A 57,671-nucleotide genomic window follows, 5' to 3' on the forward strand; every position below is an offset into this window, starting at 1 on the left:
AAACGCTCGCCGTGTTCGCCATCGGCACCCCGCTCACAGCACGTCTGGGCTGGCAGCTCAGCGAGCCGTTGAGAGCCGATTTCAGCACCGGTACCGGAGAGATCAAACAGCACCGTTTGGCAGACGGCACCGATCTGTGGCTCAACACCGATTCGGCCGTCAAGCTAAGGTTTACGCCGGAGAGTCGCCGCATCGAGCTGCTGAGCGGTGAGATTGCGATCCAAACAGGCAAGGACAGCCGCCCGCTGACCGTTAAGACGGCACACGGCGTGCTCCAGCCATTGGGCACCCGCTTCAATGTGCATCAACAACGCGACGGTGTGGAGCTTCAGGTCTATCAGGGGCGTGTGGCGATAAAGCCTGCTGAGAGTGAAGAGGTCAGGATTATCACCGCAGGCAACAAGGCACGGTTTAACCGGCACGAAGTGTCACACTCCTCTGCTGCCGATCAAACCCGCGCCAAGTGGACGCAGGGTCTTCTGGTGACAGATGGCTTAACTCTGAAACAGGTGGTCGATCAGCTGGCACGATACCGCCATGGGTATCTTGGCATCGACGATGAGGTAGCGGATCTGCGTTTGGTGGGGGCTTTCCCGCTGCAAGAGAGCGATAGCGTCCTGGCGGCCCTTGAGCAGAGTTTGCCAATCAAAGTCGTCCGGCTAACCCCCTGGTGGGTAAAAATTCAGCCTCTGCAAAAATAAATTTTCTCCGGCAGTTCCCCTTTCCCGGTCTCAGTGGGCTTCAACTGTAACGCAATCACTTGGGTCGACACGAGTTATTCGGCGCAGATACCCACCGCTGCCGCCGCTTCGATCCGATTGCCGAACCAGTGACTCAATAACGGGAATCCCATGTCAGCCAAAACAATAAAACACCGCACCTGTTGTCCTTTTCAGTTAGCACTGCTACCCGGCGTACTGACGTTAGCGGCTCTCTGCGCACCCTACGCCGTGGCACAAAGCCAGGTAGAATCAACACCGGGGAGCACAGACCTCTCACCCGAAACGGAGATCCGGCAATATCGTGTTGCAGCCGGTCCTTTGGGCAGGGTTCTCAGCCAGTTTGCGGAACAGTCCGCGATTATTCTGACAGCCAATGCTGAGTTTACCGACGGTCTGATGAGCGAGGGCCTGAACGGCAGATACTCTGTCAGATCCGCGTTGCAACAGCTGTTAGCGGGAACCGACCTGAAAGCGCGTTTTTCCGGCGCGAAAACAGTTGCCATCTATAAACCCGTTAGCGCCGGCAATGATCAGGCGGCGCTGCCGCTGATGACCGTTACGTCCGACTCTTTGGGAAGCTCCACCGAAGGCACCGGCTCTTACACCACAGGCACGCTGACCACTGCCACCAAGCTCGGACTCTCTGCGCGTGAAACGCCACAGTCGGTGAGTGTGATCACCCGGCAGAAGATGGATGATTTCCAGCTAAACGATCTTCAGGACGTGCTTGCCAATACAACCGGCTTATCTGCCAACTATCAGGATAGCGACCGAACCGTTTTCAAATCCCGCGGCTTCGAGATATCGAACTACCAGATCAACGGCGTGACGATCGATAACGACCCGTTCACCGATCGATTCGACGCCATTATTTATGATCGGGTGGAGGTGGTCAGAGGATCAACCGGACTTCTCAGCGGCGCAGGCGAAGCCTCAGCCACCATCAACCTGATACCCAAACGGGCCGACAGCGATCAGTTCGAAGGCTCAGTGGAACTGGATGCCGGTTCCTGGGACAACTACCGAAACGTGATCGATCTCCAGTCGCCATTAGGTTGGGATGGCCGGGTTCGTGGTCGGGTGGTCATGTCGTATCAGGATGCCGATTCCTATCAGGACATCTACCACGAAGAGAAAACCGTGCTTTACGGCACAACCAGTATCGATCTCACCGATCAAACGCTATTAACGGCCAGCCTCGATTATCAGAAGTTCGAACCCCGGGGATCGAGCTGGGGAGGCGTATGGATGTGGTACGACGACGGTTCACGCACCGACTTCCCGCGCTCATTTGTGGTCGGGACCGACTGGAGTGCGCGGGTCGTGGAGGGCACGACCCTCGATCTCGCACTGGATCATCAGTTCAATGAGGATTGGAGCCTGAAGGCGAGCTACATCCGCCGGGAGAGTGAGGGAAATGCGAGGCTGATCTGGACCGCAGGACTCCCCAACCGGCAGACCGGTTCCGGTGTCATTATCCAGCCCGCGCGTAACTCAAGCACAGCGGTACAGAACACCTATGATCTCAGCCTGGTCGGCAAGTTTTCTCTGTTGGATCGAGATCACGATATCAACCTGGGTTACTCATCCATGGATCTGAAAAGAGAGCGCTTTGACTGGAACGATGGCGCCGACTACCCGGTGTCCAATATCTTTGACTATACGGGCGATGTGCCAGAGCCAAGCTGGACGGGAAAACGTCATACCTCTACGGTCAACACCGAACAGTCCGGTGTGTACGGGATGGTGCGCCTGTCACTGAGTGACCGCCTGAAGCTGATCGCAGGGGGGCGGCAGAGCCGATACCACTACGACTATGTGGGCCGCGAGCGATACAGCCAGGATATATTCACACCCTACGGCGGGCTGGTCTATGACCTGACCGATTCACTTTCCGCCTACGGCAGCTACACCGAGATCTTCTCGCCACAGAACTATCTGGACAGCAGCGGCCGTCAACTGGACCCGATCGTTGGCGACACCTCAGAGATTGGGTTAAAGGGCGAGTGGTTTGATTCGCGCCTGACGGCATCCTTTGCGCTATTCGATACCCATCAGAACAACGTGGCTGAACTGGACGCTAGCTACACACCTACCCCTTTGCAGGATCAGGCCTATGTGGCGGTCGATGGAGTCAGATCCAAGGGGTACGAGCTGGAGGTCTCTGGAGAGATCCTGCCCAACTGGGAGATATCCGCCAGCTACTCCCACCACAACACCTCCGGTGATGATGACGGAGACCCCAGCAGCAACAGCCAACCCAGCGATGTTGCACGCTTATCCACCACCGGAAATATCACGGAGCGCCTGAAAATCGGTGCTAACGTCAACTGGCAAAGCGAAGACTGGTGCCTCTGTGATAGCCCTAACGGACCGGAAAAACTGACCCAGAAATCCTATGCGATAGTCGGCGCCATGGCGCGCTACGAGCTCTCGGACCAGGTATCGGCTCAGTTGAACGTGAACAACCTGTTCGACAAGAAATACTACAGCCAGATCGGATTCTGGAGTCGCGGCGTCTACGGGGAACCCCGTAATGTGCTGCTGACGCTGAAAGCCCGTTTCTAGCGCAATAAAAAAAGCCCCGCGTATACGCAGGGCTGGAAAGGGAAGGGGAGTTGGTTAGTCGATATGGGCGCCGTCGGCGATCCACATGCCTACCAGGTCCCGTTCTTCAGGGGTCATCTGGGTAACGTTGCCGAGCGGCATGGTCTGGGTGGCGATGGCCTGGGCGTGGATCTTTTCGGCCATCAGTTTGATCTCTTCGGCGTTGTCGAGCTTGATGCCGGCCGGGGCGGTGGCGAAGCCGGCGAAGCTTGGGCTGGATGAGTGGCAGACGGTGCAGCGTTCGTGGATCACTTCGGATACCTGGTTGAAGCTGACCTGCTGGGGCTGCGCCGCGTTTGAGCTTTTCTGCGGTGCGACCACAAAAGCGAGGGTGATCATGCCGAGCGCAGCGGCGGGCAGGGTCCAGACATATTTCTGGGACTGGTGACGGGTGTTGAAGTAGTGGCGCACCAGTACGCTCAGTGCCGCGATGCCGGCCAGTACGGCCCAGTTGAACTCGTTGCCATAGGTGCTGGGGAAGTGGTTGCTGATCATGATGAACAGCACCGGCAGCGTGAAGTAGTTGTTGTGGCGTGAGCGCAGCAGGCCTTTGGCGGGCAGCAGCGGGTCGGGTTCGCGGCCCTCTTCGATCGCTTTTACCAGCGCGCGCTGGGCGGGCATGATCACGCGGAAGACGTTACCGACCATGATGGTGCCGATGATGGCGCCGACGTGGATAAACGCCCCACGACCGCTGAATACCTGTGACAGGCCCCAGGCGGCGAACACCAGCAGGGCGAACAGCACGGCGCCGAGCAGGGCGGGGGTTTTACCCAGCGGGGAATCGCACAGGCTGGTGTAGACCAGCCAGCCCACCACCAGGCTGCCCACGCCGATGGCGATAGCGGCGGCGGAGCTCAGGTCGGAACCCGGTGCTACCAGGTAAAGCTGGGCGTTGAGGTAATACACCACGCTCAGCAGCGCGAAACCGGAGAGGAAGGTGGCGTAGGCCTCCCATTTAAACCAGTGCAGCTGCTCTGGCATCTCTGGCGGGGCCAGTTTGTATTTTTCCAGGTGGTAGATACCACCGCCGTGAATGGCCCAGAGGTCGCCGGACAAGCCCTCTTTGGGGTTGCGGCGGTCCAGGTGGTTCTCCAGCCAGACAAAATAGAAGGATGCACCGATCCAAGCGATACCGGTGATCATATGTACCCAGCGCACGGCCAGGTTGAGCCATTCAGTGATATGGGGATCCATAGTCAACTCCTCATAGTCGGTTGGCTTTGACACATCTGCCTTAAGCCAACACTTTCTTTTTATGGAAGTCCTACGACGTGCCTTAGATTTGCTGGCATCAGGGAAGCTAAGTATTAGCTTCCCTGGCCTTAGCCTTACGGGGTCTGCAGCAGGATCTGTGTATCGTCTGCGAAGAAGTGTTCGTCGCAGTTGTTGCCTTCGCCTTCCCGGTCGACCACCAGGAAGTCATCCTCTTCCACACAGCTGAGCACCGGGTGGTGCCAGACGCCGGTGTGGTAGTTCACGCCCTGGGTACCATCGGTGATGAAGGCACGGATGGCGGCGGGATCGGGTGTCTCGCCGGCCGGTGCGACCAGCACCAGGAACGGGTTCTGTTTCAGCGGTACAAACGCCTGGCTGCCCTGCGGGTGGCGTTCCAGCATTTTCACCTCCAGGGGCATGGGGATCTGTTGCGCCCTGAAGATGCTGATGATGCCGCTATCGCCCGCCTGGCCGAGCATGACTCTAGCGAGGCGGTGAAAGCGCTGGGTCGAGCCGTTATTGATCATGAAAAAATCACGATCGGCGGTTTCGATCACATCGCCGAAGGGTTTGAACGCTTCGGCGGTGAGGGGCTCCGGTCGGATGATCAACATGCCGGGCTCCGCTCAGTCGGTGATCTTGCCGAACAGGCGCAGTCGGCTGATGCCACCATCCGGGAAGATGTTGATGCGGATATGGGTGATCGCGCCGATATCGTTGATCTCGGTGCTGAACTCATGCTCCTGGTGCATCTCCAGCTTCTGCTGCGGCAGCAGTTCTTTCCAGAACAGGCTTTGGGTTTTGATCTGCTCGTCGGTGCCGCCCTTCACGTAAGACGCCTGGATAGAGCAGCTGTCCGGGTAGTTGCCCTTGAAGTGCAGGGTGTCGACGACGATACGGCTGATTTCACCCGGGTGACCCAGGGCGACGATCACCCAGTCGTTACCCGGCGTACGGCGGCGTGCGGTTTCCCAGCCATCGCCCATGTTGACGCCACGGCCCGGGTTGAGGATGTTGCCCATCTTGCCGAAGTGCTCATCGCTGCAGGCGAGGGCGCGACCGCCGTTAAGGGTGGCGGCCAGGTCGATCTCTTCGCCGGCAACGGTTTTCCAGTCCAGGTACGGGGTGCCGTAAACGCGCAGACGCGCCACGCCGCCGTCCGGGTAGATGTTGAAGCGGATGTGGGTCCAGGGGCGGTCATCGTTGATGGCGTGCAGGTGGTGGCTGTCGCCCTGCAGGCTGACGGCGGCAAGCAGTTCGGTCCATTCCGCATCGTCCGCCGGATCGCCGTCCGGTGAGAAGCAGGCTTCCAGCGATGCCGACGGCGGGAAGTTACCGGTGAAGAAAGAGGTGTCGATATCCACACCGCTGATCACGCCCGGCACGCCCAGGCGGATGATGGTGTAGTCGTAGCCTTCAAAGCGCTTGCGGCGGGATTCCCAGCCGTCCATCCACTTGCCGTTGTCGTCGAAGACGCCCTCTTTCCAGACCGGTGCTTCCGGCTGCAGCATGCGGTCGACGGCGGCAAACCAGTCGTCGGTTACAAAGATGGACTTGGTGCCGAGACGGGCGTCGGCCAGGTTGATCTGCTGTTCGAAATTCGTGTTGTTCATTATTTTTCTACCTAAAGCTTAATAAGGGGCATTGCGAATCCGGGTCTTGTGCCCGACGCTTATATGTTTTTAACGCTTACATAATTTCCAAACGCTTACATAATTTCTAAGCGAAATAGGGCGATCTTGTTGATCTCCTGCAGAGCGCGTTCGAACTCTTCGTCCGGCGTGTTATGAATGCGCTCTTCAAAGGCGGCCAGGATTTGGTGCCGGTTGCTGCCTTTCACCGCCATGATGAAGGGGAAGCCGAACTTCTCCTTGTAGGCGTTGTTGAGCGCGGTGAAGCGCTCGAACTCTTCCGGCGTGCATTCACTGATACCGGCGCCGGCCTGCTCAGAGGTGGAGGAGGCGGTCAGCTCACCGGCCACGGCAGCCTTGCCGGCCAGGTCCGGGTGAGCGTTGATCAGATCTAGCTGAGCCTGTTTGTCAGCATTCAGCAGAATCTCGGCCATGCGCTGCTGCAGGCTGTCGATGCTGTCGATTGAGCTGTCGCTGCCCTGATCGAACGCCTGCTCGGCGACCCAGGCGGAGTGTTCGTAGATATCGCCGAAATGGGTCACGAACGCATCGCGGCTCATCTCGCTGGGCTTGCAGGTTTTAAAGGTCATATCGCTCACTTGGCCGCCTCCGGGTTGTACGGATGGTGTTCATGCCAGTGCTTGGCGATATCGATGCGGCGGCAGAACCAGACCTGGTCGTGGCTGCGCACGTAGTCGATGAAGCGCGCCAGGGCGGCGATACGTCCCGGGCGACCGGCCAGACGGCAGTGCAGGCCGATGGAGAGCATCTTCGGTGACTCGGCGCCTTCCTCATACAGGGTGTCGAAGCTGTCCTTCAGGTATTCGTAGAACTGCTCGCCGCTGTTAAAGCCCTGCGCGGTGGCAAAGCGCATGTCGTTGACGTCCAGGGTGTAGGGGATCACCAGGTGGCCCTTGCCATTGTTGTCGACCCAGTAGGGCAGGTCTTCATCGTATGCGTCGGAGTCATACATAAAGCCGCCTTCCTCCATCACCAGCTTGCGGGTGTTGGGGCCGGTGCGGCCGGTGTACCAGCCCTGCGGACGCTCGCCGGTCACCTGCTTGATGATGTCTATGGCGCGGACCAGGTGATCGCGCTCTTCCGACTCGTCGGTGTACTGGTAGTCGATCCAGCGGTAACCGTGGCTGCAGATCTCGTGTCCCGCCTGGGCCATCGCCTGGGCAACATCCGGGTGACGCTCTACCGCCATGGCTACGGCAAAGATGGTGAGCGGGATATCGTGCTTCTTGAACAGGCGCAGCAGACGCCAGACACCGGCGCGGCTGCCGTATTCGTAGCAGGATTCCATGCTCATATGACGCACGCCTTCCAGCGGCTGGGCGCCCGGCATCTCTGACAGGAAGGCTTCGGATTCTTTATCGCCGTGCAGGACGCAACGCTCGCCGCCCTCTTCGTAGTTCAGTACAAACGAGACAGCGATACGGGCCTGGTTAGGCCACTGGGCGTGAGGCGGGTTCTCGCCGTAGCCAATCAGGTCGCGCGGATAGTCTTTGTTCACGGCTCAACTCCTTATACCGGGTAGAGATAGCGATAGAGCTGGTTGCAATGGAGCTCTTTTTTAGTGTGCATTGATTGTATACAAAGAAATTTAAATTTCACAAGGTCGCATTTGTCTTTTTGGTCAGAAAATGGACGTTTTTGACCTGTGACTCGCGGTTTTATCCTTGTTTTCTCCCTTATATACAGGAGCTTAGCCGGGTGGTTGAGACGTTTTCACGAAGTGAACTCTCAAAATGTATACAATTAATTGGTGGTTATGTGTTTTTGTCTGTTGATGGCTTATAGTGGAGATCACTGGCTGGAGGGCGCTTGGGCAGTTCTGGCTAAACAGAGAACAATAAGTAGAGGAGTAACGAACGATGGGCTATCTGACGACGCATGTGCTGGATTCCGCTCACGGTTGTCCCGGTGAAAATATCCCGGTATCCCTGTACCGCATCGGCAGCGACCAGAGCCGCGAGCTGATCAACCAGACCGCCACCAACGACGACGGCCGCTGCGACCAGCCGGTACTGGCCACCGAGGATTTCAAGAAAGGCGTCTACGAACTGGTATTCAGCGTCGGCGACTACTACCGCGGACGCGGCGTTGAGCTGCCGGAACCGGCCTTCCTCGATGAAGTGGTCCTGCGCTTCGGCATCGCCGACGAAGCCGAACACTACCATGTGCCGCTGCTGATCTCCCCGTACAGCTACTCCACTTATCGCGGCAGCTGAGCCGCCGTTAATGCAGATCGCACACTAAAAAGCCGCCCGGGAAACCGAGCGGCTTTTTTAGTGTTGCTCTTCAAGCATCGCGTAGCGATGAAAAACGGCTGTGGCAGAAACGCTGAACAGGGCGCGTTTAAGTAGTGTTAGCTGAACGCACCCTCGATACCCTTCGGCGAAGCCGAGCATCGCAGACGGAAAGAGAACAAAGGGAAAGGCTGTTTGAATGCCGAAGGCATGAGTTTCCTTTCCCGCTCTTTCAGTCGAGAAGCGCAGGGAAATCGGCGCAGCCGATCAAGTCGTCGGGGCGGCTTAGGATTATCAAGGATCTTGGCCGTCCAAGATCCTTGATTCGCCAGCAGGCGAAACCCGCGTCCAGCCAAGCCGCCAGGCTAGTCATATATGATTCCGCTGGCTAAGCCCGACTGCTCAAGAAAGTAACCAAGGCGCTACTTGATAAGCACCACACTCCCAATCCCCACAAACAACCCCGCGCTGGCACGATTGAAGTGCTCCAGGTTACGCCCGTTCTTCAATACCGGCGTCAACAGACGTGCACCACCGCCGTAGGCCAGCTTGCAGATCAGGTCGAGCACGCACCAGCTCAGGCACATCACCAGCAGCTGCGGCAGCAGTGCCGTATCCGCTGAGATGAACTGGGGCAGGAAAGCCACGAAGAACAGAATATCCTTCGGGTTGCTGATCCCCAGGGTAAAGGCACGCACAAACATCCGTGACGCCAGCGGCTTGGCCGGTTCCGAGTCGCTGGTCAGCGTACCCTGCGACGCTTCGCGCCACGCTTTGTAACCGAGCCAGATCAGGTAGCAGGCACCGGCGTAACGGATCACCGAGAACAGCGTCTCGGAGGCCGCCAGCAGGGCGCCAAGACCGGTGGCCGAGGCGGTGAGCAGAATCAGCGAGGCGAGGGTGCCACCGACAAAAGCGGGCAGGCTGCGTCGAATGCCGTGGTTAAGGCTGTTGGCGACCATCAGCAGGGACAGCGGGCCGGGGATCAGGATCACCAGCAGCGATGCCAGGCAGAACAGGGACCAGCTTTCAAAACTCATCAGTGCGTTACTCTTGGGTTGCGTTAAATAAGTTGCGTTAATAAAAGGAGCCCCCGTGAGGGGGCCCAAACCAGGGTTTCAGGGTGTTATCTATACAACTGCCATCAAGGCAGGAAAATAAATTTGGCGATAAATATCGCGGTCAGCGCCCAGACGCCGGTGCTGATCGATGCCGCTTTGCCGGTGCACAGTTTCAACGCCGTGTAGGAGACAAAGCCGATCGCGATGCCGTTAGCGATAGAGAAGGTCAGCGGCATCATGATGGTGGTCAGAATGGCCGGCGTAAACTCGGTCATATCATCCCAGTCGATCTTCGCCAGTGATCCCATCATCAGCATGGCGACATAGATCAGTGCGCCATCGACAGCAAAAGCGGGCAGCATCTGTGCCAGCGGCAGCAGGAACAGGCCGAACAGGAACAGTACGCCGATCACCACCGCGGTAAGGCCGGTGCGGCCACCCGCGGATACGCCGGCGGCGGATTCCACGTAGGAGGTGACCGGCGGGCAGCCAAAGGCGGTGCCGATGACGGAGGAGATGGAGTCCGCCTTCAGTGACTTGTCCAGGCCTTCGATCTTGCCGTTTTCGTCCTGTAGGCCAGCACGCTGGGCCACGCCCATCAGGGTGCCGGCGGTGTCGAAGATGTTCACAAACAGGAAGGTGATGATCACCGGAATCAGTGCGACTTCAAAGGCACCGGCTATATCCAGCTGCATGAACACCGGCGCCAGGTCGGCGAAGTTGGGCATGGCGACCAGGCCACCATCGGGCCAGGAGACAAAGCCGGACGCGGGCGCCCAGTCGACGCTGACGCTGAAGAACTCATAGGGCAGCACGGCGGCCATCAGGAAGGCGATGGCGGTGGTGATGCCGATACCGAGAATGACCGAGCCGAATACGCCGCGATAGCTGAGGATGCAGATCAGCAGGAAGCTCAGCAGGCCCAGCGCCGGCGCTTCCGGGCCGAACTCGCCGAAGCCGAAGTGGGTCAGGTCCGCCAGGGCAACCACGTTGTCCGGGTTGGGGACGACGATGCCGGTAAATCTCAGGCCGATAAAGCCGAGGAACAGGCCGACACCGGCGGTCATCGCCAGGCGCAGGCTGAGCGGAATGCTGTTGAGCATCCATTCACGCAGCCGCGTCACACTCATCAGCACAAACAGCACGCCGGAGAGGAACACCGCCCCCAGGGCGATCTGCCAGCTGTAGTCCATCTCCATTACCACGGTAAAGGTAAAGAAGGCGTTCAGCCCCATGCCGGGTGCCAGGCCGATGGGCCAGTTGGCGTACACGCCCATAAAGATGGTGGCGATCGCGGCACCGATACAGGTGGCCAGGAACAGCCCGTCGAACGGCATGCCGGTTTTGGACATGATGATCGGGTTCAGGAACATGATGTAAGACATGGTGATAAAGGTGGTCAGCCCTGCGATCACCTCGGTGCGTACATCGGTTTTATGTTCGTGAAGTTTGAAAAAACGGTCTAGAAACCGACGGTTCTCGGGCGGCGCCGAGTCCATTGCTACTTCTTGCTGCTGCGTGCGTTCCACAACGTCATCTCCTCAAAGGGAATTTCAGTGCCCTATTTTATTTTTATGGCTGACGGCCTGCTTGGAAAACTTAGAATCAATTCCAGGGGATCATCGGCCGCCGGGGTGTTGTGTTTCACTCCATGGAAACTCGGGAGGGCGTAAGCAGGCTTTTGGCCCTGTGGCGCTGCTGCTGGGGTGCTGCAGTCTGGCGTACGTCACTGCGAAGAGGATCTGCTTCGCTCGTGCCTCCCCAGGCACTGTCCTATTTAAATTGTGCTTTAACCGATCATAAAATTGTATACATAAAATTCAACCTCGGAGTCAGGTTTTTTCGTACGGTGAAATCGAAACTGGATGAATCAGATCGATATTCGTCCCGATTTGCGCTCGATTTTCTGTCTAGCCGGATAAAAACCGGTGCAATATCGGCAGGTAAGAGTGAGGGATTGTCCATGCCTGCAATTGTTGTAGATGTAAATGTGTACAAAAAATGAGCCAAAGTGTACGATTTACGGGCGTGCCGAGGCCTGAATTGCTGGTTGATCGTGGATAGCGAACAGTCAAAGGGCGGCGCCGCTACGATGCCATTCACAGCCGTTTCGAGCGGCAGTGAGTGAAGCTTTATGGGGTGGTTTATGGATATAAGGAAAAGTGATCCCATGAAGGGAGAGAAGAAAACCCAGGATGATGTGGTCTACGAGCATATTTTCGATGCGATCCTGGAACAGCGGCTGGCGCCTGGCACCAAGCTAAACGAAGAGTCGCTGGGCGATATTTTCGGTGTCAGCCGTACGATTATCCGTCGCGCGCTGGCGCGGCTCGGCTATGAACAGGTAGTGGTGCTGCGACCGAACCGCGGTGCGGTGGTGGCCAGCCCCAGCCTCGATGAGGCCCGGCAGATCGTGTTCGCCCGCCGCGTCGTGGAGAAAGCGGTCACCGAGCTGGTGTGCGAAAACGCCGATGCAAACCAGATTGAGCAGTTGAAGCAGATGGTGCGTGACGAACAGGCCTGCTTCGACCGTGGCGACCTGGGCGCGGGTATCCGCCTTTCCGGCGAGTTTCACCTGCTGCTGGCGGAGATCGCCAGAAACCCGCCGCTACTGAGCTTTCAGCGCAGCCTGGTGTCACTCAGCTCGCTGATCATCGCGCAGTTTGAAAAAGGCACTGCCAAATCCCATTGCTCCTACGATGAGCACTTCGAGCTGATCGATGCTTTTGCAAAGCGCGATAAAGAGAAGGCCGTGGCGCTGATGATGCATCACCTCGATCATATTGAGGAAAAGCTCAACCTTGGCGATGAAGCGGAAGAGAATGACCTGAAGGCGATCTTTTCCAATGTGATGAGCCGCAAGCAGAGCGCGCCACAAGCCTGAAGCTCTCATGCTCGAAAGATAAAACGCCCGACAGGGCGTTTTTTAATGGCTAATTCATTGTCGCTCCAAAACAACCTCAACTTGCTAAGCGCAGCCTATGTCCCCTTCAGCGCAGCCGAGCATCGCAGACTGAAAGAGAAAAAAGGGACCGACTGTCTGAGCCGCGCAGCGGCGAGTTTGGAGGTCCCTCTCTTTCAGGCAAGAAGCACAGGGAAATCGGCGCAGCCGATCAAGGTGCAGGGGTGGCTGGCGAAAACGGGAGTCAAAAAATCACTCGCATATGGCCGAGTACCTCCCGGTCTTGTTGTCAGTGGCATATTCGAATCACGCGGATATCAGTCGCGACTGTATATCTTCCGACCCATGGCAAAGGTCTCCTTCACCGCCCGATCATCCCCCAGGGTCATCAGCACAAACAGCCGCTCATCCAGACTTTTCGCCTGCTGCATCCGGTAGCTCATCAGCGGTGTGGCGTTGTAATCCAGTACCAGGAAGTCGGCCTCGCTGCCGGGTTCCAGGGTGCCGACCTGCTGGTCCAGCTCCAGGGCGCGGGCACCGCCGAGGGTGGCGAGGTAGAAGGATTTGAACGGGTGCAGTTTGCTGCCCTGCAGCTGCATCACCTTGTAGGCCTCGTTCAGTGTTTGCAGCATCGAGAAGCTGGTACCGGCACCCACATCGGTGCCCAGACCTACCTTGATCTTGTGCTGCTCCGCCTGGGGCAGATTGAACAGGCCGCTGCCGAGGAAAAGGTTGGAGGTGGGGCAGAAGGCGATGGCGGAATCGGTCTCGGCCAGGCGTTGGCACTCCTCGTCACAGAGGTGCACGCCGTGGGCGAACACCGAGCGTTTGCCGAGCAGGTTGTGGTGATCATACACATCCAGGTAGCCGCTCTGTTCCGGGAACAGCGCCTTGACCCACTCGATCTCGTTGCGGTTTTCCGACAGGTGAGTGTGCATGTACAAACCTTCATGCTCCCGCAGCAACTGACCGGCGGTGGCGAGCTGCTCCGGGCTACTCGTAGGCGCGAAGCGCGGGGTCACCGCGTAATGCAGGCGGCCCTTGCCGTGCCAGCGCTCGATCAGCGCCTTGCTGTCGCGATAGCCGCTCTCCGGCGTATCGGTCAGCGCTTCCGGTGCGTTGCGATCCATCATCACCTTGCCGGCGATCATGCGCAGGTTGTGTTTCTCCGCCGTGCTAAAGAAGGCATCCACCGACTGCGGATGCACGGTGCCAAATACCAGCGCGGTGGTGGTGCCGTTGCGTAGCAGCTCGTTGATAAAGATCTCGGGGACTTCAGCGGCATGGGCCGGGTCGGCGAACTTCTGCTCGGCGGGGAAGGTGTAGTTTTCCAGCCAGTCCAGTAGTTGTTCGCCGTAGGAGGCGATCATGCCGGTCTGTGGATAATGGATATGCGTGTCGATAAAGCCCGGCGTGATCAGGGCGTCTTCGTAGTGGCGGATGGTGGTGCCAGAGGACAGGTCCGGCATGATCTCTGCGGCCTCTCCAAGGGCTAGGATGCGGCCATCCTGCACCACCATCATGCCGTCTTCAAAGTAACGGTAGCTGTTTTCAAGGCCCAGCTCGGCCGGATCGCCCAGGCTGTCCAGGATAGAAGCCCGGTACGCGATGGTGCCGGAGCCTGATGTTGAATCTGTCATGTGTTGGTTCCAGTTGTGCTGAGAGCAGCGTTAGCGAGTGCTGACTAAGGGGATAAACAGGGCGGTCAGACGGCCAGTCTTTCCAGCGCCTTGGTTTGCACGAGGGGCTGGGTTTCAACGCCGAACGAGGCGTTGTACTGGGCGATCACCTCACCGGCCACGGAGACGGCGATCTCCGCCGGCAGTTTGCCCTTCACCTCCGGGATGCCCATGGGGCAGGTCATCCGTTCCAGCAGGGAGTCGTCAAAGCCCTTGGCTTTGAGGCGGTGCTCGAACTTTTTGCGTTTGGTCTGGGAGCCGATCAAACCGAAGTAGCTGAAGTCGTTGCGCTTCAGGATCGCTTCGGTGAGCTCCTGGTCCAGCTGGTGGTTATGGGTCATCACAATGAAGTAGCTGTCGACCGGTTGCCGGGCGATCTCATCCACAGGGAACTCGTTGACCACTTTTTCCACACCCTCCGGCAACATTGCCGGGAACTCATCCTCCCGGGCATCGACCCAGCGGATACGGCAGGGCAGGGTGGCAAGGATCGGCACCAGAGCCCGGCCCACGTGGCCGGCGCCGAACAGCACGATCTGCACGATGCCGGTGTTAAGCGGTTCGAACAGCAGAGTGGTGGCGCCACCGCAGCACTGGCCGAGGCTGGCGCCGAGGGAGAAGCGCTCCAGCCGTGGCTGGGTCTGTTTCTCCTCAAGCATGGCGCGTGCGATTTTGATCGACTTGTGCTCCAGATGGCCGCCGCCGATGGTGTCGAAACGCTCGCTGGCGCTGACCAGCATCTTGGCGCCGGCGTTGCGCGGCGTGGAGCCACGCTCCTCTACCACGGTGATCATCACCGCCGGTGTGGCCTCCGCTTCCAGCCGGCTCAGCGCCTTGATCCACTCGCTGTTCATGATTCAGCTCCCGATTTTTATAGTGTTTTTGTGGTTACGGAGAATTCAGGCCGGTTCGGTGACGGTGTCAGGGTCGGTCTGTTGAGCGAACGCTTCCATCCGCTGGATCGCCCAGAGCACACGCTCAGGCGTGGCCGGCGCGTCGATGGCCGGGCTGACCCGGTAGTCGGCGACGCTGGCGATGGCATCCTTGATGGCGCAGAACACGGAGATACCGAGCATGAACGGCGGCTCGCCCACCGCCTTGGAGTGGAACACGGTGTCTTCGCGGTTCTTGCGGTTCTCCACCAGGCGTACACGGAAGTCGATCGGCATATCGGTGATCGCCGGGATCTTGTAGCTGGCGGGGCCCGAGGTCATCAGGCGGCCCTGATCGTTCCAGACCAGCTCTTCCGAGGTGAGCCAGCCGGCACCCTGGACGAACGCGCCCTCGACCTGGCCGATATCGATGGCCGGGTTCAGCGAGGCGCCCACATCGTGGAGGATATCGGCGCGCAGGATCTTGTATTCCCCGGTCAGGGTGTCGACCACCACCTCGCTGCAGGCGACGCCGTAAGCGAAGTAGTAGAAGGGGCGGCCTCGGGCGTTGTCGCGGTCGTAGTAGATCTTCGGCGTGCGGTAGAAGCCGGTGCTAGATAACGAGATCTGGTTGAAGTACGCCAGCTGAATAAACTCGGCGAACGGCAGTACTTCGTCCCGGATCACCACGTAGTTGTTGCTGAAGCTCACATCCTCTTCGGTCACATTGAAGTGGCGGGCGGCAAACTCGATCAGGCGCTGCTTGATGGTACGCGCGGCGTTCTGCGCCGCCTTGCCGTTAAGATCCGCACCGGAGGAGGCGGCGGTGGGCGAGGTGTTCGGCACCTTATCGGTGTTGGTGGCGGTGATCTTGATGGTATCGAAGTCCACCTGGAACTCTTCGGCCACGATCTGGGCGACCTTGGTGTTGAGCCCCTGGCCCATCTCGGTGCCACCGTGGTTCAGATGGATGCTGCCATCGGTGTAGATATGGATCAGCGCGCCGGCCTGGTTAAGGAAGGTGGCGGTAAAGGAGATACCGAACTTCACCGGCGTCAGTGCCAGACCCTTTTTCAGGATCGGGCTGCTGGCGTTGTACTGGCGGATCTTGCGGCGCCGCTTCTGGTATTCGCAGCTCTCCTCCAGGTCGGCAATCATCTCCGGCAGGTCGTTGTCCTCTACTTTCTGGAAGTAGTGGGTGGTGTCGCGACCTTCGCTGCCATAGAGGTTGTGCTTGCGTACCTCGAGTGGGTCCTTGCCCAGGCGGCGGGCGATATCGTCCAGAATGATCTCCGGCATGATCAGCCCCTGGGGACCGCCGAAGCCGCGATAAGCAGTGTTGGACGCCAGGTTGGTCTTGCAGCGGTAGCCGGTGATGGTGGCATCACCCAGGTAGTAGCCGTTATCGCTGTGGAACATGGCGCGGTCGACGATGGAGTTGGAGAGATCCGGCGAGTAACCGCAGTTACCGGCCAGCTTCATCTCGCAACCGGTGATAAGGCCGCTGTCGTCAAAACCCACCTCATACTGGTTGAAGAAGGGGTGACGCTTGCCGGTCATCATCATGTCTTCCATACGCGGCAGGCGCATCTTCGCCGGTCGGCGGGTGAGGTGTGCGACAACCGCGGCCAGGCAGGCCGGCATTGCTGCCTGGGTCTCCTTGCCGCCGAAACCGCCACCCATGCGGCGCATATCGATCTGCACGTTATTGAAGGAGACGCCCAGCACCTCGGCCACCAATTTCTGGATTTCGGTGGGGTTCTGGCTGGAAGTAAACACGATCATGCCGCCATCTTCGGTGGGCACCACCGAGGAGATCTGCGTCTCCAGATAGAAATGTTCCTGGCCACCGATATGGGCGCTGCCGCTGATGCGGTGTTTGGCTGACGCCAGTGCCGCTGCGGAATCACCGCGCTTGTGAGTATGCGGCTCGGTGACGAAGTGCTCCTGCTCAAGCGCCTGTTCCACGGACAGTACCGGTTCCAGCTCCTCGTACTCGACGATGGCGGCCATGGCCGCCTTGCGGGCGGTTTCCAGGTCGTTGGCGGCCACCGCTAGTACCGGCTGGCCGTAGTACTCGACCACACCGTCTGCCAGCAGAGGATCGCCGGGCGCCACGGCGCCGATATCCAGCTGGCCCGGCACATCCTGGGCGGTGATCGCGATGGCGACACCGGGGAAGTTGTAGCAGGGGGTCACGTCCAGTTTGGTGATGCGGGCATGCGCCTTCTCGGACATGCGCGCATAAACATGCAGCTGGTTCGGAAACTCCAGGCGGTCATCGACGTAGATTGCTTCGCCGCTGACCTGCTTCGCCGCGCTCTCATGTTTGACGCTGCGGCCGACGCCGGTCACCAGGTCCTGTTTGGTAAGTTCCAGCATCTCGGCGTAACTTTTTTTATTGTTCTGGTGGTTAGACATAGGCGGTCACCCGTGTTTCTGCTTCTGGGGATTCAAGCTCGACAAAGTAGCGGGTCAGCAGGTTGACGGCGGTTACCTGGCGGTACTCGCGGGAGGCGCGGAAATCGGAGATCGGCGCAAAGTCCTGCGCCAGTGCCTGCTTTGCCTTGTTGATGGTGTCGCGGTTCCAGGCGGCGCCGGTCAGCGCCTGTTCGCACAGGCTGGCGCGTTTGGGAATGGCCGCCATACCGCCGTAGGCGATCCTGGCGGATTGGACTACACCATCGCGGACCACCAGGTTGAAACAACCGAGCACCGCGGAGATATCGTCATCGATCCGCTTGGACAGCTTGTAGCTACGGAACTCGCCATTAGCCGCGGCCCTGGGAACAAGCACCTTCTCGATAAACTCACCCGGCTGCTGGGCGGTTACCTTGTAGTCAATAAAATAATCCTGCAGATCAATGGTCCGGGTCTGCTCGCCCTTGCGGAGGACAAGCTGTGCACCCAGCGCAATCAGGGCGGGCGGTGAGTCACCAATCGGAGAGGCATTTCCGATATTGCCGCCCAGGGTTCCCTGGTTGCGGATCTGCAGGGAGGCGAACCTGTGAAGCAGGGCGCCGAAATCGGGATAGTCCTGGCTCAGAGCCTGGTAGCAGTCGGTCAGCGGCGCGGCGGCGCCGAGCTCGATCTGCTCATCAGTGACGCGGACCTGTTTCATCTCGGCGATATCGCCGACATAAATAAGCCTGGGGATCTCGCGGTGGAACTGGGTCACTTCCAGCGCCAGGTCAGTGCCGCCAGCGACCAGGCGGGCATCAGGGTGCTGTTCCAGCAGGCTGGCCAGCTCCGACAGGGAGCTCGGGTTAAAGGCGGTTTTGGCTCCGTCGCTAAGCTCTACCTGGGTCTGTGGCTGGATCTCGCGCAGGCGGGCAAGCGTGGCGGACTGCTCGGTATCGAAGCTGTCGGGCGTGACATCGTCGTACATCTTTTCGGCCGCTTCGACGATGGGGCGGTAGCCGGTGCAGCGGCAAAGGTTGCCGGCCAGGGCCTCGTGGATCTCCTCTTTGCCCGGTGTGCCGACGTTCTTGGCACTATTTTTACCCAAGGCAAACATCGACATCACGATGCCGGGTGTGCAGAAGCCACACTGGCTGCCGTGGCAATCCACCATCGCCTGCTGGGCGGGGTGAAGCCGGTTTCCCTGCTTCAGATCTTCCACCGTAATCAGCTGCTTGCCGTTCAGGGCGGAGACGAAGGTGAGGCAGGAGTTAACGCTTTTATATCGGATACGGTCGCCGTCCGGTTCGCCCAGCACAACGGTACAGGCGCCGCAGTCGCCCGAGGCGCAGCCCTCCTTGGTGCCGGTTTTACGAGCCTTGGTGCGCAGGTAGTTGAGCACCGTCATGTTGGGGTCCAGCTGTTCTTCGACCCGCAGCTCTCTGTTGAGTAGGAACCTGATCAAGGAGGGCCTCCTTTCTTATGTTTATTACTGAGGTGTTTATCTTTGAGGTGTTTGTCACTGAGGAGCTGAGTGCTCAGTTATTCGGAGCTTTGCAGTGCCGAGCTCCCTGGGTTTTGACTGATTAAAGTGAAAGCTGACTTTTGAGTCAACTTTAAATCTGACTCTTAAGTCAGTAAATGGCGTGTCTTTGTAGATAGAAAATCTGTCAATTGAGAGTTTGGCAGATGAATAAATTAAGAATCAGTAATTTATTGATTAATAGTTTCGTTTATTCGTGATTCTCGGTGTTTCGTGTACTTTTTTTCATGGTGTTTTGTGTACAAAGTGAATTCTTTGTTTTTGCCGAATACGGGTGGCTCCAGGTCGATGGAACATTCTTATTATCGCGTTATTTGATTGGCTCTGGGTCGACAACAGTCGGAGGTAGGTTGGCTTTACTGTTTGAATGTAAAGGTCTTTTTTAGATTTGAGAAAGCGCGGAGACAGCCTTTCATATAGTGAATACAAATCCGGGCCTGAATTGTGGACAAAAGCTGACCGGTCGATTAGGTTTTTAGACCTGCGGGTTCAAAGCCTGCCTGCAACGCTTGTGATTCTCTCGGTCGTGAACGCGCTCTGCCATGGAAGCGCTTCAGCCGGAATGCGGCGAGAGAAAGACCAACAACAATAATAGGGAAGCTGTGAAGCCGTCGATGTCATCTCAGGCTTACAGGCCGGCGCACTCTCAAGGCGGACTTTTGCTGGCGTAGTGGTGCTACGTCAAGAAAGTCCAACACAGAGAGAGTGTCGGCCTGTAAGCCCCGAAGGGCGCGGCTTGAAGTGTCCATCTACAGCGTTGAGCTTTTTGCCAAGGGCTACGGCCATTGCCTGCAAAGCTCGCCTTGTACCTGAACACTTCAGGCCACGCTGAGACGCCATAGACCGGTTTACAGCTTCCCCGAGGTATTTTCACAATGGCAAAGCAAGACTCTACGATCGATCTGGTCTTCGGACTGGATGACAAACCGCGCTTTTCGGTATCGGTGTTCGCTGCGCTCCAGCATGTGCTGGCGAGCTTTATCGGTATCATTACGCCCACCCTGATCGTGGGCGGTGTACTGGGTTTAGGCAGTGAAGTGCCCTACCTGGTGAGTATGGCCCTGATCGTGTCCGGTATCGGCACGTTTATTCAGGCCCGCCGGATCGGGCCGATCGGCTCCGGCCTGTTATGTGTGCAGGGCACCAGCTTTGCATTTCTCAGCTCCATTCTCGCTGCCGGCTTTATCGTCAAAGGCAATGGCGGCGGGCCGGATGAGATTCTCTCCACCATTTTCGGTGTCTGCTTCCTCGCGGCCTTCGTTGAGATATTCATCAGCCGCTTTATCGATAAACTGCGCCGGATCATCACGCCGGTGGTGACCGGTACCATCATTACGCTGATCGGTTTGTCGCTGATCAAGGTGTCGATGACCGATATCGCCGGTGGCGTGAATGCCCCGGATCTGGGGGCTCCGGTTAACCTGGCGCTGGCGGGTGTGGTGCTGATCACCATCGTGATCTTCAACCGTTTTCAGTTCCATATGCTGCGCCTGAGTGCGGTGATCATCGGCCTTACCCTGGGCTTTGTAGTGGCCTGGTCCATCGGCAAGGTGGATTTCAGCGGCCTGGATGAACTCTCCCTGATCGCTATTCCCGTACCCTTTAAATATGGCTTCAGCTTCGACTTTGCCGCCTTTATGCCGATTGCGATCATCTACATGATCACCGCATTGGAAACCACCGGTGACCTGACCGCCAACAGCATGGTCTCCCGTCAGCCGGTGGATGGCCCTGTCTACATCCGTCGCATCAAGGCCGGAGTACTGGCTGACGGCGTCAACTCTGCTATCGCTTCCACCCTGAACAGCCTGCCGATGACCACCTTCAGCCAGAACAACGGTGTGATTCAGCTCACCGGTGTAGCCAGCCGCCACGTGGCGATCTTTATCGCAGCGATCCTGGCGCTGCTGGGCCTGTTCCCGATTATTGGCGGCATATTGCAGCAGATGCCCAAGCCGGTGCTGGGCGGTGCGACGCTGATTATGTTCGGTACTGTCGCCATGGCCGGGGTGAAGATCATTGCGGAAGCGGGGCTGAACCGCCGCAACATGCTGATCACCGCGATCTCTATCGGTATGGGGCTGGGGGTGGCCGGTGTGCCTGAAGTGCTGTCCGCCATGCCGCAGGGGCTGAAGAACATCATCGGCTCTCCGCTGACCATCGGTGCCCTGTCTGCGATCATTCTTAACTTCCTGCTGCCGCAGAATATGGATGTGGCACCGGAAACCGCTGCCGAGCCGGCTGTCACGGCTGAAAATTCCGAGAGCAGTGAGGCGGAAAAACGCTCCATGTCCCGTGCCGCGGTGTCCCGCCCGGCCAACAGTTAATCAACTCACCATCAAGCCATTATCAAACGATCATTAAACGATCATTAACCTACAACGATAAACTGGAACAACTTAGTGAACGCTTCCCGACGTATCTGGATTAAGTCACCGCTGGCAACCCTGGACAAGGCAAGTGCCGGTGGTGTGGTTATCGAAGGATCGCGCATTGTCGAAGTGCTGGCCGCAGGAGAGGCGCCGGCCGCACCCGTCGATGAGCAGTTTGATGCTCATGAACATGTGATGTTACCCGGGCTGATCAACGGCCATCATCACTTTTACCAGACGCTGACCCGGGCTTTCCCGGGGGCGTTGAACAAATCCTTGTTCAGCTGGCTGAAAAGCCTTTACCCGGTCTGGGCCAGGCTAGGGGAGGAGATGGTCGAGGTCTCGACCCAGGTGGCGCTGGCGGAGCTGCTGCTCTCCGGCTGTACTACGGCGAGCGATCATCACTACCTCTTCCCCGAGGGGCTGGAGGACGCCATCGATATCCAGATGGCGCAGGCGGAAAAGCTGGGCATGCGTGTGCACCTGACGCGTGGCTCCATGAGCCTTGGCGAAGAGGATGGCGGTCTGCCGCCGCAGAGCACAGTGCAGGATGAAGACAGCATCCTGGCTGACAGCGAACGGCTGATCCAGCGCTATCATCGGGCTGAACCCGGCGCCATGAGCCGGGTGGCGCTGGCACCCTGTTCTCCCTTCTCGGTCAGCGAAAGCCTGATGAAAGCCAGTGCCCAGCTGGCGGAAAAACACGGCGTGCGTCTGCATACCCATCTGGCCGAGACCCACGATGAGACCGCGTTCTGCGAAAAGATGTTTGGTCTGAGACCGCTGGATTACCTGGAAAAGGTGGGCTGGCTCAGTGACCGGGTATGGCTGGCTCACGGTATCCACTTCAATGACGAAGAGATCCGCCGTCTCGGAGCGGCGGGAACCGGTATCGCCCACTGCCCGTCATCGAACATGCTGCTGGCCTCGGGCCTTTGTCCGACCCTGGATCTGGAACGTGCCGGCTCTCCGGTGGGGCTGGGTGTGGACGGTTCTGCCTCCAACGATGGTTCCAACATGATCCAGGAGGTACGCCAGGCGTTCCTGCTCGGCAGACTGCGTTACGAGGCCTCCGAGATTACCCATCAGAAGGTGCTCCGCTGGGCCACCGAAGGCTCGGCGCGCTGCCTGGGCCGCGAAGACCTCGGAGCTCTGAAAGTCGGTATGCAGGCGGATATCGCCCTGTTCCGGCTCGATGAACTGCGCTTTGCCGGTGCCGGCGATCCGCTGGCTGCGCTGGTGCTCTGCGGTGCCCATCAGGCTGATCAGGTCATGGTGGCGGGGCAGTGGCGAGTACGCGATGGCGCGATCCTTGGCCTTGATCTTAAAGAGTTGATCAAGCGGCAGAAACGCCTGGCCCTCAAGCTCGCCGCCTGATGCTTTCCGGCTAGTGAACAGCCGAGAGCAACACTCAACGCCAGGTTAAGCGCAAGGCTCAGAGAAACGGGAGCGCCCCGCGCGCTCCCACTCAACCTGTTTCTATGAATCCCTTTGAACATGCTGTCCCGCCCAGGGCCGGCAGGGCCGCATTCACCTCAACGAAACCCTAAAAATAACAATGAAGGATGGTGCTCAAATGAAAATAAAAACAACAGCAGGCTGCCTTTTGACCGGCGCTCTTATCTGCTCACCGGCGTCCGCCGAGCAGCTCTGGAGTACGTTCAGCCTGACCTATCTGAACGGCAGTGAGTATGAGGTGGGAGACGATGACCGCCAGGTAATCACTGTCGAACACGCCAGCGCTCATAGCTGGGGCGATAACTTCTTCTTCCTCGACCGTTTGAAGTCAGACAACGGTTACACCGAAAACTACATGGAGCTGTCGCCGCGGCTGAGCCTGGTCAACCTGACCGGGCGCGATCTCTCCTTTGGCCCGGTGAAGGATCTTCTGCTCTCCGCTACCTGGGAAAGCGGGGAGGGCTTTGATGACTATCTTGCCGGTATCGGCATCAGCCTGGATGTTCCTGGCTTTCGCTACTTCAATGCCAACCTCTATCACGTTAACAACGAGAACAAGGACGACGACCAGCAGCTGACGCTGACCTGGGGGTTGCCGTTCGAGCTTGGCAGCGCCGAGTTTCTCTATGACGGCTTCCTCGACTGGTCCACCAGCGAGTCCGACCATGCGGCGGAAATGAACTTCACCTCTCAGCTTAAATGGAACGTCGGCAAGCTGTTCGATGCCAGGGCACCGGTCTATGTCGGCGTTGAGTATGCCCACTGGAACAACAAGTTCGGGATCGACGGAATCGATGAGCGTAATCCCTCGTTCCTGCTGAAGTGGCATTTCTGACCTGCCTATTAATGCTCGTTTCTAGATCACACCCCGTGGGTTTTCCCTTTCATCCTGCAGCGGTGTGAGTTTTTCCCGGCGCCTTTCGGAGTAGTCACCGGCTGGCGCTCTTTTTATTTCTCTCATGTTTCTGAAGGCAAACAGGTGACTGCAGAGTATCGATTCTGCCGCGCGCTTCTGCTCGGCTTCAGCCAGATCATGCTGCATTCGAACGCACTGACCGGGCTGCTTTTTCTAGCTGCCATTGCGCTCAACTCGCTATGGATGTGCCTGGCTGCCGTTGGCGCAAGCCTGGTCGCTAATGCCGCAGCGCTGTTGTTGGGCGCCTGCAGAGAGCATATCGAGCAGGGGCTCTACGGTTACAACGGTGCCTTGGTGGGCCTGGCCTGTGCGGTGTATTGGCCACCCGATATCGATCTGGTGGTGATTGTCGCCCTGGCGGCGCTGCTCAGTACGCTGTTGGTGCGGCTGCTGATTGAGCCGCTTGGCGCTCAGGTTTTCACCACACCCTTTATTCTCTCTATCTGGCTGATAACGGCGTTTGTCGGTGTGGAGCCTGTAGCGGTTGAGCCGGTTAGCCGAACGGGGCTGGACAACCTGCTGCTGGGGTTTGGCCAGGTGCTATTTCTGCATAATCCGCTGTCATGCCTGCTGGTGTTGCTGGGTGTTGCCGTTGCCTCCCGCAGGGCTTTCTGCTGGGCAGCTGTCGCCGTGGTGATCAGCAGTGGTTTTGCCTTTCTGTTGGGTGAGGCGGAGAAGGTCGTTTTCAGCGGCTTTTACGCCTACAACGCGGTGCTGGTGGCGATGGCGCTGTCGAACCGCAGAGAATCCGATGCGCTGACGCTGATCGCTGCGGTGCTTTTGAGTGTTGTCCTGACGGGGTGGTTGGAACGTACCGGCGTACCGGTGCTGACCGCCCCGTTCGTTATGGTGTGTTGGCTTGCGTTCTCGTTAAGCGGGCGCCTGGGACGCTGGGGGCAGGAGCGGGCGCAGGGTTAGTCTGTCAGACCCGGCCCGCAAGCTAAGAACAAAAAGCGGCTGTTTATTTCTTTTTGAGCTGTCCCAGTATGGTGTGAACCAGCTTCGTGCTGTCGAAGGGTTTATCCAGGCAGTCCTGCATACCGGCATCCAGACAGCGGCTGCGGATCTCTTCGCTGCTTTTTATCCCAAGGGCGACGATGGGGATCTGGTCCCACTGTCGGTCGTGGCGGATATTCTCGGTGGCGGAAAAACCATCCATCACCGGCATCTCCAGGTCCATCAGGACAATATCCACCGGCTCGGCTTCATCGGTAAAGAAGCGGTACGCCTCCTCGCCGTTGCGCTTCCAGATCACCTGGGCGCCTTCGGTTTCCAGCAGCAGCGTGGCCACGGTGGCGTTGACGCGGTTGTCCTCGACCAGCAGCAGGCGCACGCCGGCCAGTGGGGAGTCGGCCTGGAGCGGATCGTTGAGTACTGGAATCGCGTCGGGGCCTACCTGGCGTGCCTGGGCGATCTGATTAAACCGTTCCGCAAGAATGGAGGGCACGATCGGCTTGGTCAGTTCTGCATCGGGCAGTTCGGCTTGGCCTGACTGCGGGTTGTAACGGCGCGAAAAGCCGATGCATACCGGGCGCTGCTCAATCGGTAGGCTATCCAGGTGTTCCCAGAGGCTGCGGTCCTGGCGGGTCAGTGTCGGGGTGTCGATCAGAATGGCGTCGATCTGGCTTTCCTGCTCACAGACGCTCAGGGCCGAGGCGCCGGATGTGGCCAAGTAGGTGTTCCAGCCCAGCGTATGGCTGAGATTGGAGATGATGCGGCGGCCCACTTCCGACTTGCTGACGATCAGTATCTTGGGTGAAGGGGGCTCGGCATCGGAAGCCTCCTCGGTGGCGCTGTCTTCCTGGGGAAGGGCGAGATTGAGTGTGAAGTAGAAGCGGGCGCCGAGGCCGTATTCGCTTTTGAACTCCAGTTCGCCGCCCATCATGTCGACCAGCTCGCGGCTGATCGCGAGGCCCAGACCGGTGCCACCAAAGCGTTTGCTGATCATGCCATCCGCTTGACGGAACGCCTCGAATACCCGGTGCTGCTGCTCCGGGGAGATGCCGATACCAGTATCGATCACCTCGAAATGCAGCTTGATGCGGTCTTTTTCCCTGCCCAGGTTGGAGAGTTTGATGACCACCCGGCCGTGTTCGGTGAACTTGACCGCGTTCTCGCCCAGATGCAGTAGCACCTGTGACAGGCGCAGCTCATCGGCGATCAACAGTTCCGGCACATCGGGGTCGATATCGAACCAGAGGTCCAGGGGTTTATCGCCCACCTGGGAGGAGAGCAGGGCGGCCAGCTTGCGCAGCAGGTTATCCAGCTCCATGGGCCGGCAGTCGAGCTGCAGGTCGTTACTCTCGATGCGTGAATAATCGAAGATGTCGTCGACGATCTGGGTCAGGTGACGGGATGCCTGAAGCGCATCGCGGATATGCTGACGGGCGTTACCGCTCTGGGATTCCGACTCCAGCTGCTGCAGTGCGCTGGTCAGGCCACTGATCGGCGCGCTGAAGCCGTGACTCATGTTGGCAAGGAAGCGCGCCTTGCGCACATGTTCCTGTTCCACCTGGCCGTTGGCACGCTTCAGCTCCTCACTGGTTCTCAGTAGTTCCAGGTTGGCCATCACCTGAGTGGCCAGGGTCTGCAGTGCGTGCCGCTGTGATGAGGTCAGCTTGTGAGGTTCGAAGGCCATGACACAGAGAGTCCCGAGGGCATAGCCATCGGGGGTGATCAGCGGAACGCCGGCGTAAAAGCGGATATGCGGCCGGTGTTTGACCAGCGGGTTTTCGCGGAAGCGCGGGTCTTTGTCCGCATCTTCCACCTCCAGCATCTCGGTCTGGCGGATGGTGCGGTCACAAAAGGATGCCTGCCTCGGTGTCTGCAGAATATCGAGACCGACCCGGCAACGGAACCAGAGCCGGTCCGCGTCGATCAGGCTGATAAGCGCTACCGGCAGGTCACAGATATAGGCGGCCAGCCGGCTCAGCTCAAGCAGTCCGGTATCGGCGTCGATGATTCTGTAGTTGCTCAGCGCCTGCAAGCGTGCTTTTTCATGCGCGGACATCGGCGCCGAACCCATTGGATTCTCCATAACTACTCATTATCAGTGATCAGGCAGCCTGTAAACGGAAATGGGGCTGGCCTGCGGGAATATTGATTCTGCATGGAATCGATCTCGCCTGCGCTGGTCCCGGTCAATGAATGACTGCCGCTGAATACCTTCTTTTTATCTATTTGCTGTTGGGGGGCTTTTAAGCGGGTCGCCTCTTCCCGACAGCTTAGTCTCTGTGGCACCCCCCGTCAGCCAGCGAATGATACCGGGTGTTTGGCTGAATCGCCCGTGGTTATTGGCATAGAGACGGACAGATAGCGCGCTGGCGCGGTTATTGCGTTAGAGCCGGGCAGCATACCGGAAAAGGCTCCGGTGTTTAGGATAAGAAAAGTGGAGGTTCCGATGAACAAGTTGGTTCGCCCGACAGGGTTGGTGATGGCGCTTATGGCCGCAGGCATCAGTTCCGTATGGGCCAGTGACGGGATTTCCGGTGCCCTGACCGTTAAGGTCGAAGAGGTGGTGGCGTCCGGTACCAAGGTGGTGATGCCCCCATTGGAGGTCGCCTCAAATAACGAAGCGAGCTTTGTACTGGCTTCTCCCGAAGCGCTGGCGCTCTACGATTTGAGCCCGAAACAGTTGATCGGCGGCCATGTGGTCGGAGTTGGCGACCAGACGCTCGGTGAGCTGAGCAGAATCGTCAGCGACCGGATCAGCGGGCGCATCTATGCGGTGATCAGCACCGGTGGTTTCCTCGGCTTTGGCGAGCAACGCTACGCGGTTCCGCTGGATGAGCTGAGGCTGAGGAAGGGGGATGTGCATGTGGCGATGACCGAGTCGGAGCTGCAGATGAGCAAGAAATACAGCGATGATCGTTATACCCGGGTGAGCCCGGAAGATCGCCCGATCAGTCAGTTTTCCGCGTTTGAAACCAGCTCCAGATAGTTCGACTCGCCTCTCCCGCGGGCCCGACTCAACCGGGCCCGCAGAGCGCTCTCTGGGCATCAGCCCTCGCTCTCGCCACCTTCCTTGTCGCCGCCTTCCTTGAACATCCCCGGCGTCAGGTGGTTGCGCTGCAGCAGACGGTAGAACTCGGTGCGGTTGCGTCCCGCCAGCCTGGCGGCCTGTGTAACCTGGCCGTTGGTGATCTTCAGTAGCTGTACCAGGTAATCCCGCTCGAACGCCTCCTTGGCCTCCGAATAGGTGCGGATGCTGGGGCTTTTCTGTTGCAGTGCGCGCTCTACCAGCGTGACCGGCACCAGCGCTGTGGTGCAGAGTACGCAGCACTGCTCCACCACGTTTAGCAGCTGACGGATGTTGCCCGGCCAGTCATAGGCGACCAGACGTTCCAGCGCGTCCGGCGTAAAGTCCTTGGCGCGGTGCGGATGTTTGGCCTGCAGTTGGGTCAGAAAATGGCGTGCCAGCAGGGGGATATCCTCGCGCCGCTGGCGCAGTGATGGCAGCGTCAGCGTGACCACGTTGAGGCGGTAGTAGAGATCTTCACGAAACTCGCCGCTGGCGATGGCGTTTTCCAGGTTGCGGTGTGTTGCCGAGACAATGCGGACATCCACCGGAAGCGTCTGGCTGGCGCCGACGGGGCGGATCTCCCGGTCCTGCAGCACGCGCAGCAGTTTCGCCTGCAGTGCCAGCGGCATATCGCCGATTTCATCAAGAAATACGGTGCCGCCAGACCCGGTCTGGAACAGGCCCTTGTGGGCACTGGTAGCGCCGGTGAAGGCGCCCTTGGCGTGACCGAAAAGCTCCGACTCCAGCAGCTGCTCGGGGATGGCGGCACAGTTGATCGCCACCATCGGTTTATCGCGCCTCGGGCTGGCGCGATGCAGCGCCTGGGCCAGTACCTCTTTGCCGGCGCCGGAGGGGCCCTGGATCAGGACGCTGGCTTCACTGGCGGCCACCAGCTCGGCGTCCGCCAGCAGCGCTTCCATGGCGGGGCTGGCGGTCTGGATATCGGCCCGCCAGGCCTGATCGCCACTGGCTGCTGCGCCATCCGAACTATCGGTACAGCCGGGCGCCGCGAGGGCTTGCTGCAGCAGTTCCAGCAGGGCGTTATCGTCGAAGGGTTTGGTCAGGTAGCCGAACAGACCGCGCTGGGTCGCGCGGACTGCGTCCGGAATGGTGCCGTGGGCGGTCAGCAGGATCACCGGCAGCGCCGGGTCTTCGCTCTGGATGCGCTCGAACAGCTCCATGCCGCTCATCCCATCCATGCGTAGATCGGTCACCACCGCGCCGGGGCGAGACACCGCGATACGGGCCAGAGCCTGCTCCGCGCTGGCGGCGGTTTCCACGGAGAAACCGGCCGATCTCAGCCGGATCGATAACAGTTGCAGCAGGCCGGCATCATCGTCCACCAGCAGTACGGTGCGGTGAACGTTGCTCATGGGCGCACCTCTGACAGGTCAGTGGTCATCGGTACCTCGATTTCCAGCTCCTCCTCAAGGCCTTTCAGCTGTTCGATCTTGTCTCTGTATTCGCGGGTTTCCTGCACCTGCTGACGCAGCGCCAGCATCAGCTCCAGCTTGCGCTGATAGATCGCTAGCAGTGCCTGACGCTCGTCGGTGGCAAACTCCGGGTTGCGGGTCAGAGTACCGAGAATCTGCTGGGCCTGGCGCAGCTCGTCATTCGTCGCCTGGGTGTGTCCCAGCAGGCAGGCGTGATGGAACTGCTCCGCCGCCGGCTGTGACCTTGAGCCGTCAAAGCGCGATGTCAGCAGCTGTTGGCGTTGATTCAGGCTCAGCTGTTCCTGTGAGGCGAGGCAGTCGAGCATCTCGCCGAGCATCGGGTTCGCCGGTATCGCGTGCTGACGGGCCGGTTCCGGGTTGCTCTGATCCTTGGACGCACAGCCTGCCAGTAAGGTGATGGCGAGCACGGCGAGCGCAGTTATCCTCCTATCCACGAGGGGGAGTCTCCTTGTTGTTCGGTAGTGATATTTCAAAATGGGCGCCAGGCTCAGCGGAAGGCTTGAGACTGAGTGTACCGCCGAGCTGTTCTATATGGGTTTTGGCGATGGCAAGCCCCAGCCCGCTGCCTTTCAGAGTGCCCTGGGGTTGCCGGGTTCCCTTGTAAAACGGCTGGAACAGCAGTTCGGTCTGGCTTTCGGCGATGCCGGGGCCCTGATCCCTGACGCTGATGCGCAGGGTCTCGCCGTCGCAGCTGGCGTCGATGCCAAGCACTCCGCCCTTGGGGCTGAAGCGAATCGCGTTACTGATCAGGTTCTCCAGCGCCACGCTGAGACGGTTGCGATCCGCCTTGAGCTGAACCGGCTCAAGCTGGCTTTCCCAGCGGAGCTGCTGGCTGCGCAGTGTCAGATCGAAGCGGCTTTTGATCTCATCGATCAGCGGCTGCAGTTCGAACCAGTCAGGCTCCAGCGAGGCTTGCGCGATCGCTTCGTTGTAACGCAGCAGATCTTCTATGCGCTGGCGCAGGTTAAAGGCACTGCCACGCATGATCTCCACCACTTCGCTCTGCTGCGTTGTAAGTGGGCCGGTGACCTCGTCACGCAGCAGGGAGACGGCTTCAAGCATGTTGGTCAGTGGGGTTTTCAGTTCATGGGAGACTTCACGGAAGAAGTTAAGCTTTTTCTCCTCCAGCTCCAGCAGGCGGCAGCGCAGCCACTCAAGCTGCTGACCCAGAAGCTCAAGGTCGCGCGGACCGTGAATATTGATCGGGCTCTCCAGGTCATTCTGTCCCAGGCGGCGGATATTGGCGGACAGCTTACGTACCGGTCGGCTGAGCAGCCAGGCAAAGATGGCGGCGAGCAGCAGCGACAGCAGGATCATGCCGGCGGCCAGGTAGATCATGGCGCTTTGGATCTCGCTGGCGGTGTCGTTCATACCGGTGACCAGGTGGTCGCGAATATAGTCGGTGGTCGCTTCGCTGAGTAGCTCCGTGGCCAGATCCAGCCTGTCGAACTCCAGTTTATAGGTGTCATAGCTACCGCTGGCAGGGGCATTCGCCAGCTGTTGGTACAGCCTTTGCTCCTGTCGTGACAGGTCCACTACCTGCTGCGCCAGCTCCAGGCTCCAGGGTAGGGACTCCAGGTGATCGAGTACCTCGGTAAAGCGCAAGTGTGCCCGGTCCAGACGTTCTTTCAGCGATGGGTCCTCAAGCACGAAGTATTGACCCGCGGCGCGCTTCAGTGCTGTTTCGGCTTCGCTGAGCTGGCGGCTGGCCCCGGTAATCTGAGCGCTGATGGTGACCGAGCGGCGGCCTTCCAGGGCCATCTGCTCCAGCGCATAGGTCATGCCGATGATGCCACCCAGTAGTGGCAGCACGACCAGAATAAAGCCGGTAATCAGCAAACCGGGGAAAGAGGGGAGATGACGTGGCATTAGCGGCACAGGATCGGTATTCCTTCTGATCGGCGCGACGGTCGTTAGATATCTTCTCTGGCAGAACATTCTACCATGCTTGTTGCGCGGGGAGTCTGGCGTCAAAACCGCTTGTCGCTGAGCGGCGACGCCATAACTTATTGTATTTTAAGGGCTATTGGCGGTACGGTCTGTGGAAGTCGCCTGGAGGCGACAGCGGGGTAAGCGAAAAAAAGTCGAGATAAAGCCAAAGTTATTTAAGTTGTTGATAATTAGGAATTAATTTGTTTTGGCACACTCCGTGCTTTGTACATACGGCTTAGCAAGGGCATCCTGAGCTTCCCCAGCCACAGGATAATGGCCAGCGAAGCCGGTTGAGGGCGAAAGCGCCAGGTCGGCCGTGTTTTATGCATCCAGGTTTTATGCATACAGGTTAGCGGGATTCGCCAGTGGCGGGTTCCCAAAGGTTCCGGGTCAGGTGGTCGGTTATTGTTTTTACGGCAGGGAGTTCTCAGGAAGGAGGCTTCTCGCCTGGGTACGAATCGAAGGGGGATAAGTATCCGAAGCAACAATCGCCTGCCCGCCCCGGCATATGCTTTTCATAGCGGCGTCGCTCCCTGCACTGGCGGCGCCGCTTTTTTCTTTATCCCATCTATATAACCTACCTCTGAATCTCATTTCCTGCAGAGCGGTTAAGCCTTTTTCCTCGCAGGGTTACCGGCTGGACTGATTGTCTATCGGTCTGACAGCTGGCTATTTCTGAGCCATCCTTAAATTCGGTCTTGCCGGAAAAATGTGTTACTGATGTAGTAAAGTCAGAACGCATCAAAGGCATAGATCCGGGCTCGGATAAACCATTACGATAAAAAACGACCATAAAAGTCAGGGCCTGAAAAGATTGATCAGCGCTCAGGCGCCCCTCATGTTTTTGCGATTCCATTATCTCCAGTGAAAAGGCCAACAGACCGTTATGAATACTACCGTTGCTGCCGTCACTCAGCGGATTATCGAGCGTAGTCGTGATAGCCGCGCCGATTATCTGAGCCGCATGGCCCAGGCCCGCGATAACAAACCCCATCGTTCCGTGCTTTCGTGCGGTAACCTCGCCCACGGTTTTGCCGCCTGTGGGGGCGAAGACAAGGAGCGCCTGACGCTGATGGATCAGGCCAACGTGGCGATTATCTCCGCTTACAACGATATGCTTTCAGCGCACCAGCCGCTGGAGCAGTTTCCGGCACAAATAAAAGAAGCCGTGGCGGCGATGGGCTGTGTCGCCCAGTTTGCCGGCGGCGTGCCGGCCATGTGTGATGGTGTGACCCAGGGACAGCCGGGGATGGAGTTGAGCCTGTTCAGCCGCGATACCATCGCCATGGCTACGGCGGTGGGCCTGTCTCACAATATGTTCGATGCGGTGCTCTGCCTTGGTGTTTGCGACAAGATCGTGCCGGGCCTGATGATCGGCTCTTTGGCCTTTGGCCATCTACCGGTGATTTTCGTGCCCGCAGGCCCCATGACCAGTGGTTTGCCGAACAGCGAGAAGTCCCGCATCCGTCAGCTTTATGCCGAAGGCAAGGTGGGCCGTGACGAGTTGCTCAAGTGTGAGTCCGATTCCTACCATGGCCCCGGCACCTGTACCTTTTACGGCACCGCCAACTCCAATCAGCTGTTGATGGAAGCGATGGGTGTACATCTGCCCGGCGCTTCGTTTATCAATCCCAACACGCCGCTGCGTGAGGCGCTAACCCGGGCGGCGGCGGAGCAGGCCTGCCGGATCACCGAGCTGGGCCGCGATTACCGTCCGCTGAGTGAAGTGATCGATGAGAAAGCGATCGTCAACGGCATAGTGGCGCTGCTGGCGACCGGCGGCTCCACCAACCACACCATGCATATCATCGCCATCGCCCGGGCGGCGGGCATTATCGTTAACTGGGATGATTTCGCCGATCTGTCCGAGGTGGTGCCGCTGTTGACCCGGATCTATCCCAACGGCAGCGCGGATATTAACCATTTTCATGCGGCGGGAGGGATGTCTCTGCTGTTCCGCGAGTTACTGAGTGCGGGCCTGCTGAACGAGGATGTGACCACGGTAATGGGCAAGGGCTTTACCGAGTACACCCGGGAGCCCTATCTGGACGAAGGGCAGCTGAAGTGGCGTGAAGGGCCGGCGGAGTCCTTGGATAAGGCTGTGGTCGCTTCGATAGCCGAGCCGTTTTCCGCCAATGGCGGGCTGCGTCTGATGGGCGGTAATCTTGGCCGCAGTGTGATGAAAGTCTCCGCAGTTAAACCCGAGCACCGCGTGGTAGAGGCTCCGGCTGTGGTACTGCACGACCAGGATGAGTTGAAGCCGATGTTCGAACGCGGCGAGCTGGATCGTGACTGCGTGCTGGTGGTTCGTTTCCAGGGGCCCAACGCCATCGGCATGCCGGAACTGCACAAATTGACGCCCTTCCTCGGCACGTTGCAGGATCGCGGCTTCAAGGTGGCATTGGTCACCGATGGTCGCATGTCTGGTGCATCCGGTAAGGTGCCGGCAGCGATACACCTGACACCGGAAGCGACCCAGGGCGGTTTGATCGCCAAGGTGCGTAACGGCGATCTGGTCCGTGTGGATGGCGAAGCCGGCGAACTGACACTGCTGGTGGACGATGCGGAGCTGGCCTCCCGTGAGCAGGCAACCGCGGATTTGGGCGGCAGCCACTTTGGGATGGGACGGGAGCTGTTCAGCGGTATGCGCAGGCTGGTATCCGGCGCGGAAGAGGGCGCCAGTTTCCTGTTTGTGGATGAATCATCAACTTCGCGCTAGAGGATAAATGGATGACAACTCAGGTCGATGCAGTTCTGAATACCTCGCCGGTAATGCCGGTGCTGGTGATTGAGAGGGTAGAAGACGCAGTGCCCCTGGCCAATGCGCTTAAGGCCGGTGGGCTGCGCGTGCTGGAGGTGACCCTGCGCACCGAAGCGGCGCTGGATGCGATGCGGGCTATTGCCGCAGAAGTGGATGATGTGATCGTCGGCGCCGGTACCGTGACCCGGGTCGAAGAGCTGGAAAAGGTGCGCCAGGCCGGTGGCACCTTCGCCATTAGTCCCGGCGCGACGCCGGCTCTGCTTAAGGCCGGTGTCGAATGGGACCTGCCTTACCTGCCGGCAATCAGCACCGTATCCGAGCTGATGTGCGGTCTGGAAGCGGGTTATACCGGATTCAAGTTTTTCCCGGCCGAAGCGAATGGGGGAGTGGCGGCGCTCAAGTCGATCGCGGGGCCTTTCCCCGATGTACGCTTCTGCCCCACCGGCGGTATCGGCGAGAACAACTACCGGGATTACCTGAAGCTGCCCAATGTCTGCTGTGTAGGCGGCTCCTGGATCGTTCCCGGCGATCTGATTCGCTCCGGGGACTGGGCTGGTATCACCGAACTGGCGCGTAGCGCGGTGGAAGGTGCCAGCCAGCTGAGTTAACCCCAGTAAGCCAAGCGAATCCCTGGACGGCAAACGGTATGAGTGAACTGAATCTTCACCCCGAATTGAATCCCTGCGTCACCCTGGAAGCGTTCGCAGCGCGTGCCGGGCTTGAGCAGCAACTTTGCGAACGTATCAGCACCTTGCTGAGCCGTGGTATAGCGGAAAGAGGTTCGGCCGCTCTGGTGGTGTCCGGCGGGCGCACACCGGCGGCGCTGTTTCAGTGCCTGTCACGGCAGCCGCTGGACTGGTCTAAAGTGACGATCACCCTGGCCGACGAGCGCTGGGTCGATAACCAGCACGAGGATTCCAACGAGCGCAGTGTGTGCGAGAACCTGCTGCAGAACGACGCTGCCGCGGCGAAGTTTCTGTCGCTGTATAACGGTGAACAGACTCCGGCCGCAGGGCAGGCGGCGCTGGAGTCCAGGTTGGCAGCTTTGCCCCGGCGTATCGATGCGGTCATCCTGGGTATGGGGGAGGACGGTCATACCGCCTCTTTCTTCCCGGGGGCGCAGGAGCTTGGTGAAGCGTTAGCGCCCGAGCCTTATAGCGCCTGTACTGCAGTGACACCGCCAGAGGCGCCCTGGCCCAGAATGACGCTGACACTGCCGCGACTGCTGGCCAGTGCGCAGATCTTTGTGCATCTGTGCGGCGACGCGAAGCTGCCCGTACTGGAACAGGCACTGGCGCCGGGTGAGGTCGAAGCGATGCCGATCCGCTCGGTATTGCGTCAATCGGAGACGCCGGTGGCGGTTTACTGGGCGCCCTGAATGACTTCAGTAGTTCAATTAAAAAAGGCCCAGAGCTTTAAACTCTGGGCCTTTGCTGTTTGACGCTCAGTGTCTGAGTGTCGAGGGGGGACTGTAGTTAGCCTATGCAGTCAGCCGATGCAGTTAGCCGATCGCGTCTTCGACCGCCTTGCCCAGCTCAATGGTGGTGGCGGAACCACCCATGTCACCGGTCAGAGCCTTGGCGTCGCGCAGCACGGTTTCCATCGCTTCCATCAGGCTGTCGTGGATGTTGTCGTAGCCCAGGTGCTGCATCATCATCGCACCGGCCCAGATGGTGCCCAGCGGGTTGGCGATGCCTTTGCCGGCGATATCCGGGGCGGAACCGTGTACCGGTTCGAACATGGATGGGAAGTTCTTTTCCGGGTTGATGTTGGCGGACGGTGCGATCGCGATGGTGCCGGTGCAGCCCGGGCCCAGGTCGGAGAGAATATCGCCGAACAGGTTGGAACCGACGACCACGTCGAAGTGTTCCGGCATGCGCACGAAGTTCGCGGTTAGGATATCGATGTGGTACTGATCCACATTGATTTCCGGGTATTGCTTGGCCATCTCTTCAACACGGCTATCCCACCAGGGCATAGAATGGTAGATTCCGTTAGATTTTGTCGCAGATGAGAGATGCTTTTTCGGGCGGCTCTGGGCCAGATCGAAGGCGTAACGCAGGATACGGTCGGTACCGCGGCGGGTGAAGATCGCCTGCTGAGAGACGACTTCGTGCTCGGTGCCTTCGTACTGAATACCGCCAACGGAGGAGTATTCGCCCTCGACGTTTTCACGCACAACGTAAAAATCGATGTCGCCCGGCTTTTTGCCGGCCAGTGGGCAGGGGACACCTTCGAACAGGCGTACAGGGCGCAGGTTCACGTACTGTTCGAACTCACGGCGGATCGGCAGCAGCAGACCCCAGAGGGAGATGTGGTCAGGCACACCCGGATAACCGACGGCGCCCAGGTAGATCGCATCGAACTGCTTGAGCTGTTCGATACCGTCTTCCGGCATCATGCGGCCTGTCTTGTGGTAGGTCTCGCAGGACCAGTCGAATTCGGTCCATTCGTATTCGACACCGAACTTGCGACCGGCGGCTTCCAGCGCACGGATACCTTCGGGGATAACTTCTTTGCCGATGCCATCACCGGGAATGACTGCAATCTTCACCTTCGCCATGGGGAGACCTCTGTTCTGAACTGTTCTGTTATTAGCGTGATCGATGGCTGTGCCATCCTGATGCCACAGAGTATAAGCTACACTAATCGTGTTTGAAGTGTGCTTTAGTAAAGCTAAGGATTACGAACTGTGAAACAACTTCCCGCGTTGACCGACCTCCGTGTCTTTGTGGTTGCCGCCCAACTGGAAGGGTTCAGCCTGGCTGCAGACCAACTGCGCGTATCGCCGGCCTACGTCAGCAAGCGGATCGCTCTGCTCGAGCAGGTGCTTGGCGTAACGCTTTTCGTGCGCAGTGCACGGCAGGTCCGGTTGAGTCTGGAGGGAAAGATCGCCCTGAGATGGGCGCAGCGTCTGCTGGAAAATATGGAGCAGATGCAGCTGGAGATCAGCCGGGAGCATCAGGTCCCCAAGGGGCGAATACGGATAGTCACCAGTACCGGTTTTGGCAGTTTCTGCGTGGCGCCTCTGCTGTCACAACTGGCCGACCGTTATCCTGAGCTTGAGATCGATCTGGAGCTGCTGGATCGCCCGGTGGATCTTGTCTCCGAGGGGTTTGATCTGGAGCTGCGTGTGGGCGGGCTGCTGCCGCAGAGCATGATCGCCCGCAAGCTCGCTACCAATCGCCGTATTCTATGCGCCTCGCCCGACTATATTGCGCGTCAGGGTTGCCCGGACAGTCTTGAGGATCTGCACAAGCATCGCTGCATCGCGATCAGGGAAAGGGACCAGATCCCCGGTCAGTGGCTGCTGCAGGGCCCCGCCGGCAGTCGAACTCTCGAGTTGCGAGCTCCGATGAGCACCAACAACGGCGCGGTAGCCAAACTCTGGTGTCTGGATGGCCAGGGGATCATGCTGCGTTCCGCCTGGAACATTAAGCAGGAGCTGGCCAGCGGGACTCTGGTCCAGGTGCTCCCCGGGTTCGCCCAGGAAGCGGATATTCATGCCATCTATTCCACCCGCCTGGAAACCTCAGCCAAGCTGCGCGCTTGTGTCACCCTTTTGGAACAGGCATTGGCTGATCAGTCTGAGTAAAAATAGGGAAGCGGCGCTTAAGGGCGCCGATTGGTTAATATCGGGTTTAGGTCCAACCGGCCACCACTGACAGGGATGAAGCATGCTAAGCAACGCACAAACCACGCAGTACCTTATTTGCAGAGATGCGGGCAGCAACAGCTATAGCACCTATGCGGTCGACTTCGAGGGGGCGGAGCTATTTTCACCGCTGCCACAAGGGAGTGATGGACGGCTGGACGCCGGCACCCGGGTTGCGCAGGTCGGAGGATACCTGCTGAGCTGGAGTGCGCGCTGCAGCCAGAGTGGCAAGGATGGCTACCTGTATCGACTGCTGGATTTTGACCCCGAGACTGAGGATCCGCTCAACGCCAAGGCCCTGCAGAGCGGCTTTTGGCCACAGGAAAAATTCTGGGGCTACCGTGACTATTACAGCGAGAACCCCAATGAAGGTGCGCAGCTTGACCTTATCCCCATGGGAAGCTTCGTGCTGCAGATGATTCCATCTAAGGGGCGAGGCACCTTCGAGCTCTGGAACTTCGATCCGGCACCCCAGTCGCCGGGTTCATCCGACCCGCTGCCGGCTCCCTATACCGGCCAGAACGGTTTCCAGCTGATCCGCAAGGACCACCTGCTGCTGCCGATCGGCAACTATGTACTGGAGCGGTTGCCTGAGCGCAGCCGTTATCGTCTCTGGAGTTTCGATCCCCAGCAGACGTCGCCACTGTCGTTGCCCGCCGTTCAGGAGGGGATCTGGCCCGATATCGGCGAGGAGCGCGAGCTGGTTGTGCTCGGCGACAAGGTGCTGGACCGCTGTCTGAACACCGGTACTTACCGTCTCTGGGACTTCGATCCCGCGGCGCAAAATGTGCTGGTGGGGCCGCTCAGGGAAGGTGTGCTGCCTGAGGGGATCAGCGCGGATTCTGAGTTGACCGGGTTCCAGACCAGGCAGCCGGTGGACGCTAACCAGGCGCGCCAACCCGGCAGCATCGATTTTATGCGCTCCAAGATACGCCATGTGGTGTATTACATGCTGGAGAGCCGCTCTTTCGACAACGTCTGTGGCTGGCTTTATGAAAACGGTGAAGAGGGTTGCAACTATATCGGCCCAGGCGGTGCCTTCGATGGCTCCAGCTATGACTACTTCAACTGGAACGGTAATGAGAAGGCCTATGTCAGCCAGTTCAAGGAGGGGCAGCTAAGCGATCAGTGGGACCTGGTCGCTCTGGATCAGGATCCTTTTCACGATACCACCGACAATCTGCAGCAGATGTTTGCCGGTGCTCCAGGGTACTGGGGCCGGCAGGAACCGGATATGGGCGGCTTTGTACTTAACAATGCCAACCCCCAGGTGATGGAAACCTTCAGCCCGACGCAGCTGCCGGTGCTGAACGGGCTCGCCAGGGAGTTTGCTATTTCCGACCGCTGGTTCAGCTCCATACCCGGCGGCACCGATGTGAATCGCGCCTTTTCGGTAACCGGTTCCGCCTTCAATAAGCTGGGAACCTGGGAGGGCGGCGATGCCTATAAATACTGGCCCTATTCGCCGCACCGCCAGTCGCTGTGGAAGTTGCTCTGGAGCCAGGGGATCACCGACTGGAAAATCTACTACCAGGTGCCCTGGGAAGATGAGATCTTCACCAACCAGCTCTACCTGAAAGGCCAGATCCCCAGTGTTGATAGCAACGACAAGGCGTTTATCGCCGACCTGGATCGGTTCAAGCAGGATGCGGCGAACGGCACGCTGCCCGCGTTCAGCTACCTGGAGCCAGCCTGGATAGCGCCCAAGGGCGCAACCTCCTATCACCCGGGCGGCGATCTGGTACCCGGTGAGCGTACGCTGAACGAGATCTACGAGGCGATCAAACAGGGGCCTGGATGGGAAGAGACCCTGCTGGTCGTTACCTTCGATAAAAACGGCGGTCTTTACGATCACGTGGCACCGCCCTATGCCGCTAAACCCTGGCCCAACGATCTGAATAACGGTTTTGCATACGACCTGATGGGGCCGCGGGTGCCTGCGATCCTGGTATCGCCCTGGATACCGGAGAAGAGCATTATCCGCGCTTACGGCAGTACGCCGTTTGATTCGACCTCGTTTGCGGCGACCCTGTTGAAATGGTTTGGTGTACCCCGGCCGCTTTGGTCCATGGGAGACCGGATGGCGAAGGCTCCGACCTTTGAAAAGGTGTTCCAGCGCGACACTGTGCGCAAGGATGCACCTTCCTTTACACCTCCTTATGATAAGACTTACCCAGAACAGACTGATTGAGTTTCCATGTTTCGTTACTTCGGCTTCGGCTCAAACATGAATATCACTTCGCTGCGCGCCAAGGGGGTCGAACCTCTGGCGTCGCGGCGGGCGGTACTGCATGGCTGGCGACTACGCTTCAATGTGCAGCATTTTTTCCGGCACGAGGGGGGCGTTGGTAATATCGAACCCAGCGATGATCCCAACGACCGGGTCTGGGGCGTATTGCATGATTGCCCGGATGAGGCGCTGGCGCCGCTGGATGCCACCGAAGCCTATGGCCATGGTTATGACCGGGTGGAGGTTGAAGTGGAGGCTGAAACTGAGGCGGGTAGCGATCATCGGGAAACAGTCTCAGCTATCGTTTATGTCGGTCTGCCGGGTTTTATCAATAATGATTGCCGGCCCAGCCAGCGCTATCTGAATATTCTGGCTAAAGGTGCCGAGGACGAGGGGCTGGAAGCGGACTATGTGTGCTATATCCGAGAGCATCCGGTGCATGAACCGGAGGATTATCCGCCCTTTGAACCGCCAGCGGGGGAGTTCCCCGAGTTCGATGCAGCCTCGTTGGTAAAGCATCCGCTGTATACGGCACTCTATGGTGCGGTTTTTGATATGTCGCAGGCACGCGAACAGCATCACTATCTGAAAGGTTTTTTTGGCGGTCGTGATATGACGCTGTTTCACCTGAAACGGCTCGATCAAAGCGATGGCTGGGAAACCCTGGAAGATATCCGCCTGGGGCGGTTGAACGAGTCTCAGATGCACTACCTCAACGCCTATCTCAACGAGTATGATCGGGAATACCGTTATGTAGGTCGTTTTATCTACCGTCAGGAAGAGGATCAGGTTTAATGGATAACTTTAGCCCGGCATTACCGCATGGCGTTTTTGAAGAGGTGTTTCCGGATCTCTTTTTTATCAGCGGCGCCATGGAAACCGAGCTTCAGGGCATGGATTGGCAGTTCAGCCGCAACATGACCGTGGTACGCGATGGTGAACGCCTGATACTGGTGAACAGTGTGCGCCTGGATGATGAAGGCCTGGCCGCACTGGACAAGTTGGGCCGCGTTACCGATGTGGTTCGCCTTGGCTGCCTGCACGGCCGCGACGACGCTTTCTATGTAGACCGATACAACGCGCAGCACTGGGCGCTGCCGGGCATCGAACATGAGTGCCCGGCCGAGTCGGCCAGAACCCTCTCTGCGGAGGGGGAACTACCGATCTCCGGTGCTTCCCTGTTCGTTTTTAATAGCACCAATATCCCTGAGGCGATTCTCCGTCTCGATCGCGAGGGCGGCATTCTGATCGCCTGCGATGCGTTGCAGAACTGGCACGAACCGGATGAATACTTCTCCGATCAATCGCGTCAGATGATGACCGAAATGGGCTTCTTTACACCGGCGAATCTGGGACCGGTCTGGGTGCAGGCCGCTTCTCCTGCAGGTGATGATTTCACCCGCCTCAAGGATCTCTCTTTCCGTCATGTTCTTTGTGGCCATGGCCAGCCGCTACGCGATACCGCGTATGAGCAGTTCAGTGATCGCTTCAAGCAGGTGTTCGATATCTGATGCGATCCATAGGGGAAACCGGCCTCGGCAGGGCGGCGCTATCATTACCCGATTACGAGTTGATCTCTGTGCTGGAGCGCAGAGGTGATCGTGTGGTGTTTCGTGCGCGTCGCCGTCACGATGGTATGGCGGTCGCGCTAGAAACCATCGATGCCGAGTTCCCCAGCCGCCATCAGGTGGCGCGAATTCGCCGCGAAGGGGTGATCGCCCAGCGTCTGAATGACGTGGAGGGCGTACGCCGTATCCATGAGGTGGTGCCCCACGGCAGCGGCAACCTGGCGCTGGTCGCCGATCTTTACGGCAGTAATCTGGCTCATCGATTGAACAGCGCACCGGAACAGCGCCTGCCGCTACCGGAAGTGTTGAAGCTGGCGATTCGGCTGGTGCGCATCCTCGGCGGTATTCACGCCCGCGATATCGTGCACAAGGCACTCACCCCCGCGCATGTGCTGCTCGATCCCGCCAGTGACAGTCTGGCGTTGTCAGGGTTCGGTATCGCCTCGGAGCTGGATCAGGAGCGCCAGGCGGTGCAGATGTCACGCAGCCTGGAAGGGCCTTTGCCCTACATGTCGCCGGAGCAGACGGGACGCATGAACCGGGATCTGGATTACCGCTCTGACTACTACTCACTGGGTGTTCTGCTCTATGAGCTGCTCACCGGCCAGCTGCCGTTCCAGGGACAAAGCCTGCTGGAATGGGTGCACAGCCATATCAGTCGCCTGCCCAGGCCGCCCCATGAGATTCAGCCCGATGTACCCGTTGCGGTGTCGGCGATCGTGCTCAAGCTGCTGAGTAAAAGCCCTGAGTCGCGTTATCAGAGTGCGGCGGGTCTGCTGCATGATCTTGAACACTGTGCCCAGCTGGTGGCTGCTGGGCGTGCGATAGAGCCGTTCGAACTGAGTGAGAAAGATGGCATACAGAAGTTCCTGATTCCTCAGACCCTTTATGGGCGTGACCGGGAGCTGAGTTCGCTGCTCGATCTGTTCGAGTCTGCCGTGGCGGGGGGCAACGAGTTCTGCCTGGTGCACGGTTACTCCGGAGTCGGCAAATCGGCACTGGTTAACGAGATAGACCGGCCGCTGGTGCGTGAGCGTGGTTTTCTGGTGCAGGGCAAGTTTGATCAGTTTCAGAGCGGTGAGGCTTACAGGGCGCTGGGCAGTGCTTTCCGCAGTCTGGTCCAGCAGGTGCTTGCAGAGCCTGAAGAGCACCTGGCGCAGTGGCGGCAGCGTTTACAGAGTGCCCTGGCGCCTAATGCGCGGCTGGTCATTGAGCTGGTACCCGAGCTGGAACTGATCATCGGCCCGCAGCCTGCAGTGGCGAGTCTGCCGCCGGCAGAGGCGCGTAACCGGCTGCAGATCGTTTTGACCGCGTTCCTGCAGGTGTTTGCCGGCGAAGGTCATCCGGTGGTGCTGTTCCTGGATGACCTGCAGTGGAGCGACGTGCCCACCCTGGAGCTGCTGCGTCGTTTTGTAACCTCCCATGACCTCAGCCATCTGCTGTTGATCGGTGCTTTTCGCAGCAACGAAGTCAGCGCCGGGCATCCGTTGCGGCTGATGCTGGATGAGCTGGAACCGAAACGCAGCATCCATCAGCTGCCACTGGGGCCGTTGAATCGTGATGCGGTGGCGCAGCTTGTGGCCGGCGCCCTATGCCGGGATGTAGAGCAGGCGTTGCCGCTCAGCGAGATGCTTTATAACAAGGCGCAGGGGAATCCTTTCTTCACCAACGAGCTGCTGCGTCAGCTGCACAAGGAAGGGGTGATTTTTCCAGATCCGGGCAGCGAATGCTGGCACTGGGATATGGACGCAGCGCGCTGGGCCGGTGTCAGCGACGATGTGGTCGAGTTCATGGTGGATAACCTGCGCCAGCTGGAGCCGGAAACACAGAAAGTGCTGCAGCTCGCCGCCTGCATCGGCAACAGTTTCGACCTGCGTACCCTGGCCACCATCTATGAACATTCGGCCGATATGACGGCCGCAGCGCTGCTGCCGGCGCTCAAACAGCACACCCTGTTACCGCTGCACAGTGATTACCGCCTCTTTGGTGGGCGAGCCGATGTGGCCGATACCAGCAACTGGGCGTTTAGTCCCCACTACCGGTTTCAGCACGACCGGGTGCAGCAGGCTGCTTATGCTCTGATCGATGTGGATCACCTCGATGAGGTGCATCTTTCCATCGGCCGGCTGATGCTGAGGGACGCCGGTGATCAACTGGCCGAGTCGCGCCTGGTTGATATCGTCGGTCACCTTAACGAGGGGCGGACGCTGATCGAGGATGCGGGCGAGCGTCTGCAACTGGCTGAGTTGAACCTCAAGGCCGGGATACGTGCACGTCACTCTTCCGCCTACGAGGCGGCGCTTGATTACCTGCGTGTGGCGCGGGAAATGCTGCCCGATGACCCCTGGTGCGCGGCGCCGCAAGTGATGCAGGAGCTGGCAGCCGAGACCCAGCTCTGTGCCTACCTGAATGGCCTCACGCAAGAGGCGGACCACTGGATTGAGGTGATGCTCGAGCGGGCCGATACCGATCTGGAACGGGCCGATATCCTTGCCACACGAACGCGCCAGTGTGTGACGCTGGGACGTATGGATGAGTCTATTCTCGCGGCGATCCAGGGGCTTGCGGTGCTCGGTGTGGAGTTTACCAAACAGCCGACCGAAGCCGATATCCGGCGTGAGCAGCAGCGTGTGCTCGACTATCTGGGGGAGCGCGATATCGCCGACCTTGTCGATGCGCCCGAGGTGGATGATGAGGCGGTGCTGATCGCCATGCGGCTGCTGAACGAGATTTTCGCCGCGGCTTTTCTCTCCGGCAGCGGCAATATCTTCCCCTATCTGGTGCTGAAAGCGGTCAACCTTTCCCTGCGTTACGGTAACTGCCCGGAGTCAGCCTTTGCCTATGCGGCCTACGGCATGCTGCTTTGCGGGGAGTTGGATCAGCCGGCACTGGGCTACCAGTACGGCAAGGTCGGGCTTGAGCTTAATGAACGCCTGGATGACCTGCCGCTGAGGGCCCGCGTTATCTATGTCTATGCCATGTTCGTGCATCACTGGAGCAACCACTGGTCCAGCCTGACGCCCCTGTTCCGCCGTGGTATCGAAGCCGGTTATCAGTCCGGTGACCTGCTTTACCTGGCGTATAGCGCCCAGGACTGTGTGATCTGGGATCCTACGCTCGACCTGGAGAGTGCGGAACGCCAGCACGCAGAGAATCTGGAGATCGTGCGTGAGTGTGCCTATCAGGACTCGCTCGATTCCGGCACCCTGTTCCTGCAGATGCAGCGTAACCTGTTGGGGCGCACCCACTCCCCGTTCTCCCTCAGTGATGAATCCTTTGACGAACAGCACTGCCTGGACGGCATGCGCCAGCGTCAATTTATGACCGGCATCGCCAACTACCATATCTACAGCGCGGAAATCAGCCTGATCCACGGTGACTACGAGCGCGCGTTTGAGCATGTGTGTGAGCAGGACAAGCTGATCAAGTCTGCCATGTCGTTGCCGCAGCTGACTCGGTTTTATATTGTCGCCTGTCTGACGCTGGCGCAGCGTTTTCCGCTGCTGGATAAGGCGGAGCAGCAGGCGACAAGGCAGCGTCTGGAGAGTGATCTGGCGCGGATGACACGCTGGGCGGATAACTGCGCAGCGAATTTCCGCCATCTGCAATATCTGATGGAAGCGGAACTTACCGGGCTTGATGGCCAACCTCAAAAGGCCCTTGAGTACTACGAGAAATCGATTGATGCCGCCCGTGAAGCAGGCTTTCTGCGTGATGAGGCGATGGCTAGCGAAGCCGCTGCCCGGCATCTGCTCGCGCTGGGACGGCGTCGTTGTGCCGAGGGGTATCTGCGTGCGGCCTACTGCCTGTTCGAACGCTGGGGCGCCGCTCGCAAAGTGAAAATGATGTTGCAGGAGTTTCCTGTACTGCGAGAGTTGCTGCCTGCGCAGTCTCTGTCCCGGACTGCAACGGGAGTGGATGCCGGTGACCTGGATCTGGCTTCGGTAATGAAGGCGTCGCGAGAGATTTCCGGCGAGATGGTGCTGGAGCGATTGCTCAAGAAAAGCATGGATATCCTGCTGGAAAGTGCCGGTGGTCAGTGGGGCTGTCTTATCGTCAGGCAGAGTGGCGCGTTGCGCATCGAGGCTGTGAGATTGCCCGAACGCCAGGCCCAGGGGCAGCAATTGCCGGAGCACACGCGTGTTGCCCTGGCCAATGGTGAGTCGCTGCCCTTGCCGGTTACCCTGATCACCGAAGTGCTCAGCGGCGAAGGTGCGATTGTGCTGGATGACGCTGCACGTGAAGGGGCGTTCCGGCAGGATCCCTATGTATTGGGGTTCCAGCCTGCATCGGTCCTCTGTGTACCGGTGCGCCGAGAGCGCTTCGAAGGCGTTCTCTATATGGAAAATAATCTATCCAGCGGCGTCTTTACCGAGGCGCGGGTGGAATTGATACGTCTGCTGGCGGCGCAGGCGGCGGTGGCGATCGATAACGCACGTCTGTATGAGCAGGTGCAGGATTACTCTCACCGCCTGGAAGAGAAGGTTGCTGAGCGAACCGCGCGTCTCGAACAGGTGAACATGGAGCTCCAGGGGCTGGTGGACCGGGATGGCTTGACCGGTGTTGCCAACCGCCGTCGTGGCGATTCATACCTGGAAGAGGTCTGGGTGCGACTGCGCCGTGAAGGGGACCCGCTCTCTGTCCTGATGCTGGATGTTGATCATTTCAAGGCGTTCAATGACAACTACGGTCACCAGGCAGGGGACTACTGCCTGTCTGCAGTGGCCGGTGCGTTAAGGTCGGAGCTGCTGCGGCCTGGAGATCTGGTCGCCCGCTATGGCGGCGAGGAGTTTATCGTCATCCTGCCCAACACCCATAAAGAGGGTGCACGAGAGGTAGGCGAAAAGATCCGCCGCGCGGTAGAAGCCCTGGCGATTACGCACGAGCATTCATCCACCGGCCCGGTGGTCACTGTCAGTGCCGGTTTTTCCACGGCCACACCCTGTTTGGGTGGCAGTACCGTTGATCTGGTACGAGAAGCTGATGAGGGGCTGTATCAGGCCAAGCGGCAGGGAAGAAACCGGGTGCGTCCGGCACCGGCTGGCAGGACAAAGGGTTCTGCCAGTGAAGCTTGTTCAGGAGGAACCAATGACAGAGTCGACATGGAGCAGTAACCCGGCAACCGCAGATTGGGGCGCAAAGGAAAACTGGGTGCCGCAGCAGGTACCGAGCGTAAAGGCGACCTTCGGCAAATCGAGTCACACCCAGATCGACTTTGCCGCTGGTGCTGTTCAGGTGATCGAGCAGATTGAATTCTCTGCCGGTGCGGATGCTTATCAATTTAACTTTGCGTCGTCGGAAAAGCCTGCTTTGACCGTAACGGGCAGGGTCAGTAATGACTCCGACCAGGTTCAGCATTTTATCGTAGCTGCGACCACCAGTGGCTATCAGAACCCCCAGTTGAGCTTTGCAGGAACGGCATCAGCCGGCGATGAAACTCTCTGCTACTCGGCAGGGCCGGTGTCGCCAGAGGGTTATGGCGGCGGCGTGATCAGTTTTCATGATCAGGCTTGTGCGGGTTCTGCCTGTTATACCGCCTGGACCGGTGCGGGAGTGCCACCGGATCATAGCACCGTAGGTGGCGAAATAGCCTTCTGTGACCAGACGTCGGCGGGGCAGGCGAGCTTCACGATCTATGGCAGTCTGGGCAGCGATGGTGACACCTTTGGCAATGTGGTCTTTCACGATAGCGCCACGGCGGCATCTGCCATTTTTAAGAATGTCGGCGGCACGGTTTCCGGGGGCGACGGCGGTAACACCCAGTTTTACGGTCATTCCAGCGCAGCGAACGGTCAATTTAATAACCTGGGCGGTACCCACGAAAAGGCCAATGGTGGGGATGTGGCGTTTGATAGCCAGGCTAGCGGCGGCAGCGGCATATTTCAAAACTACGCGGCACCCGCTGCCGGTGCCTATGGCGGTGTCACCAGCTTTAATAACAACCCGCCAGAAACCGCTGGTGTGGGCGCGTCTGCAGGCAATGGCCGGTACTTCAACTTCGGCGCCCAGGGCGAGCAACAGGGCGGGGGCGGCCATCTGGAGTTCAGTGCGAAATATGGTGCACCGACCGCGGCAAATGCGCAGATCACTAACCTGGGGAGTGTTATCTCCCACCGTTCCAGCGCCGGTCATACACTGTTTTCGATCAGCCTTCCCGCTGCTTACGCGCCGACAGCAGGGAATGCGTGTATCTGTAACCAACCGGCTCCGCTGAAAGGGGGCGCTGCGGGATACACCGAGTTTGCTGTCTTTGATGAAGGTGCCGCCTCAGGAGGCTATCCCTCTGCTGGCGAAGCGGTGATTTCCAATCTGGGAGGCGGTGCTGATGGCGTGGCTGGCGGATTTACGGAGTTTTCCGGCCGGAGCAGCGCGGGAGCCGCGACCTTGATCGCTTTGGGTGGCGTGGGTGAGAAGAGCGGTGGACGAATCATTTTTTATGATCAGTCCGAGGCTGCCAGCGCTTGTATCCAGCTCCAGGGGAATGGTGAGCTGGTGCTCGGCGACCACGATGGTCCGTTAAGCGTTAAGGATCTGTTGCTCAATGGCGGTCTGATCTCTATCCAGCTGGGCAGCGCTGTGACTTCTCTTCAGGTCAGTGGAAGCCTGCTGCTGAACGGTAGCTGCGAGTTTGATTTCTGGCAGGCCAGCGATGGCGGTTTCGAGTTCAATACGCCCTATACCGTGCTGCAGAGCGACAGCCTGACGGAGGCTCAAACCGGGTGTTTCAGTGCCAACAGCATAGAGGGCGTGACACCGGTATTTTCACTGCAGGGTAATGCGCTCCAGGTGACCTACACAAAGTAACGTAGAGTGAGCGGAGGACTCAGGTTCTTGCTTTCAAGTAACTACTGTAGTCCGGAACACGGCGGGTATAGGTCTGGTTCAGAAAACTGGAGCTGAACAGAAAGTCCGCCGAGGCCTCGTTGCATGCCACCGGGATGTTCCACACCGCAGCGATCCGCAGCAGGGCTTTCACATCGGGGTCATGGGGCTGGGCATCCAGAGGGTCCCAGAAAAAAATCAGCAGGTCGATTTCGCCCTCGGCGATGCGGGCACCGAGCTGCTGATCGCCCCCCATGGGCCCGCTGAGCAGAGAGTGCACCTCCATCTCAAGTTGCGCAGAGAGCTTATGGCCGGTGGTGCCGGTGGCATAGAGGCGATGCCGTGCCAGGGTTTCCCTATTGCGCTCAGCCCAGGCCAGTAGATCCGGTTTACGGTTGTCGTGAGCGACCAGCGCCAGGTTCTTGCTGCTGCCAACCTCTACCTCTTTGGTTTCCATCCTGATCTGTCTCCTGGCGCAGGGCGTTGATTCCCGCCTTTTAGCCTGCCACTTTCATCAGTGCCAGGGTGTTGTCGAGCATCCGGTTTGAAAAACCCCACTCGTTGTCATACCAGCTCATCACTTTGACCAAGCGGCCGTTGACACGAGTCTGGGCCATATCGAACACCGATGAGTGCGGGTTGTGGTTGAAGTCGATCGACACCAGCGGCAGTTCGTTGACCGCCAGAATACCGCGCAGCGGGCCGGCTGCGGCTTCCGCTATGATGGCGTTGACCTCTTCAACGCTGGTGTCGCGGCTCGCCTCGAAGGTCAGATCCACCAACGAGACGTTGATTGTCGGCACACGCACCGCCATCCCGTCCAGCTTGCCGTTCAGCTCCGGCAGCACCAGCCCCACTGCAGCGGCAGCGCCGGTTTTGGTGGGAATCATCGACTGGGTCGCGGCGCGGGCGCGGTAAGGGTCGGAGTGGTAAACGTCCGACAGCTTCTGGTCATTGGTGTAGGCGTGAATGGTGGTCATCAGGCCGCTTTTGATACCGATGGCATCGTTCAGTGGTTTGGCGATCGGCGCCAGGCAGTTGGTGGTGCAGGAGGCGCTGGAGATCACCTGATGATCCGCCGTTAAACAATCGTGGTTGATGCCATAAACTACCGTGGCATCTGCGCCCTTGGCTGGCGCCGAGACGATCACCTTGCGGGCGCCGGCTTCAAGGTGGGCGGCCGCCTTGTCACGGCTGGTAAAGAGGCCGGTGCACTCGTAGACCACATCCACATTAAGTGCCTGCCAGGGCAGTTTCGCCGGATCACGCTCCGCCAGAATGCGGATGCTGTCACCATTAACCACCAGGTTGTCGCCGTCGATGCTGACCTCGCCCTGAAAAGGGCCGTGAACGCTGTCGAAGCGGGTCAGGTGCGCATTGATCTCGGCATCGCCCAGATCGTTGATTGCGACGATCTGAATCTGTTCCCGCTTGCCGGATTCATAGAGTGCACGCAGTGTGTTGCGCCCGATACGACCGTATCCGTTAATCGCTACGCGGATAGTCATAAGTACCTCCGATGGAATAACGTTTCTTTCAAATTACGTATTCTGCTTGGCTGTTACAACGTTCAGGATCAGGTTTAGAGCGTTTTGTTGCTGGACGGAGGGGCGGGGATGTATGGATAAACCATCCCTGTTGTATCGCCAAAGGCACCTGTCAGGGACTTTCGCGAGAGTAATCTTCGTTACCTGCTTTCAGTGTAGATGAGATATGAGGCGTACTGTACGCAGGAGCGCTGCTTATGGCTGAGTTTGCTGCCTTAAAGCATTCGCTGCGCCCAGTAAACCAGGGTGCTCCGCGATAACGACCCGAGTGGGAATCGAAGCAAGATAGCCCTGAAAGCGTCCCTTGGATTCAAAGCGGGCACGGAAGCGGCTTGTCAAAAACAGGTCGAGGATTTTTGGCACGATGCCACCGGCGATGTAGACACCTCCCCGGGCGCCGAGGGTCAACGCTGTATTCCCCGCCAGACTGCCGAGCATGGCACAGAAAAGCTCCACGCTTTCCCTGCAAAGGGGATCGCTATTGTTCAGGGCGGCCTCGGTTATCGCGACCGCAGAACGGGCTGAATTGTGCGTGCCATGAATGGCTGCAAGGGCTTCATAGAGGTTAACCAGGCCAGATCCGCACAGCAGGCGCTCCGCCGACACATGATCATAGCGCTGCCAGAGGTAGCGCAATACTTCGGCCTCCAGTTCATCGCCGGGGGCAAAATCCACATGTCCGCCTTCGCTGAACAGTGCTATGGGACTGGTGCCGGAAAATACCAGACCGCCGACTCCAAGCCCTGTACCTGGACCAAGAACGGCTATCGGCTTTCCGTTGACAGATTTTCCGCCACCGATAGATACAAGCTCGTTGGGTGCAAGCAGCGGAGCAGCATAGGCTTGGGCGGTAAAGTCGTTGATCACTCGCAGCTGTTCGAGGCCGAGCGTCTGTTTCAGTGCCTGTTGGGAGAAGCTCCAGCCGTTGTTGGTAATATTCACCCTGTCCAGGCCTGTTGGGCCGGCAATGGCGAGACAGGCGCAGCGCGGGCGCTGTGCTTCAGGCAGGTCGGTTGTTTCCAGATAGGCGAGAATTGCAGAGGTCAGTGAGGGGAAATCGCTGACTTTGAATGTCAGGCTCGCGCTGGGGCGCTCGTCGCAGGGGCCGACCAGCGCGAAACGGGCGTGGGTTCCACCGATGTCGGCAACCAGAGATAGATGCTGCGGCTCCGTAGTGGCCATCTCTTTTCTCCCAAAAGTCTTTCTCTTGGCAGTATACGGATTTAACTCGCCGAGGGTCAGGCCCATTAATCCGGCGGCTGATTAACCGCTTTGCGGATAACTGCGCTCAGCCGTTTGCCAGACGCGGTACAGCCGCTTTGCTCTCTGGAACAGGCATAGAGTGAACGCGGCGAAGGCCCAGCAGATGGCGATGGTAGTGAGGTCGTGAGAGAGAAAATGCGCGCCGCGCAGTTGCTGGGCCAGACCAAAGGTCAGCCCGAGCAGAGCGCCCGGCAGCAGCGCCAGGTAAAAGGCTCGGCTGCGGTAGGGAAAGATAAACGCCAGGCTGAGCCAGGCATACCCGCCGGATGAGTGGCCGGCAGGGTAGCAGCGGGCAACCGGGAGCCGAGGCGAAAACAGTTGCCAGATATTAACCCAGTGCTGACGACCGCCAAACTCGGTGAGGTTTTGCGGGCAGGGAAGTGTGGTGTGATGTTTCAGATAACTGATCAGAGCGGTACTTAACAGCGTACACACCACCACATACAGCAATCCCATTCGCCAGGGCCTCAGGCGTTTCAGCATGAAGGAAGCGAGAAAAAGAATAACGACAAGGAAAAACAGACGCTTGACCAGCCAGCGTCCGCCTTCGTGAAGCAGATCATAAAGCAGGTAACTGTCGTGCCAGGGGAATGCACTGCCTGCGCCACCCTCGAAAGCATAGACCCATCGCTCCAGTATCAGGTCGAGACCGGAGAGGTGGGAGAACAGCGCCAGGGAGAGAAAAGCCAGAGAGATTCTCATACTGGTCTGAAAGGGGATCGGCGTGTCGCTCATGGCAGGGCTCTTGTTATGGCTGGGTACCTGAACGGATAAAACTAGGGGTGCCAGCTTAAAAGGGGCTTAAATCGAGGTTGAGTGGGCCTTTTCAAAGAGGAGCGGATTCAGGCTTCTCGACTTGGTCAGCGCACCGTGATCGCGGTCAGAGGGATGTGTATGATGTTGGCGGGGCGTTTTACCTTTATTAATAATGCCCCAGGGAATTTCTGCAGTGGATAGGAACAGTTAAATGAATCAGGCAGAGCCGGGACAGGCGACGATCAGAATTAAAAATCTGCGACTGAGAACCTACATCGGAATCAACGATGAGGAGAAGCAGAAACTCCAGGATGTGATCATCAACGTATTGATCCGCTATCGTGTGCGCAGCGCGATTCAGCATAACGATATCGATCATGCGTTGAACTATCGCACCATCAATAAGGCGATCATCAACCATGTGGAGGGCGGCCGATTCCTGCTGCTCGAGCGTATGGCCAGTGAAGTGCTGGCGCTGGCGATGGAAGATCCGATGGTCTGTTTTGCCCAGGTGGAGATCGATAAGCCCCATGCACTGCGTTTTGCGGACTCTGTCTCGATCACCCTGTGTGATCGTCGCGATTGATGCCGCTCATGCTGGTAGAGAGTCAGGGCGTTAAATGCTGACCGAAACTGAGATCAAACTGCGTCTGCCCGATGTGCTGGATGTAGACCCGACCGCGATACCACTTTTTCTGGAGAGACTGTCCGGTAACTGGGAACAGGTTGAACTGTTTAATCAGTACTTCGATACGCCTGAGCTGGCGCTGGATCGTGCGGGGTATGCGCTACGCCTGCGTCGCGATGGCGATCAGTGCATTCAAACGTTCAAGGGTCGTGGCGAAAGCCTGGCCGGATTTAGCGTGCGCAGTGAGTGGGACTGGTATCTGAGCAGTGAGCAGGTGGATCTGCAGCCTTTGTTGGATCTGGACCGTCCAGCGTTACTTGGTAGTGATACGTTGGCCGCTTTAAAGCCTCTGTTTCGTACCGATTTCCAACGCACGAAAGGCAAGCTCAACTGGGTCTTTGATGGCATCCCGGTAGAGGTGGAAGTAGCCCTGGACCGGGGAGCCGCAACGGCTGAGAAAGCTTCATCACCGATCTGCGAATTGGAGCTTGAGCTGCGCCAGGGACCGCCGGAAGCTCTGTTTGCGTTTGCCAAAGAGGTTGCAGCTCAGCTGCCACTGATGCCCTGGGATAGTGCCAAAGCTGAGCGCGGCTACCGCCTTCTTGATCCGGAACGAAAACCGCTTGCTCCCAAATTGTCCCGAGATGTTTTTGCTCAACCGCTCAGTGAAGCACTGCCGCTACTGGGTAGCTACCTGCTTGCCAGCGCTCAATATGGCTCCGAGCTGCTGTCGATGGGAACGGCGGGTGCTGTAGATAAAGTTGATCAGGCGCTGAAACTAATTATCGAGTTTGAGTCTCTGCTCAGCCATGTGGATGCAACACCTCTTTCCGGTGCTTTTGAGCGCACAACTCGGCTGCATAAGGCCCTGTTTACAGGTCTCCCGAGTGCGGAGGAGCAGCCCGTCGAGTTATTCAACCGGCTGCAGGGCAAAACTGACTGGGGTGTGCTGATGCTCGGTCAAAGTGAGCGGCTGTACCTTTGGCATAAAGAACCACCTCAGGCAAAGGGGGCGTCGTTGGGTGAGCTGTTGTGCCAGAGCGAGACGCTGTTTAGTGGGCTGAAGGCACTCAGGAGCGAGATATGATGGATAAGCCCGGTATCCTGATTACCGGCGGCGCCCAGCGCCTCGGGCTGCACTGCGCGAAACGCCTGGTGCAGCAGGGTCACCCTGTCATTATTACCTGCCGCCATTGGCGTGAGGAATGGGAACGATCTCCGCTGGAGGGGATCGAGGTGATTGTTGCAGACTTTTCCTCTGTGGCCGGTATCCAGGCGCTGATCGATGAGATCGACCGTCGCCGGCTAAACCTGCGAGCCATTATCCATAATGCGTCGGCCTGGATGGATGACAGCGCCGGTGCCGAGGCGATGCAGCAGATGATGATGGTGCATGTGCAGGCGCCTTACCTGATCAACCAGGCGGCGCAGCGCTGGTTCGACCCGGATAAGCCCGGCGATATCATCCATATGACCGACTTTATCGCTGGCCAGGGAAGTCCCCGGCATATCGCTTATTCGGCATCCAAGGCAGCACTGGAAAACCTGACGCTCTCTTTTGCGGGGCTGCTGGCACCTGGTATCAAGGTCAACAGCATCGCGCCCTCAATGATTATGTTTAACGCGAGTGATGATGAGGCGTACAGAGTCAAAACACTGGCGAAGTCGGCGCTGGGCATAGAGCCGGGAGCTGAAGTGGTGTTTCAGGCAGTGAGTTATCTGCTCGATAACCCTTATGTTACCGGCAGTTGTCTGGAACTTAATGGCGGACGAAACGTCAAAAAGCGATGATTAGTGATACCTAATTTAAAACTCCGCATACAAGGCTAGATTGTTGGGTTAAGTGTATTTAATTAATAACACTTCTACCCATTTGGGGTCGGTTTGTCGTAAACGGCAGTATCAATGTCAGGGTAAATGGAGTTATTCGGCAACGCTGTTCATTGTTCAAACAGCCTTGTGCTATATTCCGTCCATGGAAGCTGATCTGTATTCGCCTAATTTAGCGTCAGAATAAGGGAAGCCTTTCAAAACCCGGATCCTTTCTCGAAAAGGCAAACCCCGAGTAATCGGGGGACGCAAAGCCGCGGGTCCCTGTCGGGATGGCCAGGCTATCGAAGGAGAGTGAACTGAGAAGAGTCCACCGCTTCTGAGGATCTGAAGTATGCCGTTTACTTTTGGAGACGCTCAGACCTGACAAACTGCTCTGAGCGAGTCTTTGGGTTATAGGTGAACCGGGAATCGGTCACTATTTTAATGACGAGCGCCATATGAACAGGGCTGAAACCGGTGGTACCAAGGATTCCGGACCACTGAAAATTCTCTTTATCGACCCGCACTCCGCGTTTGTAACCTGGGGAAGTGGGCTCGTGCAGGAAGGCTGTAATTGGGATGTTGTGCGTAACGACGATCCCCGTAGCGCCCTTCAACTGCTGCGCCAGACCGCCTTTGATGCGGTTATTGTCGGCGCCATTACCAGTTTTGAGCGCGAAATCGGCATCCTTAAACAGGTGTCTGATATCAAGCCCAAGGTCGCCCGTATACTGCTGTCGCCACCCTTAAGCTCCGCCAAGCTGGCCAAGGCGCTGGATGTGGTGCATCGCTCTATTTTTCAGGGTGCGAGTATCCAGGAGATCGTCAGTTCCGTAGAGCAGACGGTGCTGGTTACCCGGCAGCTCTACCGCGATAAGGTGGTGCGCTCGTTTGGAGCGTTTCGCCAGTTACCCTCATCCCCCTCGATCTATCGCGAGTTGAGTAATGCGCTCAGCAGCGAACGTACCAGCACCCGCGATATCGCAATCATCGTTGAGCGGGATCCGGCCCTGGCAGCACGGATTATTCGCCTGGTTAACTCCAGCTATTTCGGTCTTAACCGACATATATCCAGCCTGACCGAGGCGCTGACACTCTTGGGTGTGCGCACGGTAAGAGGGCTTGCACTCTCTGGCCATCTGAACGCTCACTACCCGGATGGCTCCGGCTGGAAGTTGTTTTCCTTTGATCGCATGAATCAGCGCGCGTTGAGTGTTGCGCGGCTGGCGCAGGAGATCGCAGCCCCGTTTTCCAAGCACAATCCGGCGTTGAAGGATCAGGCGTTTCTTGCGGGTCTGCTGCTGGATGTGGGTATGCTGATGCTGGCTGCGGAGCAGGGTGAGGGGTATCTGAAAGTAATGCGCTTTGCGGCGCGCAAGAAGCAGCCTTTGCACCTTGTTGAACGCATGGCTTACGGCGTGACTCATGCTGAGCTTGGGGCTTACCTGCTGGATATGTGGAATCTGTCGCCCCAGGTTGTAGAAGCAGTCATGATGCATCATAACCCTGAGGAGTCAGTTGGGCAGACCTTTAGCCCTCTATGCGCTGTGCATATTGCGGATGCTTTGCTGCCGACCATCGATAACGAGCTTGGTGTGGATCTGACGGCCACCCTCAGCGAAGAGTATATCGAACGGCTTAATGTGAAAGCGCACCTTCCCGGCTGGAAAATGTCTGCTAACGCTTACCGTGTCAGGATGCGTAACGCCGATCAGGTCGAATCCGCCTGAACCTTTCTGTGTCTTTGCAAACTGAACCACCGCTGTTCTGCAGTGGTGGTTCGAAAATTGCTACGCCTATGATGAGAGCACTTCCGGTGCACCTATTAGCCCACAGGAGGATCTAACAGAGGTTGCTTCGAATGCTGGGGCCTCGTTAACGCGAAGCCGCTAAGCGACCAAGCTGGGTAAAGCCGATCAGCATCTAAGAATTTATCGGCCTGCCGGCATGTTATGTATTTGATTTTTAATCGAAATACCCAAAAATCTCCGCGTTTCACGCCAGTGCATTCCGCCTTGGCGGGCCCCATCTCTGATTTATCTCCAATCCGCGTCAGCGGCACATACCCTATCCTCAATCCAGACGTTGGCAGCCTTGGTGTGCTGTTTGCACTCTTTTTGTGCGTAATGCGACACTGGCTGGAAAAACTGAGCTTTTTTGAACCGTTGAGCGGCCTTGGCAACGTTTTGTACGCCGGCTGTTCCGGTGCTCATCTGCGTCTGATCCCGATCCACGAGAAGGAGTCAAAACAATGATTTTAGCGACCGATCTGGATGGTACGTTCCTTAGCGGCACTCCCGAAGACCGTGCCCGTCTCTATCAACTGATAAACGCGCATCCCGGAATCCGTCTGGTTTTTGTCACCGGCCGCGGCCTGGAAGCGGTGATGCCGCTGCTTTCAGATCCGGGTATCCCTGAGCCGGAATACATCATCTGTGATGTGGGCGCCACAGTGATCGACGGTGCGACTCTGCAGCCGGTCTCCGAGCTGCTTGAGCAGATAGAGCAGAATTGGCCCGGCGAATTTCCGATTGTGCAGGCGATGGAAAAGTTCGAGAGCATCCGTCGTCAGGAAGTCCCCCAGACCCGCCGATGCTCCTGGTTCTGTGAACGTGATGCGGTGACCGACGAGGTACGTCAGATCGCTGAGGACCTGGGCTGTGACCTGCTGTACTCCTCCAACTACTACCTGGATTTTCTGCCCAAGGGAGCCAACAAGGGCGCGACGCTGAACCGTCTGGTTAGCTTCATGGAAGAGCAGCCGGATGATGTGCTCTGTGCCGGCGATACCCTGAACGATCTGCCGATGCTCGATGGTACTTTCAAGGGAGTCTGTGTCGGTGGATCCGAGCAGAGCCTGTTGGAAGCTACCGAGAAGAACGCCTGGATTCTGCATACAGAGGAACCCGGCTGTGGCGGCATCCTCGAAGCGATGAGCCATTTCGGTTTCCTCGGGCCTCAGGGTGTGGCTCATGAGGGCTTTGATGATACCGAGCGCGGTACCTCGGACCTAGTGATGGTTTATCACCGCCTGCCCTATGAAGAGGTGCGCGAGAAGGGCAAGGTTCGACGCCAGCCGCACAGTTCGCCGAACGGCATTTTGCCGACCCTGCTGAGTTTCTTTGGCGATGGGACTCGCGGTGCCTGGATAGCCTGGAGTATCGATGATGGCACCGAAGATCCTTTCGTCACCCACACCAGCGTCGATAAGGAAGCCTATCCGAACCTCATTTGCTCACGTGTTCCGTTGATCAAAGAGGACGTGGATATCTTTTACAAACGCTTCTCCAAGGAGGCGTTCTGGCCCATGCTTCATACCTTCTGGGAGCGCGCTGAGTTCCGTGAGGATCATTGGGAGGTGTTCTGCGACGTCAACCGCAAGTTTGCGGAGAAAGCTGCAGAAGAGGCCGCCGAGGGGGCTCTGGTCTGGATCCATGATTACAACCTCTGGATGGTGCCGGCATACCTGCGCGAGCGCCGCCCGGATCTCAAGATCGCGTTCTTCCACCACACTCACTTCCCGTCTGCAGATATCTTCAACGTGGTGCCCTGGCGCCGTGAGATCGTCGGTAGTCTGCTGCAGTGC

General features: G+C 58.4%; 44 protein-coding genes and 1 riboswitch (2 of these 45 only partly in view). Of the genes, 24 read left to right on the plus strand and 20 right to left on the minus strand.

Translation table 11 applies throughout. The annotated features are described in order from the left end of the window. Together CLV83_RS11595 and CLV83_RS11600 are read left to right on the plus strand one after the other, a co-directional pair. Positions 1–701 carry the 3' portion of a FecR domain-containing protein gene (locus CLV83_RS11595; RefSeq protein WP_132292147.1) on the plus strand. 253 nt of this gene lie to the left of the window's left edge, so 701 of the gene's 954 nt are visible here — the last part of the coding sequence; the start codon falls outside the window, past its left edge; the stop codon is at positions 699–701. 150 nt (positions 702–851) lie between these two features. Then, the gene (locus CLV83_RS11600) at positions 852–3,290 is read left to right on the plus strand and encodes a TonB-dependent siderophore receptor (protein ID WP_132292150.1); all 2,439 of its coding nucleotides are present in this window, start codon (positions 852–854) and stop codon (positions 3,288–3,290) included. Between the two features lie 54 nt (positions 3,291–3,344). On the opposite strand, the gene CLV83_RS11605 is transcribed toward CLV83_RS11600, so the two are convergent. From CLV83_RS11605 to puuE, 5 genes are all read right to left on the minus strand, one after another. Beyond that, the gene (locus CLV83_RS11605) at positions 3,345–4,526 is read right to left on the minus strand and encodes a urate hydroxylase PuuD (protein WP_132292153.1); all 1,182 of its coding nucleotides are present in this window, start codon (positions 4,524–4,526) and stop codon (positions 3,345–3,347) included. 134 nt (positions 4,527–4,660) lie between these two features. After that, positions 4,661–5,161 carry an ureidoglycolate lyase gene (locus CLV83_RS11610; protein WP_132292156.1) on the minus strand — a complete coding sequence of 167 codons (501 nt, stop codon included), beginning with the start codon at positions 5,159–5,161 and terminating at the stop codon, positions 4,661–4,663. Between the two features lie 12 nt (positions 5,162–5,173). Beyond that, the gene (gene alc / locus CLV83_RS11615) at positions 5,174–6,160 is read right to left on the minus strand and encodes an allantoicase (RefSeq protein ID WP_132292159.1); all 987 of its coding nucleotides are present in this window, start codon (positions 6,158–6,160) and stop codon (positions 5,174–5,176) included. 95 nt (positions 6,161–6,255) lie between these two features. Beyond that, positions 6,256–6,768 carry a 2-oxo-4-hydroxy-4-carboxy-5-ureidoimidazoline decarboxylase gene (gene uraD / locus CLV83_RS11620; RefSeq protein WP_132292726.1) on the minus strand — a complete coding sequence of 171 codons (513 nt, stop codon included), beginning with the start codon at positions 6,766–6,768 and terminating at the stop codon, positions 6,256–6,258. 5 nt (positions 6,769–6,773) lie between these two features. Beyond that, on the minus strand, positions 6,774–7,697 hold the full coding sequence (gene puuE / locus CLV83_RS11625) for an allantoinase PuuE (RefSeq protein WP_132292162.1): 924 nt from the start codon (positions 7,695–7,697) through the stop codon (positions 6,774–6,776). 361 nt (positions 7,698–8,058) lie between these two features. Between puuE and uraH the strand changes: the two genes are divergently transcribed. After that, the gene (gene uraH, locus CLV83_RS11630; RefSeq protein WP_132292165.1) at positions 8,059–8,415 is read left to right on the plus strand and encodes a hydroxyisourate hydrolase; all 357 of its coding nucleotides are present in this window, start codon (positions 8,059–8,061) and stop codon (positions 8,413–8,415) included. 440 nt (positions 8,416–8,855) lie between these two features. On the opposite strand, the gene CLV83_RS11635 is transcribed toward uraH, so the two are convergent. Together CLV83_RS11635 and CLV83_RS11640 are read right to left on the minus strand one after the other, a co-directional pair. Further along, entirely contained in the window at positions 8,856–9,473 is a 618-nt protein-coding gene (locus CLV83_RS11635; protein ID WP_104003244.1) for a LysE family translocator, read from the minus strand. 104 nt (positions 9,474–9,577) lie between these two features. Next, positions 9,578–11,023 (minus strand): NCS2 family permease, encoded by a 1,446-nt coding sequence (locus CLV83_RS11640; protein ID WP_424399122.1) that lies wholly within the window; start codon positions 11,021–11,023, stop codon positions 9,578–9,580. 617 nt (positions 11,024–11,640) lie between these two features. On the opposite strand from CLV83_RS11640, the gene CLV83_RS11645 reads away from it, so the two are divergent. Continuing rightward, a complete protein-coding gene (locus CLV83_RS11645; protein WP_165900290.1) occupies positions 11,641–12,378 on the plus strand; it encodes a GntR family transcriptional regulator in 738 nt (245 codons plus the stop codon). 335 nt (positions 12,379–12,713) lie between these two features. On the opposite strand, the gene guaD is transcribed toward CLV83_RS11645, so the two are convergent. From guaD to xdhA, 4 genes are all read right to left on the minus strand, one after another. Continuing rightward, a complete protein-coding gene (gene guaD, locus CLV83_RS11650; protein WP_132292171.1) occupies positions 12,714–14,036 on the minus strand; it encodes a guanine deaminase in 1,323 nt (440 codons plus the stop codon). Positions 14,037–14,101: 65 nt separating this feature from the next. After that, the gene (xdhC, locus tag CLV83_RS11655; RefSeq protein ID WP_132292174.1) at positions 14,102–14,929 is read right to left on the minus strand and encodes a xanthine dehydrogenase accessory protein XdhC; all 828 of its coding nucleotides are present in this window, start codon (positions 14,927–14,929) and stop codon (positions 14,102–14,104) included. A 45-nt stretch (positions 14,930–14,974) separates the two neighbouring features. Continuing rightward, complete coding sequence (gene xdhB, locus CLV83_RS11660; RefSeq protein ID WP_132292177.1) at positions 14,975–17,368, minus strand: xanthine dehydrogenase molybdopterin binding subunit; 2,394 nt, start codon at positions 17,366–17,368, stop codon at positions 14,975–14,977. Beyond that, positions 17,361–18,812: a xanthine dehydrogenase small subunit gene (gene xdhA / locus CLV83_RS11665; protein WP_132292180.1), complete on the minus strand. Its 1,452-nt coding sequence runs from the start codon at positions 18,810–18,812 to the stop codon at positions 17,361–17,363. The genes xdhB and xdhA overlap by 8 nt, the downstream gene beginning before the upstream one ends. A 953-nt stretch (positions 18,813–19,765) precedes the next feature. Here xdhA and CLV83_RS11670 point away from each other — a divergent pair. The 4 genes from CLV83_RS11670 to CLV83_RS11685 all read left to right on the plus strand — a co-directional run bounded on the left by CLV83_RS11670 (position 19,766) and on the right by CLV83_RS11685 (position 24,554). Then, entirely contained in the window at positions 19,766–21,217 is a 1,452-nt protein-coding gene (locus CLV83_RS11670) for a nucleobase:cation symporter-2 family protein (protein ID WP_132292183.1), read from the plus strand. Between the two features lie 75 nt (positions 21,218–21,292). Beyond that, positions 21,293–22,639: an 8-oxoguanine deaminase gene (locus CLV83_RS11675; protein WP_132292186.1), complete on the plus strand. Its 1,347-nt coding sequence runs from the start codon at positions 21,293–21,295 to the stop codon at positions 22,637–22,639. 199 nt (positions 22,640–22,838) lie between these two features. Next, a complete protein-coding gene (locus tag CLV83_RS11680; RefSeq protein WP_132292189.1) occupies positions 22,839–23,555 on the plus strand; it encodes a DUF5020 family protein in 717 nt (238 codons plus the stop codon). Positions 23,556–23,699: 144 nt separating this feature from the next. Next, a complete protein-coding gene (locus tag CLV83_RS11685) occupies positions 23,700–24,554 on the plus strand; it encodes an urea transporter (protein ID WP_132292192.1) in 855 nt (284 codons plus the stop codon). Between the two features lie 43 nt (positions 24,555–24,597). On the opposite strand, the gene CLV83_RS11690 is transcribed toward CLV83_RS11685, so the two are convergent. Continuing rightward, entirely contained in the window at positions 24,598–26,673 is a 2,076-nt protein-coding gene (locus tag CLV83_RS11690) for an ATP-binding protein (protein ID WP_132292195.1), read from the minus strand. A gap of 363 nt (positions 26,674–27,036) precedes the next feature. Here CLV83_RS11690 and CLV83_RS11695 point away from each other — a divergent pair, with 363 nt between their 5' ends. Next, positions 27,037–27,576: a PRC-barrel domain-containing protein gene (locus CLV83_RS11695; RefSeq protein ID WP_132292198.1), complete on the plus strand. Its 540-nt coding sequence runs from the start codon at positions 27,037–27,039 to the stop codon at positions 27,574–27,576. Positions 27,577–27,635: 59 nt separating this feature from the next. On the opposite strand, the gene CLV83_RS11700 is transcribed toward CLV83_RS11695, so the two are convergent. Genes CLV83_RS11700 through CLV83_RS11710 form a run of 3 tightly spaced genes read right to left on the minus strand, consistent with a single transcriptional unit; the run spans position 27,636 to position 30,980 of the window. Then, positions 27,636–29,030 carry a sigma 54-interacting transcriptional regulator gene (locus CLV83_RS11700; RefSeq protein WP_132292201.1) on the minus strand — a complete coding sequence of 465 codons (1,395 nt, stop codon included), beginning with the start codon at positions 29,028–29,030 and terminating at the stop codon, positions 27,636–27,638. Next, positions 29,027–29,545: a hypothetical protein gene (locus tag CLV83_RS11705; protein ID WP_132292204.1), complete on the minus strand. Its 519-nt coding sequence runs from the start codon at positions 29,543–29,545 to the stop codon at positions 29,027–29,029. Before CLV83_RS11705 ends, CLV83_RS11700 begins: the two co-directional genes overlap by 4 nt. Continuing rightward, a complete protein-coding gene (locus CLV83_RS11710) occupies positions 29,538–30,980 on the minus strand; it encodes a sensor histidine kinase (RefSeq protein ID WP_165900291.1) in 1,443 nt (480 codons plus the stop codon). The genes CLV83_RS11705 and CLV83_RS11710 overlap by 8 nt, the downstream gene beginning before the upstream one ends. 949 nt (positions 30,981–31,929) lie before the next feature. Between CLV83_RS11710 and edd the strand changes: the two genes are divergently transcribed. Genes edd through pgl form a run of 3 tightly spaced genes read left to right on the plus strand, consistent with a single transcriptional unit; the run spans position 31,930 to position 35,182 of the window. Further along, positions 31,930–33,762 (plus strand): phosphogluconate dehydratase, encoded by a 1,833-nt coding sequence (gene edd, locus CLV83_RS11715; RefSeq protein WP_132292210.1) that lies wholly within the window; start codon positions 31,930–31,932, stop codon positions 33,760–33,762. Positions 33,763–33,773: 11 nt separating this feature from the next. Continuing rightward, complete coding sequence (locus CLV83_RS11720) at positions 33,774–34,412, plus strand: bifunctional 4-hydroxy-2-oxoglutarate aldolase/2-dehydro-3-deoxy-phosphogluconate aldolase (RefSeq protein WP_132292213.1); 639 nt, start codon at positions 33,774–33,776, stop codon at positions 34,410–34,412. A gap of 38 nt (positions 34,413–34,450) precedes the next feature. Continuing rightward, entirely contained in the window at positions 34,451–35,182 is a 732-nt protein-coding gene (pgl, locus tag CLV83_RS11725; protein ID WP_132292216.1) for a 6-phosphogluconolactonase, read from the plus strand. Positions 35,183–35,305: 123 nt separating this feature from the next. Here the strand turns inward: pgl and CLV83_RS11730 are convergent, their stop codons facing one another. Next, positions 35,306–36,367: a tartrate dehydrogenase gene (locus CLV83_RS11730; protein WP_132292219.1), complete on the minus strand. Its 1,062-nt coding sequence runs from the start codon at positions 36,365–36,367 to the stop codon at positions 35,306–35,308. 129 nt (positions 36,368–36,496) lie between these two features. Here CLV83_RS11730 and CLV83_RS11735 point away from each other — a divergent pair, with 129 nt between their 5' ends. The 6 genes from CLV83_RS11735 (at position 36,497) to CLV83_RS11760 (ending at position 48,061) form a co-directional block, all read left to right on the plus strand. Further along, entirely contained in the window at positions 36,497–37,399 is a 903-nt protein-coding gene (locus tag CLV83_RS11735) for a LysR family transcriptional regulator (RefSeq protein ID WP_132292221.1), read from the plus strand. A gap of 82 nt (positions 37,400–37,481) precedes the next feature. Beyond that, positions 37,482–39,650, plus strand: a complete 2,169-nt coding sequence (locus tag CLV83_RS11740) for an alkaline phosphatase family protein (RefSeq protein WP_132292224.1) — start codon at positions 37,482–37,484, stop codon at positions 39,648–39,650. 6 nt (positions 39,651–39,656) lie between these two features. Continuing rightward, entirely contained in the window at positions 39,657–40,484 is an 828-nt protein-coding gene (locus tag CLV83_RS11745; RefSeq protein WP_132292227.1) for a gamma-glutamylcyclotransferase family protein, read from the plus strand. Beyond that, on the plus strand, positions 40,484–41,200 hold the full coding sequence (locus CLV83_RS11750) for a hypothetical protein (RefSeq protein WP_132292230.1): 717 nt from the start codon (positions 40,484–40,486) through the stop codon (positions 41,198–41,200). Before CLV83_RS11745 ends, CLV83_RS11750 begins: the two co-directional genes overlap by 1 nt. Then, complete coding sequence (locus CLV83_RS11755) at positions 41,200–46,371, plus strand: diguanylate cyclase domain-containing protein (protein ID WP_132292233.1); 5,172 nt, start codon at positions 41,200–41,202, stop codon at positions 46,369–46,371. Before CLV83_RS11750 ends, CLV83_RS11755 begins: the two co-directional genes overlap by 1 nt. After that, on the plus strand, positions 46,346–48,061 hold the full coding sequence (locus CLV83_RS11760; protein WP_132292236.1) for a hypothetical protein: 1,716 nt from the start codon (positions 46,346–46,348) through the stop codon (positions 48,059–48,061). Before CLV83_RS11755 ends, CLV83_RS11760 begins: the two co-directional genes overlap by 26 nt. Before the next feature lie 19 nt (positions 48,062–48,080). Here CLV83_RS11760 and CLV83_RS11765 read toward each other — a convergent pair whose 3' ends face one another. The 4 genes from CLV83_RS11765 to CLV83_RS11780 form a co-directional block, all read right to left on the minus strand. Next, the gene (locus tag CLV83_RS11765; RefSeq protein ID WP_132292239.1) at positions 48,081–48,536 is read right to left on the minus strand and encodes a methylglyoxal synthase; all 456 of its coding nucleotides are present in this window, start codon (positions 48,534–48,536) and stop codon (positions 48,081–48,083) included. 40 nt (positions 48,537–48,576) lie between these two features. Continuing rightward, the gene (gene gap, locus CLV83_RS11770) at positions 48,577–49,587 is read right to left on the minus strand and encodes a type I glyceraldehyde-3-phosphate dehydrogenase (protein ID WP_132292242.1); all 1,011 of its coding nucleotides are present in this window, start codon (positions 49,585–49,587) and stop codon (positions 48,577–48,579) included. Positions 49,588–49,821: 234 nt separating this feature from the next. After that, positions 49,822–50,874, minus strand: a complete 1,053-nt coding sequence (locus tag CLV83_RS11775) for a glucokinase (protein WP_207894838.1) — start codon at positions 50,872–50,874, stop codon at positions 49,822–49,824. Positions 50,875–50,889: 15 nt separating this feature from the next. Beyond that, positions 50,890–51,624 carry a phosphatase PAP2 family protein gene (locus tag CLV83_RS11780; protein ID WP_132292245.1) on the minus strand — a complete coding sequence of 245 codons (735 nt, stop codon included), beginning with the start codon at positions 51,622–51,624 and terminating at the stop codon, positions 50,890–50,892. Positions 51,625–51,856: 232 nt separating this feature from the next. On the opposite strand from CLV83_RS11780, the gene folX reads away from it, so the two are divergent. The 6 genes from folX to ggpS all read left to right on the plus strand — a co-directional run. Further along, positions 51,857–52,231, plus strand: coding sequence for a dihydroneopterin triphosphate 2'-epimerase (gene folX, locus CLV83_RS11785; RefSeq protein ID WP_104003215.1), 375 nt, complete (start codon positions 51,857–51,859; stop codon positions 52,229–52,231). 34 nt (positions 52,232–52,265) lie between these two features. Further along, positions 52,266–53,360: a CYTH domain-containing protein gene (locus CLV83_RS11790; protein ID WP_132292248.1), complete on the plus strand. Its 1,095-nt coding sequence runs from the start codon at positions 52,266–52,268 to the stop codon at positions 53,358–53,360. After that, complete coding sequence (gene folM, locus CLV83_RS11795; protein WP_207894839.1) at positions 53,357–54,064, plus strand: dihydromonapterin reductase; 708 nt, start codon at positions 53,357–53,359, stop codon at positions 54,062–54,064. The genes CLV83_RS11790 and folM overlap by 4 nt, the downstream gene beginning before the upstream one ends. A gap of 252 nt (positions 54,065–54,316) precedes the next feature. Further along, positions 54,317–54,392, plus strand: a riboswitch (cyclic di-GMP riboswitch). A gap of 151 nt (positions 54,393–54,543) precedes the next feature. Beyond that, positions 54,544–55,815: an HDOD domain-containing protein gene (locus CLV83_RS11800; protein ID WP_132292251.1), complete on the plus strand. Its 1,272-nt coding sequence runs from the start codon at positions 54,544–54,546 to the stop codon at positions 55,813–55,815. Positions 55,816–56,037: 222 nt separating this feature from the next. Then, the gene (locus tag CLV83_RS11805) at positions 56,038–56,340 is read left to right on the plus strand and encodes a hypothetical protein (RefSeq protein ID WP_132292254.1); all 303 of its coding nucleotides are present in this window, start codon (positions 56,038–56,040) and stop codon (positions 56,338–56,340) included. Then, a protein-coding gene (gene ggpS, locus CLV83_RS11810; protein ID WP_132292257.1) for a glucosylglycerol-phosphate synthase crosses the window boundary here: on the plus strand, positions 56,337–57,671 show its 5' portion. The gene runs 948 nt beyond the window's last position; only the first 1,335 of its 2,283 coding nucleotides appear in the window; the start codon lies at positions 56,337–56,339; its stop codon lies beyond the right edge, outside the window. Before CLV83_RS11805 ends, ggpS begins: the two co-directional genes overlap by 4 nt.

It is taken from the genome of Marinobacterium mangrovicola (assembly GCF_004339595.1).
GTDB lineage: Bacteria > Pseudomonadota > Gammaproteobacteria > Pseudomonadales > Balneatricaceae > Marinobacterium_D > Marinobacterium_D mangrovicola.

Bases quoted from the DNA above. Each gene is read 5' to 3' on its own strand.
- folX (WP_104003215.1), top strand. From the start codon at position 51,857: ATGAATCAGGCAGAGCCGGGACAGGCGACGATCAGAATTAAAAATCTG.
- edd (WP_132292210.1), top strand. From the start codon at position 31,930: ATGAATACTACCGTTGCTGCCGTCACTCAGCGGATTATCGAGCGTAGT.
- CLV83_RS11670 (WP_132292183.1), top strand. From the start codon at position 19,766: ATGGCAAAGCAAGACTCTACGATCGATCTGGTCTTCGGACTGGATGAC.
- CLV83_RS11760 (WP_132292236.1), top strand. From the start codon at position 46,346: ATGACAGAGTCGACATGGAGCAGTAACCCGGCAACCGCAGATTGGGGC.
- xdhC (WP_132292174.1), bottom strand. From the start codon at position 14,929: ATGAACAGCGAGTGGATCAAGGCGCTGAGCCGGCTGGAAGCGGAGGCC.
- CLV83_RS11635 (WP_104003244.1), bottom strand. From the start codon at position 9,473: ATGAGTTTTGAAAGCTGGTCCCTGTTCTGCCTGGCATCGCTGCTGGTG.
- uraH (WP_132292165.1), top strand. From the start codon at position 8,059: ATGGGCTATCTGACGACGCATGTGCTGGATTCCGCTCACGGTTGTCCC.
- CLV83_RS11605 (WP_132292153.1), bottom strand. From the start codon at position 4,526: ATGGATCCCCATATCACTGAATGGCTCAACCTGGCCGTGCGCTGGGTA.
- CLV83_RS11680 (WP_132292189.1), top strand. From the start codon at position 22,839: ATGAAAATAAAAACAACAGCAGGCTGCCTTTTGACCGGCGCTCTTATC.
- CLV83_RS11800 (WP_132292251.1), top strand. From the start codon at position 54,544: ATGAACAGGGCTGAAACCGGTGGTACCAAGGATTCCGGACCACTGAAA.
- CLV83_RS11750 (WP_132292230.1), top strand. From the start codon at position 40,484: ATGGATAACTTTAGCCCGGCATTACCGCATGGCGTTTTTGAAGAGGTG.
- CLV83_RS11790 (WP_132292248.1), top strand. From the start codon at position 52,266: ATGCTGACCGAAACTGAGATCAAACTGCGTCTGCCCGATGTGCTGGAT.
- CLV83_RS11745 (WP_132292227.1), top strand. From the start codon at position 39,657: ATGTTTCGTTACTTCGGCTTCGGCTCAAACATGAATATCACTTCGCTG.
- CLV83_RS11610 (WP_132292156.1), bottom strand. From the start codon at position 5,161: ATGTTGATCATCCGACCGGAGCCCCTCACCGCCGAAGCGTTCAAACCC.
- uraD (WP_132292726.1), bottom strand. From the start codon at position 6,768: ATGACCTTTAAAACCTGCAAGCCCAGCGAGATGAGCCGCGATGCGTTC.
- CLV83_RS11710 (WP_165900291.1), bottom strand. From the start codon at position 30,980: ATGCCACGTCATCTCCCCTCTTTCCCCGGTTTGCTGATTACCGGCTTT.
- CLV83_RS11740 (WP_132292224.1), top strand. From the start codon at position 37,482: ATGCTAAGCAACGCACAAACCACGCAGTACCTTATTTGCAGAGATGCG.
- gap (WP_132292242.1), bottom strand. From the start codon at position 49,587: ATGACTATCCGCGTAGCGATTAACGGATACGGTCGTATCGGGCGCAAC.
- CLV83_RS11730 (WP_132292219.1), bottom strand. From the start codon at position 36,367: ATGGCGAAGGTGAAGATTGCAGTCATTCCCGGTGATGGCATCGGCAAA.
- CLV83_RS11600 (WP_132292150.1), top strand. From the start codon at position 852: ATGTCAGCCAAAACAATAAAACACCGCACCTGTTGTCCTTTTCAGTTA.
- CLV83_RS11805 (WP_132292254.1), top strand. From the start codon at position 56,038: ATGTATTTGATTTTTAATCGAAATACCCAAAAATCTCCGCGTTTCACG.
- CLV83_RS11780 (WP_132292245.1), bottom strand. From the start codon at position 51,624: ATGAGCGACACGCCGATCCCCTTTCAGACCAGTATGAGAATCTCTCTG.
- CLV83_RS11720 (WP_132292213.1), top strand. From the start codon at position 33,774: ATGACAACTCAGGTCGATGCAGTTCTGAATACCTCGCCGGTAATGCCG.
- CLV83_RS11755 (WP_132292233.1), top strand. From the start codon at position 41,200: ATGCGATCCATAGGGGAAACCGGCCTCGGCAGGGCGGCGCTATCATTA.
- CLV83_RS11690 (WP_132292195.1), bottom strand. From the start codon at position 26,673: ATGGAGAATCCAATGGGTTCGGCGCCGATGTCCGCGCATGAAAAAGCA.
- guaD (WP_132292171.1), bottom strand. From the start codon at position 14,036: ATGACAGATTCAACATCAGGCTCCGGCACCATCGCGTACCGGGCTTCT.
- alc (WP_132292159.1), bottom strand. From the start codon at position 6,160: ATGAACAACACGAATTTCGAACAGCAGATCAACCTGGCCGACGCCCGT.
- folM (WP_207894839.1), top strand. From the start codon at position 53,357: ATGATGGATAAGCCCGGTATCCTGATTACCGGCGGCGCCCAGCGCCTC.
- CLV83_RS11775 (WP_207894838.1), bottom strand. From the start codon at position 50,874: ATGGGCCTGACCCTCGGCGAGTTAAATCCGTATACTGCCAAGAGAAAG.
- pgl (WP_132292216.1), top strand. From the start codon at position 34,451: ATGAGTGAACTGAATCTTCACCCCGAATTGAATCCCTGCGTCACCCTG.
- CLV83_RS11765 (WP_132292239.1), bottom strand. From the start codon at position 48,536: ATGGAAACCAAAGAGGTAGAGGTTGGCAGCAGCAAGAACCTGGCGCTG.
- CLV83_RS11695 (WP_132292198.1), top strand. From the start codon at position 27,037: ATGAACAAGTTGGTTCGCCCGACAGGGTTGGTGATGGCGCTTATGGCC.
- CLV83_RS11645 (WP_165900290.1), top strand. From the start codon at position 11,641: ATGGATATAAGGAAAAGTGATCCCATGAAGGGAGAGAAGAAAACCCAG.
- CLV83_RS11700 (WP_132292201.1), bottom strand. From the start codon at position 29,030: ATGAGCAACGTTCACCGCACCGTACTGCTGGTGGACGATGATGCCGGC.
- xdhB (WP_132292177.1), bottom strand. From the start codon at position 17,368: ATGTCTAACCACCAGAACAATAAAAAAAGTTACGCCGAGATGCTGGAA.